This is a genomic window from Prescottella equi, assembly GCF_020171745.1.
GTDB lineage: Bacteria > Actinomycetota > Actinomycetes > Mycobacteriales > Mycobacteriaceae > Prescottella > Prescottella equi_A.
Genome location: NZ_JAIVAH010000011.1, coordinates 57,672 through 115,342, shown reverse-complemented (window position 1 = coordinate 115,342; position 57,671 = coordinate 57,672). Strand labels below are relative to the sequence as shown.

The window sequence follows — 57,671 nt, the reverse complement described above, 5'->3', positions numbered from 1 at the left end:
CCGTGTCGGTGCCGGATTGAGTTTGCCGAGCCGAGAGGTGATGCGCGGCAGGTACTCTCCCAACAGCTTGATCCGGGACCCGGGGGTGCCGAACTCGTAGCCGTAGGCGTCGTAGTCCTTCTCGAACCAGCCCGCGCCGATGCCGAGGATCAACCGGCCGCCGCTGATGTGGTCGACGGTGCGGGCCATGTCGGCCAGCAGGTCCGGGTTGCGGTACCCGGCGCAGCTCACCAGCGCGCCGATCTCGACGCGCTCGGTCTGTTCGGCCCACGCCCCGAGCATGGTCCAGCACTCGAAGTGTGCGCCCTCCTGATCGCCGTACAGGGGATAGAAGTGGTCCCAGTTGAAGACGACGTCGGCGCCGGCCTCCTCGGCACGCAGCACGGCGTCACGGATCATGCCGTAGTCGGGTGCGTGCTGGGGTTGCAACTGGATGCCGATACGCACGGGGCGGGTCATGGAAACTCCTTCGCGGCGGGACTGCATCTCACGTTATCCCCGTGATCGGTCCGCCGCACGACGTTGCGGGCGCACACTGAACACATGCGGATCACGCAGCGTCCGAGCCCGCCGACCGGCGTCAAGCGCTGGTTCCTCCGCATGCCCGTCACGCTGTACCGCTGGCATCTCGGCGGTCTGCTCGGGCACCGGTTCCTGCTCCTCGAACACGTCGGGCGCCGCAGCGGCAAGACCCGTCAGGTGGTGCTCGAGGTCGTCGACCACGACGACACCTCCGACGGCTGGGTCGTCGCGGCCGGGTACGGGACGACGTCGGACTGGTACCGGAACCTGACGGCGCATCCCCGCGCCCGGGTGCAGGTGGGCCGCCGCAGATCCGAGGTCGACGCCGACTTCCTGGGCACCGAGGAGGGCGGCGACCTCATGGCGCACTACGGCAGCATGCACCCGAGGGTCGGCGTCCGACTCTGCAAGAGCATGGGCTTCGACGTCGACGGCAGCCCGGACGACTTCCGCGAGGCGGGCCGTCACATCCACTTCGTGCGGTTGCGACCCGTGCGCGGTTGATGGATCGGGGCACTTCGGACGCCTATGCTGTGGCCCGCACACCCGTGCACCCTGACTCGGATCGTCCGGCACGTTCCTGCCGGTGAAGGGATCGTTTCACCATGGCTTCGGTGACTTTCGACAAGACCACGTGCCTGTTCCCGGGCGCGACGACCCCTGCGGTCGACAAGCTGGACCTGCACATCGAGGACGGCGAGTTCCTCGTGCTCGTCGGCCCGTCGGGCTGCGGCAAATCCACGTCGCTGCGCATGCTCGCGGGCCTCGAGGAGGTGTACGACGGCCGCATCCTCATCGGCGACCGCGACGTCACCGCGCAGGAGCCCAAGGAGCGCGACATCGCGATGGTGTTCCAGAACTACGCGCTGTACCCGCACATGTCGGTCGCGGAGAACATGGGCTTCGCGCTCAAGCTCGCGAAGACGCCGAAGGACGAGATCAAGCGCCGTGTGCTGGAGGCGGCCAAGATGCTCGACCTCGAGCCGTACCTCGACCGCAAGCCCAAGGCCCTCTCCGGTGGCCAGCGGCAGCGCGTCGCGATGGGCCGGGCGATCGTCCGCAGCCCGCAGGTGTTCCTCATGGACGAGCCGCTGTCGAACCTCGACGCGAAGCTGCGCGTGCAGACCCGCACCCAGATCGCGCAGCTGCAGCGCCGGCTCGGCACCACCACCGTCTACGTCACGCACGATCAGGTGGAGGCCATGACGATGGGCGACCGGGTCGCGGTGCTCAAGGACGGCGTCCTGCAGCAGTGCGCGCCGCCGCGCGAGCTGTACGCCCGCCCGGTCAACCAGTTCGTCGCCGGCTTCATGGGCTCTCCGTCGATGAACATGCTGACGCTGCCCGTCACCGACGGCGGTATCGCCCTCGGCGACGCGGTGATTCCGGTTTCCCGTGAAACCATCGCCGAGATTCCGGAGGGCCAGGTGGTGCTCGGCATCCGCCCCGAGCACCTCGAGCCGTCGCCCGGCACGACCGGTATCTCGCTGGACGTCGACGTCGTCGAGGAACTGGGATCCGACGCCTATGTGTACGGACGGACCGGTGTCGGCGGGGCCGGCGAGCACCAGATGGTCGCGCGAACCGACTGGCGCAACCCTCCGCGGCGGGGAGAACGGGTGAACCTGCACGTCGACCCGTCCGAGGTGCACCTGTTCTCGGTGACCGACGGCCGTCGTCTCGGGTAACCCTGACCGATCCAGTCGGAGGGGAATGACCGAAATTTGCCTCGTTCCGTGCCAAAGTAAGCGGCGACATATGCCTCGGCACGGGTGGTGCGCACCATTACGGTGCAGCCGGACGGTGTCGGAGACGTCTATCGGAAAGGTGGACCATGCGTTCTTTCAACACGCGCTCGCGGGTTGCGATTGCGGCCTCGGCGGTCGCGATGCTGGCACTCGCCGGTTGCTCGAGCGACGACGGTGGCAGCGCCAGCGCTGACGACGCCGTCAAGCAGAACCTCGACGGCCGCGGTGCGATCTCGTTCGCGATGGGTAAGAACGACACCGACAAGCTGCAGCCGGTGATCGAGAAGTGGAACGCGGCCCACCCGGACGAGCAGGTCTCCCTCAAGGAGCTGCCGGGCGAGGCCGACGACCAGCGCAACAAGCTCGAGCAGTCGCTGCAGGCCGGCAACGCCGACTACGACGTGATGGCTCTCGACGTCGTGTGGACCGCAGGCTTCGCCGCGAACGGCTGGCTGCAGCCGCTCGAGGGTGGTCTCGCGATCGACACCGCGCCGCTGCTGCCCGCGACCGTCGAGTCCGCGACCTACCGCGGCACGCTGTACGCGGCCCCGCAGAACACCAATGCGCAGCTGCTGTACTACCGCACCGACCTGACGCCGACGGCTCCCGCGGACTGGAAGGCGCTCACCGACAGCTGCCAGATCGCCAAGGACAAGGGCGTCCAGGACTGCATGGTCACGCAGCTCAAGCAGTACGAGGGCCTGACCGCCAACACCACGCAGTTCATCAACTCGTGGGGCGGCTCGGTCGTCGGCGCCGACGGCAGCACCCCCGAGGTCACGTCGCCGGAGTCCAAGGCCGGCATGCAGGCCATGGTCGACGCCTACCAGGCCGGCCAGATCGCGAAGCGCTCCACCGGTTTCACCGAGGAGGAGACCAACCTCGCGTTCGTCGGTGGCGAGTCGATGTACGCCTACAACTGGCCGTACATGTGGGACAACGCCGAGAAGGACGGCTCGAAGGTGAAGGGCAACGTCGCCGTCGCCCCGATCGTCGGACCCAACGGCGCCGGCGCGTCCACCGTCGGTGGCTACAACAACGGCATCAACGTGTTCTCGAAGAACAAGGCGACCGCGCGTGACTTCATCGCGTTCGTCCAGAACGACGAGAACCAGATGTCGTTCGCGGATGCCGCGTTCCCGCCGGTCCTGAAGTCGGTCTACGACGACGCGGCCCTGCAGGCGAAGTACCCGTACCTGCCGGCGCTGAAGGCGGCCCTCGAGTCGGCCAAGCCGCGTCCGGTCACGCCGTACTACACCGCGATCTCGAAGGCCATCCAGGACAACGCGAGCGCGGCCCTCAACGGCAAGGTGACGGTCGACCAGGCGGCGACCGACATGGCCTCGGCGATCAACAACGCGGCCAAGTAGTCACCGCAAGACACGAGAGATCAGGTAACGCACGATGGCTGACTCTGCTGAGCTGAGGCGAGCAGACGAGGCCCGCGCCGTGGTCGGGGTCGACGATCCCGACCACGGCGGTCGCGCTTCCGGGCCCGGGCCCGGGACGGCGCGCACGGGTCACGATGACGAACCGGCGCCGGTCGCTGCGCGCAAGAAGCGCGACTTCCGGCCCATCTGGCTGATCGCCCCCACGATGGTGATCCTGGCCGTCGTCATCGTCTACCCGGTGTTGCGCGCCGTCTACCTGTCGTTCCAGGCGAACAAGGGCATCGACCCCGACACCGGCCGCTTCACCGAGGGTGGGTTCGCCGGCTTCAAGCACTACCTGCAGTGGCTCGTGCAGGACTGCGGTGGCGGCGCGGGAACCTGCCCGCCCGGCACCCTCGCGCACGACTTCTGGTCCGCTGCGGGCGTCACGATCTTCTTCGCCGTCGTCACGGTCACGATCGAGGTGCTCCTCGGTCTGTGGATGGCGACGGTCATGGGTAAGACCTTCTGGGGTCGGTCCCTCCTCCGCGCGAGCGTGCTGATTCCGTGGGCCATCCCGACGGCGGTCACCGCGAAGCTGTGGTTCTTCATCTTCGCCGAGAACGGCATCGCCAACAAGCTGCTCGGCACCTCGATCGCGTGGACCACCGACCCGTGGGCGTCGCGGTTCGCGGTCATCATCGCGGACGTGTGGAAGACGACGCCGTTCATGGCGCTGCTCATCCTCGCGGGCCTGCAGATGATTCCGCAGGACGTCTACGAGGCCGCCAAGGTCGACGGCGCCAGCGCGTGGCAGCGGTTCACCAGGATCACGTTGCCGCTGGTCAAGCCCGCCCTCATGGTTGCGGTACTTTTCCGCACCCTCGACGTCCTGCGCATGTACGACCTGCCCGCGATCCTGTCCGGCACGTCCGGCGCGACGCCCAACACGACGCTGTCGATCCTGGTGATGGCCGACATCCGGCAGGGCAATTTCCAGAGCGCGTCGGCGCTGTCGACATTGATCTTCCTGCTGATCTTCGCGGTCGCGTTCGTGATGGTGAAGTTCCTCGGCGCCAACGCCGTGCGCACCCAGGACGAGCAGCGGAAGGGAGCTGATCGCTGATGGGCCGCCACAGCAAGCCCGACGAACTCGACGACCACGCGGTGACGCCCACGTCGTCGGTGCCGACGGCCGTCGCCGAACGCGTCGCTCCCCCGTCGGAACCGGAAGCCGTCGCCAAGCCACGTCGGCGCACCGACCGCGGCAAGATGGCCCGCACCTACCTCGGTGTCGCGATCATCCTGATCTGGGGTCTGGCGCCGTTCTACTGGATGGTCGTCACCGCGTTCCGGCAGGTCGATCACACCTTCGACACCACGCCGTGGCCCACGTACGTCACGCTCGACAACTTCCGCGCCGCGCTGTCGACCGACAAGGGCAACGACTTCCTCGGCGCCATCGTCAACAGCCTGATCATCGGTGTGGTGACGACGGCCGTCGGCCTGCTGCTCGGTGTGTTCGCGTCGTACGCGCTCGCCCGGATCGAGTTCCGCGGCAAGTACATCGTCACCGGCATCATCCTGGGCGCGTCGATGTTCCCGACCGTTGCGCTCATGACGCCGCTGTTCCAGTTGTTCGGCGACTTCGGCTGGATCGGCCAGTACCAGGCGCTGATCATCCCGAACATCTCGTTCGTGCTGCCGTTGACGATCTACACGCTGACGTCGTTCCTGTCGGATCTGCCGTGGGAACTCGAGGAGGCCGCCCGGATCGACGGCGCCACCCGGTTCCAGGCGTTCCGGCTGGTGATCCTGCCGCTGGCCGCGCCCGCGCTGTTCACCACCGCGATCCTCGCGTTCATCGCGACGTGGAACGAGTTCATGCTCGCGAGCCTGCTGTCGACGGAGAAGACCGAACCGGTCACGGTCGCGATCGCCCGCTTCGCCGGCGCCAACTCGTGGGAGCAGCCGTACGCGGCGATCATGGCGGCCGGCACGATCGTGACGATCCCGCTGGTGATCATGGTGCTGGTGTTCCAGCGTCGCATCGTCTCGGGCCTCACCGCGGGCGGCGTGAAGAGCTGACATGCCCTCCGGTAGGCCGCCGCGGGGCCGTCAGCCCCTCGAGATGCTGATCGGCATACTCGGGTTCTTCACGTTCATGGCGTTCCTCGCCGCCGTCGTCCCGATCGTGCGCGGCGAGCCGTCGGCGACGGCGTCCCTGGTGCTGCTGGCCTGCGTCGCGGCGCTCGGCGGCGTGATCGTTCTGCACCGCCGCACCTGACGCCCCACCACCGTCACCACCACCCCTCCTCCCCCGCGTTTTGCGCACTTATCGCGCGTTCCGAGGCCGATTCCTCGCGATAAGTGCGCAAAACGCGGGTCCGACCACCTAGAAGCCCGGCCCGATCTCGAGGCTTCCGACGACGGTGCCGTCGGCGGCGTAACCGGTGAGAACCGGGCGGGGGCTTCCGGGCGTCGACGGCAGCGGGTACCAGCCGAAGAAGCTGCCGTCCGCGAGGACCATGGGCAGCACCTGCCCGGTGCTGAGACGAATGTCGGCCCGCACCGCCTGACCTGCCGCCGCGTCGAAGGTCACGGCATTCGGCAGAATCTCACCGCCGCCGGCTCCGAACTCGACAGGGAAATAGCCGGCGCCGTCGCCCAGATCGCCGAAACCTTCGGGTCCCCGCCTGCAGCGGCTACCCAGGTCGGTGAACTCCGACGGTCCGGGCTGCGCGGCGCTCTCGGGGCTCTCGAACACCGAGGCCAGGCACCGCTGGTCGCCGGTACCCCGTGCCACGAGGACGCTGAAAACGGTGCCGTCCGGTCCGGGGAGGGAGCCGATCCGCTGGGCGGCGGCCGGGTCGGCCGACGCCCAGCCCGGTGCCGGATCGTCCCGCCAGTGTGCGAAGTGGTCGGCGAACGTCTGCGGCGTCAGTCCGGTGGCGGTGCACGCTGCCACTCCCCCCGCGGCGACCAACGCCGCGACAGCGACGACGGTGGTCGTCCGCCGGGAACGGGCCCGGGGAGCCGTCGGCTCGACGTCTGTCGCCATGATGCGTGCGCATGCCGCCGCCCGCAGATCCTCCGACCACAGCGCGTCATGGTCGGGCCGCATGGCTTCGAGCGTCTTCAGCAGGTCCTTCGTCATCGGAGACTCCTCGGCTCGGGGACGGCCCGCAGCGGGACCGGGGCGACGGATTCGGTGGGCGTCGAGGTGCGCAGTCGGCGTCGGGCACGGAACAGGCGAACGTGCATGGCCGCCGCGGAACACCCCAGGACCTCCGCGGCTTCGGCGGCGCTCAGCCCGTCCCACGCGGTGAGCAGTAGCGACTCGCGTTCCGTCTCGGTGAGGGCCGCCAGCGCCGCGAGCACCTCGGCTCGATCGGTCACCGCGACGTCGGCTGCCGGCGACACCTCGGAAAGCTGTTCGATGCGCGCGATCTTCTCGGTCAACGCATCGCGGCGCCGATCGGTGCGGCGGTGGTTCGACACGGTGTTGCGCGCGACCACCAGCAGCCACGGCAGTGCCTGGTCGGGCATTTCTGCCAGCCGTCGCCACGCCACGAGGAACGTCTCCGCCACCACCTCCTGCGCGGTGTGATGATCCACGTGTCGGCAGGCGTACGCGAACACCCGCCCCGCGTATTCGTCCCACAGCTCGGTGAACCGTGCGCCGTCCCCCGATGCCGGCAGGCCCGGCTGTTCCTCTCCCATACGAAGAAGTGTCCGGCCAGTCGGTATTCCTTACACCCGAGCAGGGAGGGGCGGGGAGCAGGGGCCGGCGTCGGGTATGCCGGTTCCGTCCTCGCACCTCGCCCAATCACATGCTCTCGTGACCTCGAGGTGCGACGATCGGGGGACGACCGGATCCGACCCGACCCCGGTTGGGGGCGCGGCCGGATCGCCGATTTCGGACCGGAAGTAGTGCGCGTGAGTTCCACGAGCAGCCCGACACCCGAGAAACCCGAGCGGCAGCGTGCGCCGCGATCCCGCCGCAGGACGGTGCTGCGCATCGTCGCCGCCGTCGTGATCGTCCCGCTGGTCCTGCTCGGCGTCGCCTATGTGCTGGCGGACGTGCCGAGCCCGTCGGAGATGCGTCCGGCGCAGGTGGCGACGATCCTCGCCTCCGACGGCACCAGCGTCGTCGCGAAGGTGGTGCCGCCGGAGGGCAACCGGACGGAGGTACCGCTCGAGGCGGTGCCCGGATCCGTCCGCAACGCCGTCCTCTCGGCGGAGGACCGCGACTTCTACTCCAATCCCGGGTACTCGATCTCGGGCTTTCTGCGGGCCGGCCGGGACAACCTGCTGGGCCGGGAGAGCGCGGGCGGTGGCTCCACGATCACGCAGCAGTACGTCAAGAACGCGCTGGTCGGCACCGATCGCAACGTGGTCCGCAAGACGCGCGAGTTGGTGGTGTCGGCGAAGATGGCCCGGCAGTGGTCCAAGGACGAGATCCTCGGCGCCTACCTCAACACCATCTACTTCGGACGCAACGCGTACGGGATCGCGCAGGGCTCGCGCGCGTTCTTCGACAAACCGGTCGAGGAGCTGACGCTCGCCGAGGGCGCCGTGCTGGCGTCGGTGATCCAGAGCCCGTCGCTGCTCGATCCGGCGACCAACCTCGACGGGCTGCGGGCGCGCTGGAACTACGTGCTCGACGGCATGGTCGAGATGGGTGTCCTCGCCGCCACCGAACGGGCGGCCACCGAGTTCCCGGAGGTGCTGCCGGTCGCTCCTCCGGACGCCGACGACGTCGCCCCCGGGCCGGAGGGTCTGATCCGGACGCGGGTGGCCGCGGAGCTCGAGGCGGCGGGCATCAGCGAGCAGGACCTGAACACCGGCGGCCTGCAGATCACCACGACGATCGACGCGAAGGCCCAGCAGGCGGCCGTCGACGCCGTCGACCGCACCCTGAACAAGCAGCCGGACCAGTTGCGGGCGTCGGTGGTGTCGATCGACCCGCGGTCGGGGGCGATCCGCGCGTACTACGGCGGCGCGGACGGCACCGGGTACGACTTCGCGGAGGCGCCGTTGCAGACCGGGTCGTCGTTCAAGGTGTTCGCGGCCATCGCGGCGCTGCAGGACAAGATCCCGCTCAGTGCGCAGTACAGCAGTGCCCCGCTCACGGTCGGGGACCTCACCATCAAGAACGTCGAGGGTGAGACGTGCGGAACGTGCAGCCTCGCCGAGGCCCTCAAACGTTCGCTCAACACCAGTTACTACCGGCTGACGATGTCGATGGAGGACGGCGCGCAGAAGATCGCCGACGCCGCCCACCAGGCCGGCATCCCGAAGCAGATCCCGGGCCTCGACCACGAGACGCTGACCCAGGCCGGCGGTCCGCCCGAGACCGGAATCGTGCTGGGGCAGTATCAGACCCGGCCCATCGACATGGCGTCGGCGTACGCGACGCTCGCGGCGTCGGGCAAGTTCCACGAGCCGTTCCTCGTGCAGAAGGTGGTCGACGGCGACGGGCGGGTGCTGCTGGACCGGGAGCCGAACGACGGTGAGCAGCGGCTGGATCCGGCGATCGCGGACACGGTCACGCAGGCGATGGTGCCGATCGCCGGGTACTCGCGCAATCACGGTCTCGCCGGTGGGCGGGTGTCGGCCGCCAAGACCGGAACCACCCAGTTGGGCGACACCGGCGAGAACAAGGACGCGTGGATGGTCGGCTTCACGCCGTCGCTGTCCACCGCGGTGTGGGTGGGGACCGCGGACGGGAAGGCCATCGAAACCAGTTGGGGTGGTGCGGTCTACGGCGCCGGACTGCCGTCGGACATCTGGAAGGAGACGATGGACGGGGCGCTGAACGGTACGTCCAACGAGCAGTTCCAGAACGCGCAGCCCGCCCCGCAGTCCGGCGGCCAGCAGAGTCGGGCGCCCGCCGCGACCGGGGGATCGACCACCACCGAGCAGCAGTACTCGGAGTCGGCGCCGACCCGGCAGCGATCGGTACAGACGCAGCAACAGGAGGCGCCCGCGTGGACGCCTCCTGTGCAGACCTATCCGCAGGCCCCGGTGCAACAGGCGCCGGTCCCGCAGCAGCAGAGTGCACCGCAGCAGCAGTGGAATGCGCCTGCGCCCCAGCAACAGCAGCAGGCGCCTGCTCCAGTGCCGCAGGCGCCTGCTCCCGTTCCCCCACCCCCGGCGCCGGCCCCCGCACCGGCACCGGGGATTCAGATCCTCCCGGGGGTCACGATCCCCCTACCGGGCTGAATTCCACTCGACACGTAGTCGATCGGTGATCGTCAGCCGGCGGCGACGAGTTCGTCGCCGTCCGTAGTCCGGCCCGTCGCCGAGGCCGGAACCTCGATCTGGGCGATGTTGCGCGGCAGCAGGAATGCGACCACGGCGCCGACGAGGGCGAAGACCGCGCCGATCCAGAAGGCCACCTGGAAACCGGCGTTGTCGTAGAAGACGGCGCCCTGCAGCGTCGCCTGGATCTCCGGCGGGAACTGGACGATGTGCGAGTTGTTCATCACCGCGAACGCGACGACGGGGAGCACGGCCGGGAAGATCGACTGCGAGACGCCCACCATGGAGGCGGAGCTGGCCTGCAGCTGCGGCGGCACGGCCTCGATCAGCAGGTTCGGGATCGAGGCGTAGCCCATGCCCATGCCGAAACCGAAGATCGCGCAGATGATCATGACGATGCTCTTGGTGTCGTGGGTCTGTGCGATCAGGGCGAACGCGACGGCGTTGAGGAGCAGGCCGGTCACCAGCAGCGGCCGCGGACGCATGTTGCGTCCCACCAGCGTGCCGACGAGCAGACCACCGAGGACCACGGCGCCGCCGATCGGCACCTGGTACAGCGCGAAGCCCTCCGCGTCGACGCCGAAGCCGTAGCCCAGGCCGAACAGGGCCGGGGTCATGACCATCATCGGCAGCAGGATGGTGAACAGGCCCGAGGACCCGTAGACCACACCGGCGCTGATCGTGGTGAGCAGGACGGGGCGCTTGCCGAGCACGTCGAGGTCGATGAGCGGTTCCGCGATCATCCGCGCGGACACCACCCAGCCGATCAGCAGCACGATGCCGCCGAGGAGGAAGGCGAGGGTGCCGCCGTCCGTCCAGCCCCACGAGGGGCCGAAGCTGACCGCGATGAGGATGCCCGCGATGCCACCGCCGAGCAGGATCGCGCCGACGAGGTCGATCCGCGAACGCAGTCGCACGTTGGACTCGGGCGTCGTGAGCTGGATCAGCCCGCCGAGCACGACGAGGCAGATCACGAAGAACCAGAAGATGGCGCGGAAGCCGTAGTCGTCGAGCAGCCAACCGGTGAGGAAGGGCGCGGCGATCGCGATCAGGCCCATGCCGCTGGTGGCGATGCTGACGGCGAGTGCAACGGTCTTCTTGGGGAACACGTCCCGGATCAGCGAGTAGCTGAGGAACAGGGTCGGCACCATCAGACCGGCCAGGCAGCGGCCGGCGATCATCATCGCGTACGACGTCGCGATGGCCGAGAGGAACGAGCCGACGAGCGAGATTCCGACGCAGGCCAGCAGCATCTTGCGCTTGCCGTACATGTCGGCGAGCTTGCCGATGAGCGGCGCGGCCATGGCGCCGACCAGCAGGAAGGCTGTGAGCAGCCACGCACCCTGGGTGGTCTGGTAGTGCATGGAGATCGCCGGCAGGGCCGTCGAGATCATCATGTAGCTGACGGCGAGAAGCTCGAGCAGAAGCACGATCGACAGCAGCGAGAGGACGAGGCGGAGGCTCCAGCCCTCCTCGTGGGTCCGACCCGACGGGTCGGTGGGCGACGGCGCGGGGCCGCCGGTCGGGGTGGTGACCATCCGTGGAATCCTTTCAGACACCAATAAGCAACGGGACCAAAAGGTTTCGGTCCCTGTGAGGTTTCCGGAGACGGCGGGTGCGCAGTTTCCCGCCGTTGGCACCTTCGGTCGGCCGACGGCGCTCTCACATCACACTGATCGGAAAAGCGTGATGCCAGTCACATGCCCGTTCAGTGGGACACTTGTGGCCGGGATCGGAGAGTTGCCCTACTCGGCGAATTCGGTTTGTTTCCAGTGCTATTGAGCGCCTGAGTGCCACAAGTGGTCGGGCTTGGGCGATTTGTCGAGATTGCTGAACGAGTGGAAAACGTCAAACGCTCGACACCGAAACCGGTGTCGAGCGTTTGAATGGTGACTGGCGGGTCCGTCAGGGACGGAGTCTGCGCACCGCCCACATCGAGGGAATGATCAACAGTGCTGACAAGGCCAGCGCCAGGGCGGACTCGATCAGCTGGAACCGTCGGAAGAGGCTGTCGGGGTGATAGCGCGTCTCGTAGTGGTCCAACCCCTGGGCGCGCTGGCACGTAATGAGCTCGCGGTCCTGAGTGGCGATCATCGTTGCCTCGCGCGCCTCGTACTCGGTCGCCGTCTCGTTCGGGCGCTGGTCCCAGTCGAAATCCTGACCAGTTCGGCCGCACTTCGAATAGTCGAAGTCGACGTTCCGTCCGTTTGGATCGACGTAGCCGGACCGGAGGATCCAACCGCCGCCGTCTCCGGTCCAGTAGAAGGGCGGACGGCCCGGATCGTCGAGACCCCGTTGATCGACGGCGGGCGTCGCGTAGTGGGGTCGCGCCCCGACCTGGAACCCGACCATCAGTGCCGATACCGCGACTAGCGCGACCGCCATTGCGCCCAAAGTGTTGCGCAGCAGGAGCGCGGCCAGAGCGCCGACGACCAGGGCGAGAAACGCGTAGGCGCCGAGTGTGAGAGTGGACGACTGGAAGAGGGGGAACGTGAGTCGCGAGTATCCACTCCAGGTCACGCGCGAGATGTAGGCGTAGTTGGCGGTGATCCCGGATGCTCGGGTCCATTCGAGTACGGCGCCGAGCATCGCGGTTGCCATCGTGATCGGAACGAACACAACCAGGACCCGCGTCCAGTACCACCGCGCGCGGCTGACCGACTGGGAGAGACCGAGCACGTGGGTTCCACGTTCGATGTCCCGCGAGAACACCGTGACGCCGACCAGCAGGCCCAGCACGACGGGCAGCACCGCGGCGGCGAGGGTGATCGCGGTCAGTCCGCCCGCGGCCCACATGTCGGCGGTGCTACCGGTCACCGGTCCGAGGGCGGACTCGGGTGGTTCTGTCGATTCGCTGCTGGCGGCGATCCAACGGCAGATCGCCGCGACGCCCGCGAGCGCCAGGATCGCCCCGACCGCGGCGAGGATCGTCGTCCGGAACTGCCGCCAGGTAACCCAGATCATGCTGCCTCTTCGTCGGTCGTGGTCAGGTAGGCCAGGACGATGTCGTCGAGGTTCGGTGGCTCGGTGCGCCAGCCGTCGGCGGCGTCGGGCCGCGGGCCGCGGACCAGGTGGGTGCGCTGGTGCGACTCGACGATCGAGCCGGTGCCGACGACGCTGCGCGGGTCGCCGGAGCCGCGGAGCAGGTAATGCTCGTCGAGCAGGTCGTCGAGCGCGCCCGACAGTCGGACGCGTCCGGCGCCGAGGATGATCAGCTGGTCGGCGATCTCCGCGACCTCGGACAGCACGTGCGACGACAGCACGATCGTGGTCCCTCGCTCGGCGGCGTCCTCCATCAGCGTGCGTACGACGGAGCGCCGCGCGACCGGGTCGAGTTCCGCGAGCGGCTCGTCGAGTAGGAGGACCTCGGGTCGCCGGCCGAGCGCCACCGCGAGGGCGACGCGGGTGCGATGGCCCGGGGACAGTGTCTTCACCCGCGCGGACAGCGGGATCTGCGCCTCGGCCACCAGGCGGGCGGCGTAGTCGCCGTCCCATGTCGTGTTGGTCTTCTCGCCGAACAGCAGGATGTCGGCGACGGAGAACCCGCGGTACAGCGGCTTGTGCTGCGCGACGTACGCGAGCCCCGGGCAGATCCCCCGACGGTCGGGCCGGCGTCCGAGGACGGTCACCTCGCCGGAGTCGGCCTCGAGCAGCCCGACCGCGAGGGACATCAACGTCGACTTGCCGGCGCCGTTGGCCCCGACGAGCGCGGTGATGCTGCCCCGCTCGACGTCGAACGAACAACCGTTCAGCGCCTCGGTACGGCGGAACCGCTTGTGCACGTTCCGCATCGTCAGCGCTGCGGTGGTCGCGTCGCTCATCTCTACTCCCTCGCCTCTCCGCCGAATTCGTTGTCCAGTGCCGCCGCCACGAGCGCCTCGAGATCGGACCGGTCCAGGCCGGCCGCAGCCCCCTGCCGCGCCCAGTCCGCGAGCGTGGCCTGCAGGGCGTCCCGTTCGGCCATGCCCGGCTTGGCCAGCGACTGGGTGACGAACGTCCCCAGTCCCGGCCGCGCCTCCACCAGCCCCTCGTTCTCGAGTTCCCGGTACGCCTTGAGCACCGTGTTCGGGTTGACGGTCACGGCCCCGACCACCTCCTTGGCCGTGGGCAGCTGGTCGCCGGTCTGCAGGTCGCCGAGGCGCAATGCCTGCTTGACCTGGAGGACCAGCTGCACGTAGGCGGGGATCCCGGAGCGACGGTTGATGTGGAACTCGACCATCGAATCTCCATTTCACTACAACATTAGTGAAATAGAGGTTGCACGGACGGGCGAGCGCTGTCAACCTGTTGAGGACGTCCGGGGAGGCATCGGGGCACTGCGGGGTGGTCTTTGCGTGTCGCAGCAAATGCGGCTCGAAGCCGCTGAGCAGTGCGAAAATTCGTGAGCAGTGCACTGATTGAGACGGAAGTTCGATTGTGAATTCAACCAATACCGGTGGTGCCGGTGGGCGGCATACGGCCGACCCGGCGCCCAAGGCGCGGAGTCGTAAACCCAGACGGAAGGGCCGCCGGATCGCGCTCTATGTGAGCCTGGTCGTCGTCCTGCTGCTGATCGCCACGCCGCTGGTGGCCTTCGGAGTCGCCTACAAGAACGCCGACGTGCCGCGGCCCAGCGACATGGTCACCAACCAGGTCTCGACGATCCTCGCATCCGACGGCACCACCGAGATCGCCCGCGTGGTGCCGCCCGAGGGCAACCGCACCGAGGTCACGATCGACCAGATCCCCGGGCACGTGCGCAACGCCGTGCTGTCGGCCGAGGACCGCGACTTCTACTCCAACCCCGGTTTCTCGGTGTCCGGTTTTGCGCGTGCTGCGCGCGACAACGTGCTCGGCCGCGACAGCGCCGGCGGCGGGTCGACCATCACCCAGCAGTACGTCAAGAACACGCTGGTGGGTTCCGAGCGGTCGGTGACGCGCAAGATGAAGGAACTCGTCATCTCGTCGAAGATGGCGCGCGAATGGTCCAAGGACGAGATCCTCGCCGCCTACCTCAACACCATCTACTTCGGCCGCGGCGCGTACGGCATCTCGGCCGCCGCCACCGCGTACTTCGGCAAGCCCCTCGCCGACCTCACGGTCGCCGAGGGTGCGGTGCTCGCCGCGGTGATCCAGAGCCCGTCGAGCCTCGACCCCACGACCAATCCGGAAGCGCTGCAGGCGCGCTGGAACTACGTGCTCGACGGCATGGTGACGATGTCCGCGCTGGCGTCGACCGAGCGGCAGTCGATGACGTTCCCGAACGCGCTGCCCACTGCACCCAACGCCGACGCGGGCGCCGCACCCGGCCCGGAAGGGCTGATCCGCGCACAGGTCCTGCGTGAGCTCGCCGAATCCGGCATCAGTGAACAGGATCTCGACACCGAGGGCCTGCAGATCACCACGACGATCGACCCCAAGGCGCAGCAGGCGGCACTCGAGGGCGTGGCCGACACGTTCGAGGGCGAGCCCGAGAACCTGCGCACCGCGGTCGTCTCGATCGACCCGAAGTCGGGTGCGGTGCGGGCCTACTACGGCGGCGACGACGGCAAGGGCTTCGACTTCGCGCAGGCCGCGCTGCAGACCGGATCGTCGTTCAAGGTGTTCGGCCTGGTTGCCGCACTGCAGCAGGATATTCCGCTGTCGCAGACGTTCGACAGCTCCGCGCTGTCGGTCTACGGCGTGACGATCAACAACGTCGAGGGCGAGTCGTGCGGCAAGTGCACCATCGCCGAGGCGCTCAAGCGGTCGCTCAACACCAGCTTCTACCGGCTGACGCTGGCGATGGACGACGGCGCGCAGAAGATCGCCGACGCGGCCCATCAGGCGGGCATCCCGGAGACCGTCCCCGGCTGGCAGTACCCCACTCTCACCCAGGAGGGCGGATCGCCGGAGAACGGAATCGTGCTGGGGCAGTATCTGACCCGGCCGATCGACATGGCGTCGGCCTACGCGACGCTGGCGGCGTCGGGCATGTACCACAAGCCCTACTTCGTGCAGAAGGTCGTGACCGCCGACGGTGACGTGCTGCTGGACCGGCCCGCATCCGAGGGCGAGCGCAGGTTGGACGCGGCCGTGGCCGACAACGTCTCGCAGGCGATGCTGCCGATCGCGGCGTACTCGCGCAGCCACGGGCTGGCCGGTGGGCGCCCGTCGGCGTCGAAGACCGGCACCGCACAGCTCGGGGACACCGGGAAGAACAAGGACGCGTGGATGGTGGGCTACACGCCGCAGCTGTCCACCGCGGTGTGGGTCGGTACGGCCGACGCCAAGGCGATCGAGAACAGCTGGGGCGGTCTGGTGTACGGCTCCGGGCTGCCGTCGGACATCTGGAAGAAGACGATGGACGGCGCGCTCGAGGACGCCCCGGTGGAGAAGTTCCCGTGGCCCGCTCCGATCGGTGGCCAGGCCGGCGTTCCGGCCTACACCGGTGTCGGGTCGGGGTCCGGGTCCGGAACGACCAGTTCGTCGGGTGCTCCCGCGCCGGCCGCACCGCCCGCGGCCCCCGCACCCCAGCTGCCGCCCCCGCCGGCGCCGCGCGTCATCGAGATCCTTCCGGGCGTCAAAATCACGTTGCCGGGGTAGTCGGGGCACGCGTCACATTCTGTGGGTGTATTGCCCCGGAGCGGATCGGGCCTGAGGGATATTGGAGCGCGTGAGTGATCGCGACAAGCCCCGCAGACCGTCCCGGATCCGCCTCGGTGCCACGCTCGCCTGCGCTGCCGCGGTGACGACGCTCGTGACCGCCGCTCCCCCGGCCCTGGCCGAGGTGGCGTCCGCCCCGGCGTCGTGCGTGCCGTTCGGTACGGCTCAGCTCCCGCCGGGGGTGCCGTCCACGGGCGCGCGGGACGGACTCGCGACGCTGCCCGAGGCGATCGGCGTCGCCGCGCCCCGGTCGGTCGAGCTGCGCACACCGACGACGCAGTTCAACCGCTTCTGGGACTTCGCGCTCGTCGACGGCGCCCTGCTCACCCGCCCGCGGGTGGCCGGCGGCGAGAACGTCGAGCCGTGGCGGTACGCGCCGCTGCCGGAGTGCCTGCGAAACCGACTGGTGGGGATCTCCGTCGACGACGACGAACTGGTCGCGGTGGACGGCGACGGGTGGATCTACACGCTCGACAACGTGACGCACTCGCCGCTGCTGTGGAACTGGACGTCGGCGTTCGGGGCACCGCTGTGGACCGGGTCGGGGCAGCGCCTGGCCGGCCGGGATCCGGGCACGTGGGCGCTCAGTGTGTCGTCGCCGTGGGACAACCAGACCTACACCGACGCCGCGGGCCGGATCCACTACGTCGGGCTCGGGAAGATGACGATGGTGCCGTCGTTGACCGGTGACGGCAGCCGCATCACGTACGCCGACCCGTGGCTGCCGAACGACCAGAGTTACGAGATCGGTGGCCCGCTGGGCGGCCGGTTCCGGTCGGTCGCGTTGTCGTCCGCAGGGTCGACGACCTTCGTGACGAACGAGTTCGGCGACATGTACACCCGCAACTTCGACTTCGACGCGGGCGGCTCGGATTCGGTCTTCTTCCGCTACAGCTGGGACGACCAGACCGGCAAGCCCACCGCGCCGAACATGTTCGCGGAGTTGCTGGACCGCGACACCGCCGCGATCCAGTTGCCCGCGCAGGACTGGGTGCGCCAGCCCAAGATTCCGGGCGAGATCACGTCGGCGATCAGTGTGCACTCGACCGGCGTCGGCCCGGGCGCCCGGGAACTGCGGGTCGCCGGTCGCAGCGGCGGTGCAACGGGCTTCTGGCACAAGGACCTCGGCGCCGACGCCTGGCAGTTCACCGCGACCGGCGCCGACCTGCCCGGTGCACCGCTGGTGAATTCGCCGCACGACCGGTCGTCGGAGACCCTGGCGCCGCCCGCGCCGTGGAACCTGTCGGCATCGTTGCCGGCGCGGGACACGCTCGTCGACGGGCAGTTCCTGCTCGACGTCGGCCTGCCGTACACGCTGGTCGATCCGCGCCTGCTCGACCAGGCGGGGCTGCACGCCGGGCCGTCCGGGTACCGGCTGTCGGTCGAGCGATTCGACCCCGTCGCCACGACACGTGGTGCGACCGTCACCGCACCCGACGGCACCGCGATCCCGGTGCTCGTGCACACCGCCGACGGCCTGCGCTTCGGCCCGCGGGGCGCCGGGCTGGATTCGCAGCCGCGGCATCTCGTCGGGGCGATCGAGATCCCGCAGGCGGCGTTCGACGCGCGCGGCGCCGATCCGGCGCTCGACGCCTTCGTCCGGGACTGGATGCGCGGCGAGCGGATCGCGCCGATCACGTTGAGCGCCACCGACACCGATCTGGTGGTGCGCTGAGCTAGCCTCCGCCCGCGTTCACGGGGAGCAGTGGCGCATCGAGCTGCGACAGCATCAGCGCCATCGTCCCGGCTTCCTGACTCTGCTCGGTGACCATCTCGCGGGCGGTCTGGCGGACCGGGCCGTCGGGCAGTCGCTGCTCGGCGGCCTGAGCCATCGTCACGCCACCGATGTGGTGGCGCTGCATCAGCTGCAGGAAGAGGACAGCGGCGTCGCGTCCGCGCGCAGCGGCCAGGGCGTCGAGCTCGGCGCGGGTGGCCATGCCGGGCATCGGATCCCGCGTTTCGGCACCCGACGTCTCATGGTGTCCGTGTCCGAAGGCGGCGCGCGGCCCCTGCATCCACGCCATCGGCTCCGGATTGGTGGGTGTCACACCCGACAGGCGCAGCCAGCCGAGCATCGTGCCCAGCTCGGCGTTCTGGCCGTCCCGGATCTGCTGGGCCAGTCGGTTCACCACCGGATCGGTGCCGGGATCGAGCTGTTGCGTCATGATCAGTGCCTGCTCGTGGTGGGCCACCATGTCCTGTACGAAGGCGATCTCGGTGGGATCCAGCACCGGTGCCGGCTCCGGATCGTCGGCCACGACGAGGGGCCGCAGCGCCGCACCCAGCACCATCGACAGTAGGACCAACGCGCCCAGCGCGAGCGTCCGGATCCACGCGGGTGACGTGGTCACGAGCCGACGGTCGAACGCTGATCGGCGGGCGGCGTGTACGTGCCGGGATCCAGGCGCAACGTCATGAATCCGTTGTCGGCGCATGTGACCCACAGTTCGTTGCCACGCCACTCGGGCGGTGAGAAGCACCAGTCGGTGGACAGGTCACCGAACGCGACCATGCCGGTGCGGGGGCTCAATGCCTCCGCGGGGTCGAACACCCCCTGCTGGATGGCCTGCGTGACGGCGCCGGCCTCGAGGATCGGTACGCCGATGATCGAGGCGAGGGCGTGCGGGGAGTTCCACAGTTCGGTGTTCTGCCCCTTTTTCGCGGGCGGGTTGTAGTACGCGATCTCCCGGACGTCGAACGGGTCCCGGACGTCGAAGACCCTGATACCGGACGAGATCCAGCCGCAGGCGAGCGCCGTCGGGTCGACCGGGCGATCGGCGGCGCAGTAGTGCGAGTCGTAGGCGAACAGCGATCCGCCGGAGGCGGACGCGAGCATGCTGTCCTGGTGCTCCGGCAGGTTCACCTCGAGCTTGATCGAGTTGACGACTCTGGGAGCGGTGTCGTCGGCGACATCGACGACTTTCACTCCGCCGGAACCGGCCTCGTCCACCGTGAACAGGTAGGGACGACCGTCGTAGTTGACGGGAACGCTGTGTTGGGTGGCCCAGCCGTCGGTCCAGTGCAGTTCCGCGACGACCGGCACCTGCGGATTCGGGTCGCGACGCTGGACCGCCGACGCATCGAGGACGGTGATACCGCCGAGGATGTTCGACAGGTACACCCGATTCCCGTCCGGACTCACCCCGATCCCGTGCATCGACAGGCCGGGCAGGCCCTGCCAGACGACTCGGGGGTTCGCCGGATCGGTCAGATCGACCGCGCTGACGATGCCCGGCGCGGTGCCGGACGCCCAGTAGGTGTTGCCGTCCGGGGAGAACCCGCCCTCGTGCGATGTGACGGGCAGCGGCAGACGTAGGTCGCTGCCCGGTCCGGTGTTGAGCAGTCGGGGATGGGCGCAGTCGGAGATGTCGTAGACGGACAGTAACCCGGCGCCGGTGAGCGCAGGTACTCCCATGCCCACCAGCAGTTTTCGCGCAGAGTTGACCTTGAGGCTCTCCCACGTGCCGGCGAGCATCGCGGGCTCGGTGAGGGTCGCGGTCAGGACCGGGTTCGTCGGGTCGGAGACGTCGAGCACCTGGACGCCCTGCGCCGGGCCGAGCAGGTTGCCGGGGAAGAAACTGCCCACGTACGCGCAGTGGGCGTAGCTCGTCGAGGTGATGCCGCCACCCCGCCCGGCGTATCCACCGAGGCGCTCGATGTTGCAGCGGTAGCCGGCAGTGCTGCGGCCGCTGTCCCGATCGGCGGCCGGAACATCGCCCTGTAGGCCAGTTTCCGGAGTGGATCCAGGTCCGCAGGCCGCCCGTGCGACCGCGGTGTCGGCGATGTCGTGGGTGGACCGGGCAGCCGTCGGGGCAGCATTCGTCGGCCCCTGCGCGCCGACGACTTGGGACGGCAGGAGGACGACGGCCGCCGTGACCACGAGCGCACCACGCCATCGTCGAGCGGTCGACAGTCCCAGCATGTCCGCCTCCAGCCGCCGTCACCCGGACCGCGCCGTCCGGTGCCGTACTCCAGTGTGCGTGAATCCGATCCACCGCGAGGTGAATCGGGCGACAATCGAATGGACGGTGCCCGGTGGCCGGAGGCGGGTGCAGCGAGAACGTCAGCGGGCGGGCTGCAACTCCGGAAGTTGCCACGTGCCGTCGGCCACTGCAGCCCGCGGCCGGTACAGACGGACGAGGAAGTTCCAGCCGTCGGCGGTGGGAATCGCGTTCGGCGTGCCCTCGGGGAACTCACCGAACCGCACCGTGACCGAGCCGTCCTCGTTGGCGATACCGGTGATGTTGTTGACGCTGTAAGCGTTCCGATCGTTCGGCTCGAAGAACCCGGCCGCGTTGTAGACCGAGACGGACCAGAATCCGTCGACCGGGACGTCCTTCAGGGTCAGCTCGTAGTTCCCGGTGGTCGCCTCCGGGGCGACCCCGATGTACGTGGCCTCGGTACTCGGCAGCCCGCCCCATCCCGCGGCGGTACCGATCAGGTGGCGCACCGGGGTGACCTGGTCGGGGTTGCCGAACATCGAGTCGAAGCCGGTCAGCCCGGCCGCCAGCTGCAGCAGGGCGGTGCGCGTGGCGTCGAGGCTCGCGGTGTCGTACTCCGGCGCGACGAACGGCTGGGCGGAACCGGCGCTGATCGAGATGCCGTCCTGCACCGCGGCGGCCGCGTCGAGGTCGGCAGGGTTCGCGGGGTCGGCCAGCGTGCGCACCGCGACGACGACGTCGGGTGATCCGAATTCCTCAGCCGTCAGCTTGTATTCGCCCGCGTCGTGGTAGATGGCGCCGACGAGGTGGTCCCGGTTGACCACCATCGCCGAGACGTACCGGTCCCCGTGCTCGGGCAGGGTCAGCGTCGCACCCTCGGCCAGGTCGACCACCGCGAAGCTGTACAGCGTGTCGCGGTTGAGGCGGATCACGGTCTGACGGTCGATCGCGGCGGGCTCCCGATTGTGCAGCAGCAGGTTGACGCCCCCGGCGTCGCGCTGCAGATCGGCGAACATGCGGTCCGTCTCGGCCCTGACGAAGTTGTCTACGTTGACGCGAATACTCAAGGGATATCTCCTATTCGGTTACGAAACGGACGCTCGGAGCGTCTCACACCAGTGTGGGCGTCACCACCGGAACGGGTTGTGTCACAACGCCCCGATTCCGTTGCCGACCAGCTTGGTGCCGAGGATCAGCAACAGCACCGTCATGATGGCGGCATTGTTGGATGCCAGCCACGTGCGAATCGAATCGAGCAGCGGTGCAGCCCGGTCCGGGACGACCAGGTATCCGATCACCGGCACCGCGATCATGAGGGAGGCGATGGCGACGAAGATTCCGATGCAGATCGCGACCGCGTCGGCGCCGAGGCCGGAGGTGCCGAGCACCGATCCGGCGGCGATCGCGAGGAACAGGTTCTTCGGATTGACGGCGGCGAGGAGCGCCGCCGTTCCCAGCGCGGCGCCCGGGCGCATCGTGTCGATCTTCGTCATCCACGCCGGCAGGCTCTGTTCGTCGCCGGGCTGCGGCCTCGACCGCCACTGGCGCATGGCCATCGCCAGCAACGCGGCGCCGAGGAGCAACTGCAGGATTCCGACCACCGGTCGGCTCCCGGATGCGGACGACTCGGGCAGGGCGCCCGCGAGCAGTGTGAACACGACGACGCTGGTGAGCACGCCGAGCACCCAGCCGGCGAGGAAGCACGGACCGAGGGCGCGGGCCCGCGGACCCATCAGCAGCAGCGTGGTCGCGATGATCGGTACCGGGCTGATCGCGATCGCGACAGCCAGTGGGAGCAGTTCGCCGACAGCAGTGTTCATGCGAGATCGGGCGTTCAGCAGCCGAGGGAGGAGCCGAGCGCGTTCTGCGCCAACACGATCGCCGCGACGTTCCCACGCAACTGCTGGGCGGCGGCCGGGACGGTCAGGCTCGGGTCCAGCTTGATCCGAGACATGGGGAACTCCTGTTTCGACGACGGGATTCGAGCGCACGGGACTGGCGGCAAGGCTCGCACACCGTACGTTTCGATCGGTAGCGATCGGATCGAGAATCATCCGCAATTGATTAGGCGCCGTGCGTCGATCACTGGCGGAGCTGAACGGCTTGCCGCCGGCTGGTGACCCCGAGTTTGCGGTAGATGGAACGTTGGTGCGTGCGAACGGTATTGACGGAGACGAATAGTTCGGCGGCGATTTCGGCAGCGGTCATGTGGGTGCCGAGGAACCGAAGGATTTCGCGTTCGCGCCGGGTGAGAGGGACGCCGGACGGCTCGCGATCCGCGGATGGTGCGGCACGGGCGAGGAGCGACGCCAGAAGCTGTTCGTGTCGAGTACCCCTGCCGGCGTGTTCGGTGAGGAGCGCACGGAAGTGGGCGTCCACCCGTCCGAACGGCTGGGTGATCCGTTGCGGTTCCGCGATGTCGAGGGCGCGCGCGAGCTGTCGGTGCGCGCGCTCCGCAGCCCCCCGGCTCCAGCTGAGCTGGGCGGCGGTGACGAGACCACCGACCTTGACGTACGAGATCGGCAGCTGCTCGATTCGCTTCAGGCACCGTGCGGCGTCATCCACGCGCCCCGCGCGCCGGTACAGCTCGGCCGCGAGGACCGTTGCCATCGGCAGGCTGTGGGAGAAATCCAGGGTGTCGAGCAGCTTGCAGGCTCGTTCGCTGTCGCCACCGGCGGCCGCGAGATTGGCGGCCGCGGCGGTCCGGAACATCTGCCAGGGCACTCCGTGAACCTCGGCGTCGACGACGTCACCCAGGAGATGTGCTGCCTCGTCGATTGCGGTGACGTCGAGGGCTGCTGCCACGGTGAGCGCGTAGAGGATGCGTGCGAGCGCGGTGTAGGCGGTGTCGCCTCCGGGGGCGAGTGACAGTGTGCGGAAGGTGGCCTGCGCGGCGTCGAGCTCGTTCTGCCAGTAATGGATGAAGCCCTGTGTGAAGAGCTCGATTCCGCCGTCGTACGCGAGCCACTCGGTGCCCACGTCGGCGGCAGTCGACATGGCCAGATCGAGCGTGTCCTGCGCTCGCACGAGATCCCCACCGAACGCGAGTGCGAATGCCAGGTTGGAGGCGGCCCGGTGGGCGAGGACGTGGTGGCCGGCCAGCTCGGCTTCGTCCCTCGCGGAGGTGAGGAGTTGTGCAGCCGCCCGGGGGTCGCGGCGTAGCCGCAGTTCTGTCCAGCCGACCAGGAACACCGCGTGAGCGTGACTGTGGTGCGCGGCATCTCCGGTACCGAGCGCCGCCCGCGCCCGGTCGGCCGCCGCCTCCAGGTCCGCAGCCCGGTGCACGAGGAACAGGTCGGTGAAGGCTCGGTTCGATTCGAAGTGAGCAACGGCAGCGGGGTGGCTCGGTGCCGCCGCATCGGCGCGGGCGAGGAGGAGCGCCGAACCGGCGGTATCGCCGAGGACATCGACGCAGCACGCGCGGATCAGCAGCATCTCCGGGGTGTCCGCGAATTCTGGGGGCAGGGCCACGCACCGTGCGTTCAGGGCGGCAGCGTGCGCCTCGATCACCAGGCGCAACCAGTGTTCGCGGATGATCTCGACGGCGCGACCCGGCACACCTGCGCGCATCGCGTGAACCGTCGCGTCGATCGGGAATCTCGGGGCCAGCCAGTCGGCGGCCGCGAGATCGAGTTGCGCCGCGCGTGCGGCGTCCCGCCGCTGCAACGCCACCCGGCAGTGCTGAGCGAACACGTCGTGCCAGCGGTACGCGGTGCAGCCGTCCGCGCCGACGTACCGGTCGAGGAACAGCCCGCGACGGACGCACTCCTCGAGCAGCGCCGCCGCGCTGTGGGGGTGGCCGCTCAGCACGGCGGCGAGGTCGGTGTCGATCCGGTCGCACGTCGTGGCGGCGAGGACGAACTCGGCCAACTCCGTTGGCAGGTGGCTCAATACGGTGTCGGAGATGTAGTCGGTGAGCAAGTCGCGAGAGCTCTCTGCGAGAAGGGCTGCGTCGTTCGGTGCCCGCTCGTCGAGGTTCAGCAGTGCCAGCCGGACGGCGACCGGCCAGCCACCCGTCCGACGATGCACCGTTGCGGGCTGAGAGACCCCGGCACCGGATTCGCCGATCGCCTCGGCGATCTCCTCGATCGTCAACGCGAGATCGCGCGAGCCCATCAGGGTCGCCGTCCCGTCGATCAGCTGTCGGTTGAACCGGGTGTCGAGCCCCCCGGTGCCCACGAGCACGAACCGAATACTGCCGGAGTCGAATTCGGTGATCGTGCCGACGACGTCGACGATGTCCTCGGCGTCGGCCAGATGGGCGTCGTCGACGATCACCACGACGGGCCCGGGCAGACTCCTCGCGACCTGCCCGAGATGCGTGATCACGGACTGCAGGTCGCCCTGCACCGCGGACCCGCCGCTCACCGGGACGCCGCAGCGCTCGGCCGTCCGGTGCAGCGCGGTGACCAGCCCCACCGCGAAGTGTTCGGGCCCACGGTCGTGCCGGGTGATCGACAGCCAGGCAATCGGTCGGGTGGTGGTCCGGGCCCACGCTGCGAGCGCGGTGGTCTTACCGAAGCCCGGAGGTGCCACCACCAGGGTGAGCGGCGACCGCGTCACCGCGGTGTCGAACAGTGCCTGCATTCGCGGTCGGGGGCGGGTTCCTGGAACCGGCTCCGGCGGCTCGACCAAAAACCATGGCACATAACCCCAGTGCCGCCCCAGACCACCTACCATTCGGTGGAGTCTAGTCACCGCCTCGATGCGGGGCGATTCAGCGGAACGGGCAGGGCGGCCAACGCGTGGTCGACGACGTCGTCGACGCTGAAGACCGGGTCGGCGGTGCGGTCGATCGCGAGGCTCTCGACCATCGACCACCACGCGCGCAGCAGCATTCGCATGGCCGGCGACGGTTCGGTGCCGGTGGCCGCGAGGGTGCGCTCGACCATGGTGTTCTTCATGTTCTCGCGGATCTCTCGGATCTGCGGGTCGGCGCCGAAGCCGCCGTGGAAGAACGACTGGTAGTTGTCGCCGTGCCGGTCGATGAACGAGACGAAGGCGAGCACGACGGCCCGCAGCTGATCGGCCGTCGGGTCGGTCGCGTCCGGCACCGCGGCGCGCAGCAGGCGTCGGGCCGCCGCGCCGACGACCGCGACGTAGTAGTCCTGCTTGGTGGGGAAGTACCGGAACAGCAGGCCGCGGGAGATCCCGGCCTTCTCGGCCACCTGGTCGATCGACAGTGCGTGGATGGGACGCGTGGACAGTTCCTGCAGGCCGATCGCGACGAGCTGACGCTTGCGCTCCTCGGGCGGGAGCCGCCGCCGGGGAGCTGCAGTTTCGATCGACACGAGATGACACCGTCCAGGTTCTTGATTGCGGGGCAAGTCTACGTTTAGGTTAACTGAGCAATGCTCAGTTAGTCGACGTGACGGAGGCCGGCATGGATTTCGCCCCGAGCGCGCGGTCGCAGGAGTACCTGGACCGACTGCGTGAGTTCATCGCGACCGAGGTCGCGCCCGTCGAGGCGCGGCTGCGGGCCGAGCGAGTCGCTCCGTTCGCGCAGCGCGCCGACGTCTCCGGCGCCGCGATGTGGCAGGTCTCCGACGAGTTCCGCGCGCTGCAGGCGAAGGCGCGGGCGCAGGGACTGTGGAACCTCTTCCTGCCCGACGCCGAACTCGGCGCCGGCCTGAGCAACGTCGAGTACGCGCCGCTCGCCGAGGAGATGGGCCGCTCCCCCTTCGTCTCCGCGGTCTTCAACTGCGACGCCCCGGACACCGGGAACATGGAGGTGCTCTACCACTACGGCAGCACCGCGCAGAAGGAGCGCTGGCTGAAGCCGTTGCTGGACGGCGAGATCCGGTCCGCGTTCTGTATGACCGAGCCCGACGTCGCGTCGTCCGACGCCACCAACATGGCGGCGACCGCCGTCGTCGAGGGCGACGAGGTGGTCCTGAACGGCCGCAAGTGGTGGAGCACCGGCATCGGCAGCCCGGACTGCAAGGTGCTGATCTTCATGGGCCTCACCGACCCGGAAGCACACAGGTATCAACGGCATTCGATGGTGCTGGTCCCGATCGACACGCCCGGAGTGAAGGTCGAGCGGATGCTCTCGACGATGGGCTTCTACGACGAGCCGGGCGGCCACGGCGAGGTGTCGTTCACGAAGGTCCGGTTGCCGCTGGACGCGATCGTCGCCGGCCCCGGACGTGGATTCGAGATCGCGCAGGGCCGGCTCGGTCCGGGCCGGGTGCACCACTGCATGCGCCTGGTCGGCCTCGCGGAGGCGGCGCTCGAGCTGGCGATCCGCCGCGGCACCGAGCGCGTCGCGTTCGGTAAGCCGCTGATCAACCTGGGCGGCAACCGCGAACGCGTCGCCGACGCGCGCATCGCGATCAACCAGTTGCGGCTCCTCGTGCTCCACACCGCGTGGCTGCTCGACACCCAGGGCATCGCGGGTGCCCGGTCCGCGGTGTCGGAGATCAAGGTCGCGGCCCCGCGGGTGGCGCAGCAGGTGATCGACTTCGCGATCCAGATCCACGGCGGCGGTGGACTGTCCGACGACTTCCCGCTCGCCGGCGCCTGGACGGCGGCCCGTGCCCTGCGGCTGGCCGACGGCCCCGACGAGGTGCACCAGGGCCTGGTGGCCCGCTTCGAGTTGGGTAGGTACCAGTGACGGCGCAGATGCCCGACAACGCCCGCACCGTCCGCGACGAGGACGCCTTCGACGTCGATGCCGTCGCGCAGTGGCTCCGCGCAAACGGTCTGCACGAGAACGGCATTCCCGACGTCCGCCAGTTCGCGGGCGGTGCGTCCAACCTGACGTATCTGCTGCGCTACCCGGACCGCGACCTGGTGCTGCGCCGTCCGCCGGCCGGCGCGAAGCCGTCGTCCGGACACGACATGGTCCGCGAGTACCGCATCCAGTCGCTGCTCGCGCCGGTGTACCCGCACGTGCCGGCCATGGTGGGGCTGTGCACCGATCCGTCTGTGCTGGGCAGCGACTTCTACGTCATGGAACGCGTCGAGGGCACCATCCTGCGGTCCGCTCCCCCGGCCGAACTCGGGCTCACCCCGGAGAACACCCGCGAGCTCTGCCTGCGGGTGATCGACCTGCTGATCGAACTGCACGGGGTGGACCCGGCGAGCTCGGGTCTCGACGAATTCGGCCGCGGCACAGGCTACGTCGCCCGCCAGGTCGCGGGATGGACCAAGCGGTACGCGGCCGCCCGCACCGACAACGTTCCCGACTTCGCGCGGGTGACACGGTGGCTCGCGGACCACCAGCCCGAGGACGTCGCATCGGCGGTGATCCACGGCGACTTCCGGCTCGACAACGTCGTGCTCGGCGACGACCTGCGGCCGCGGGCCGTGCTCGACTGGGAACTCGCGACCGTCGGTGACCCGCTGATGGATCTGGGATCGAGCCTGGCCTACTGGGTGCAGGCCGACGACCACCCGATGATGCTGGCCACCAAGCGTCAGCCGTCGGACCTGCCGGGCATGCTCACCCGCCGCGAGATCGTCGAATACTACGGCGAGCGAACGGGTCTGCCGATCGACAACTGGCGCTTCTACGAGGTGTTCGGGTTGTTCCGGCTCGCGGTGATCGCGCAGCAGATCTACTACCGCTTCCACCACGGGCAGACCACCAACCCGGCGTTCGAGCACTTCTGGATCGCCGTGGGATACCTCGACACCCGCTGCAACGAACTGATCGACACGGAGGGCAAGCAGTGAGCAGCCGCGCAACTCGAAAGAACATCCTCATCACCGGCGCCAGCTCGGGCCTCGGCCGCGGCATGGCCCGCGAATTCGCCGCGCGCGGGCGGAATCTCGCGCTCGCGGCCCGCCGCACCGACCGGCTCGAGGAACTGCGCGGCGAACTGCTCGCCGCGCATCCGAACATCACCGTTGCGATCCGCAAGCTCGACGTGGACGTCGCCGACCAGGTGTTCGACGTGTTCCGCGACTTCGACGAGGAGCTCGGCGGCCTGGACCGGGTGATCGTCAACGCCGGCCTCGGCAAGGGACAGCCGTTGGGCACCGGCTATTTTCATGCCAACGCGGCGACGGCCCGGACCAACTTCCTCGGCGCGCTCGCGCAGAGCGAGGCGGCGCTCGAGCTTTTCCGGCCGCGCAACGCCGGCCACGTGGTGCTGATCTCGTCGGTGAGCGCGATGCGGGGCATGCCGCGCAACCTCACCACCTACGCCGCGTCGAAGGCGGCGGTCGCGGCGCTCGGTGAGGGCATGCGCGCGGATCTCGCGAAGACCGGCATCGACGTCAGCACCATCTTCCCCGGCTTCATCCGCTCGGAGATCAACGAGAAGGTGAAGAAGGTGCCGTTCATCGTGGACACCGAGACCGGTTGTCGAGCGCTGGCCGCCGCGATCGAGAAGGAACCGAACAAGGCGTACGTCCCGGCGTGGCCGTGGCTGCCGGTGTCGATGGCGATGAAGGTGCTGCCGCTCTCGGTGGTGTCCAGGATGGCGTAGTCGTCGCACCAGATCGGTCCTGACCAGCGGGTTTCGCGGAACCGGTTGGTTTGTGGGGCATCGAGATAAATATTCGATAACGCTCGACGAATCGATACAGAGTCGTTACCCTTTTGTGACGGGCCCCGTAGGAGCGCACTCCTCGGGCCGCTCAGCAGCACAAATGAGGTAACACCGTGGCCCAGAACCACACGTCATCGCACCCCTCCCATCACAACCCCGGCCGCCGTCGCCGACTGAAGACGGCGGCACTAGTCGCCCTCACCGGATCCCTGCTCGTCGGTGGTGCGCAGGTCGGCGTGGCTACCGCGTCCGCCGCGCCGCAGTTCGCACAGGCCGCCGGATCCGTCCTCCGACTCGGTTCGAGTTCCTCTGTGGTGCAGCCTGTTTCAGGCGTACTGACATCGAGCTACGGGCCCCGTGGAAACAGCCACCACAACGGCATCGACATCGGTGCGAGCATCGGCACGCCGATCTACTCGGCGGCAGCCGGCAAGGTGATCTCGGCCGGCCCGGCCTCCGGCTTCGGGCAGTGGGTGCGCGTCCAGCACGACGACGGCACCATCACCGTGTACGGCCACGTCGACACCTACGTCGTGAGCGTGGGCCAGCGCGTCGCGGCCGGTCAGCAGATCGCGACGGTCGGCAACCGCGGTCAGTCCACCGGACCGCACCTGCACTTCGAGGTCTGGAATCCCAGCGGCCGGCAGGTCGACCCGCAGGCCTGGCTGCGGAAGAACGGCGTCGCCCCCACCTGGTGACGGCGTACCCCGTTACAGGCCGAGGACGTCCCCGCGGAACCGGCGTCGCATCCGCCGATCGTGGGTCACCAGGACGACGGTGCCGGTGAACGCTTGCAGCGCCTCCTCGAGTTCCTCGACCAGCGCCGGTGCCAGGTGATTGGTGGGCTCGTCCAGTAGCAGTAGGTCGGCGCCCGACGTGGCCATCAGCGCCACGTCGAGGCGTCGGCGCTGGCCGAAGGACAGTTCCCCGATCCGGCGGTCCAGGTCCTCGGGGCAAAACAGCCCCAACGAGAGCAGTTCTGCCGCCGCGGCGTCCGGCTCGGTGCGGCACTCGGCCGCATACGCCCGCCGCAGCGTCGTCTCCGGTGGCCGACGGGGCGGTGTCTGCGTGAGATATCCGATCCGTCCGGGCGCGCGTACCGAACCGGTGTCGGGAACGATCACGCCCGCAATCACATTCAGCAGGGTCGTCTTCCCGGAACCGTTCGGTCCCGTCACCAGTAGTCGGCCACCGTGCCGCACCTCCAGTCGGGGGATGGTCAGCCGAGTGTCGACGCGGACGTCGTCCAGGCGCACCGCCGGACCGTCGGGTGACGGGTCGGAGGCGGCCAGTGCCGGCGTGAACCGCAGGGGTTCCGGCGGTGGCGAAACGGTATTCGTCGTCAGGCGGTCGATCCTCTCCTTCGCGTTGCGGATCCGGCCCATCGCACCGTGGTCGCGGCTTCGGGCCCGGAAAGCGCCGTGGCCGAACCCCGCCTTCTCCTGTCTGCGGGGGATCGCCGCGAGCCGATATGCATTGGCCTCGACGAGGCGGGCGCTGCGGTCGAGTTCGAGTCTCCACTCCTCGTACTCGCGAAGTCGCCGCCGACGCTCGGTCGCCTTCGCTGCGAGATATCCGTCGTAGCCGTCGCCGTAGCGGCGCACACGGCGTTCGTCGACCTCGAGGATCACCGACGTCAACCGGTCGAGGAACACCCGATCGTGGGTCACCGCCGCCACCGTGCCGCGGTGGTCGATCAGGCGTGCTCGAGCCAGGCGACGGCATCGTCGTCGAGATCGTTCGTCGGCTCGTCCAGCAGCAGGAGTTCGGCGTTCGATGCCAGGGCGGCGGCCAGCGCGAGTCTGGCCTGCTGTCCACCCGACAGCGTGCCGACCCGTCGGGATCGGTCGAGATGCGGCAGACCGAGGGCGTGCAGGGCGGCATCGACCCGTTCGTCGGCGGTATAGCCGTCCAGGCTTTCGAAGATCGCCGTGGCGTCCGTGTACCCCGACAGAAGTCCCTCGACGTCGTCGGCGGACGCATCGGTCAAGCGCCGCTCGAGGTGGCGGATCCGGGCCTCGAGGGCGCGGAGGTCGCGGAGAACGTGGTCGATCGCGGCCTGGACCGTCGCGTCGGCCGGAAGATCCAGGGACTGTGCGGCATACGCGATGCCGCCCGGAGCGACGACTCGCACCTCGCCGTTTTCGGTGGGTGTGTGGCCGGCGAGCAGGGCGAGCAGCGTCGACTTGCCGGACCCGTTGTCACCGACGACGCCGACCTTCGTCCCGGGCGGGATGGCGAGATCGACGGCGTCGAGGACGACAAGGTCGCCGTACCGCTTCGAGACGGAAAACAGGGAGAACTGGGAGACGGGCATGGGCGTGCTCCTTGAACCCGGAACGAATCCGGGGAGATCGGGGAAAGGTGCCCTCGCGCAATCGACCCGGTCGAACCGGGCGGAAATGTCTGCGCGCTCAGGACCCACCGCGGAGCGAGCTCGACGCGGCGTCCCGATCTACTGATTCAGAGTGCCCACGAAAATTACCGTAGCACCGGAGGATTCACTCGACCACCGATTATCCGGGGAGCTTCCTCGAATACACCTGTGGCGGTGGTCGAATGAATCGACCACCGCCACAGGAGGTTTTACGCGGAGACTCAGGCCTCGATGATGAAGGCCTCGAGCTCGGCGCGAGCCTTGTCGTCGGCCATCTGGACCGGCGGGGACTTCATCAGGTACGCCGACGCCGGCAGGATCGGGCCACCGAGGCCGCGGTCCTTGGCGATCTTCGCGGCGCGGATGGCGTCGATGATGATGCCGGCCGAGTTCGGGGAGTCCCAGACCTCGAGCTTGTACTCCAGGTTCAGCGGGGCGTCACCGAACGCGCGACCCTCGAGGCGGACGTACGCCCACTTGCGGTCGTCGAGCCACTCGACGTAGTCCGAGGGACCGATGTGGACGTTGCGGTCGTGGACCTTGCCGGACAGCGGTCCGTTGAGGTTCGAGGTCACGGCCTGCGTCTTCGAGACCTTCTTGGACTCCAGGCGCTCACGCTCGAGCATGTTCTTGAAGTCCATGTTGCCGCCGACGTTGAGCTGGTAGGTGCGGTCCAGCACCACGCCGCGGTCCTCGAACAGCTTCGCCATCACGCGGTGGGTGATGGTGGCGCCGACCTGGCTCTTGATGTCGTCGCCGACGATCGGGACACCGGCCGCGCGGAACTTCTCGGCCCACTCCGGGTCGGAGGCGATGAAGACGGGCAGCGCGTTGACGAACGCGACGCCGGCGTCGATGCAGCACTGCGCATAGAACTTGTCGGCCTCTTCCGAGCCCACCGGCAGGTAGGACACGAGGACGTCGACCTTGGCGTCCTTGAGGGCCTGGACGACGTCGACGGGCTCGGCGTCGGAGACCTCGATGGTCTGCGCGTAGTACTTGCCGATGCCGTCGAGCGTCGGGCCACGCTGGACCGGGACGTCCAGCGGCGGGACGTCGGCGATCTTGATGGTGTTGTTCTCGCTGGCGTTGATGGCCTCGGAGAGGTCGAACCCGACCTTCTTGGCGTCGACGTCGAACGCGGCGACGAACTGGACGTCGCGCACGTGGTACTGGCCGAAGGTGACGTGCATCAGGCCGGGGACCGTCGAGTTCTCGTCGGCGTCCTTGTAGTACTGCACGCCCTGGACCAGGGACGAGGCACAGTTACCCACGCCCACAATGGCTACACGCACCGCGGTGCTGTTCTCACCCATGGTCGGGTTCTCCTTCTTTCTTCTGGAGTGCTGCTGCTGTTGATGATTGTTCGGCGGCGATCAGCTCGTTGAGCCACCGCACTTCGCGCTCGCTCGATTCGAGACCGAGCTGGTGGAGCTGGCGGGTGTATCGGTCGAGTGATCCGGTGGCCCGCCCGACGGCGTCGCGGAGGCCTTCTCGACGCTCCTCGACCTGACGTCGCCTGCCTTCGAGGATCCGCATCCGCGCCTCGGCGGGGGTGCGGCTGAAGAAGGCGAGGTGCACGCCGAACCCGTCGTCGGTGTAGTTCTGGGGCCCCGTGTCCGCCACCAGCTCGGAGAAACGCTTCCGACCAGCGGGGGTGAGCTCGTACACGCGGCGTGCCCGACGCTTCACGGTGCCTTCCTCGCCCGAGTCCTCGGCGATCAACCCGTCTGCCTGCATGCGGCGCAGGGTCGGGTAGAGCGAGCCGTAGGAGAAGGCGCGGAACGCACCGAGCAGGCCGGTGAGCCGCTTACGTAGCTCGTAGCCGTGCATGGGTGACTCGAGGAGCAGCCCGAGAATCGCGAGCTCGAGCAAGACCACACCCCCTGAGTGTCCCGAACATAACCGATAGATGCGATTGCCAACTATATCGCACCGATATATACGAACACACAGTTGTACGAAAATGGCTGGTAGGAGGCCTAGCGGTCGGCTCGATAGACCTCGCGGACGGCCCCGTCGAAGCCGACCGTCATGAAGCCCTGCGCGCCCGTCCTGTCGTTCGACAGATAGATGCCCACCACCGGCCCGTTGTTTTCGTCGCGATCCGCGATCAGATAGCTCGTGGTGGGTGCGTCGACGCCGATCGTGCGATCGGCGCCGTAGAACAGCCCGATCAGCTGGGGAACGTTCGGCCGCAGGTCAGCCAGGTCGACGGGCACGCCGGCGGTGCGACCCGGCGACCTTCCCTCGTCGGTGAGCTTCCCGTCCTCGTACCGATACGACTGCTCGCTGCCGGGGGCACCGGGCACTGGACGGGAGATCGACGCGTAGTCGGGATGGATAGTCAGGGTGTCGACCTCCGAATCGCCCAGTTGCCGGGCGATGTCGTCGAGCATCCGTCCTAGTCCCGCTGCGGTGATCAAGTCGGTGCCCGCCCTGGGCGATGCGGTTTCGTAGTGGTCGCGGGTCGAGGTGGCCACGACGACGAATCCGCACGCCGCGACGACCACCGTCGACAGCGCGACGACCCAGCGAGTACTCGGCGTCGATGGCACGGTCACCGTCCTCCGACCGGGAAGACGTCGACGATCGAGCCGTCGAGCCTCGTGTCCACGGATCCGGTTCCTCGGACGGAATCCTCGAACTGGATGCTGACCAGGCCCCCGCCCGACGAGTCCGCGCGCACGAAGATGTGGCCCAATTCGGCTGACAGGAGCCCGATCAGCCGCGGCCCGGCCGCGATCGTCTCGGTGAGTCGGTCGACGTCGAGGTATGCCAGGTCGACCGTGACCTTGTCCGACGCGCGGTTGTCGGGTTCCCGAGACGTCGAGAAGCCGCCGCGGAAGCTCCAATCCTGCACGCGACCCGGCAGGTCCGGCAGCACCCGTCCGAAGAACACGTAGGTGGAGTAGAAGGTGACCTGGTCGACCTGCAGGTCACCGAACTTCTGCTTGTACGCAGTCAGGAACTGCCGGATCCCCTCGGGTGAACGCGGGTCGTGTGACTCGACCACGATCGGCTGAGGTTCAGCCGCGGGGAGCGGTGCCGGCGCCGGTTCGGCTGCGACGGCCACCTCCTGGGCCGCGTCTACTCGAGACACGTAGACGACGGTCCCGCAGACCGCGACGATCGCGATCGCGATTGCGACCGCCGCGACGGCGCGTCCCGGAATCTGCCGGCGCGGCGCCGACTGCGGTGCCGCCACCGCTTCGAGGAGATGCTCGGGAATTTGCAGGTCCGTGACGAGCGAGCCGAGTTCCCCCAGTGTCTTGGCCTTCATGGCCCGTGCGGTTCGGGCCCGGTACTCGGTCGGGTCGAGCTGCCCGTCGCCGTAGCCGGCATCGAGTAGTGCGCAGGTCTGCGCGCGATCGATGTCGCGCGCGCGCTTTCTGGCGGGGGCTCGCTCTGGCACGCGGTGATCATAGGGAACCGGTCGGAATGTTGCGTGGCCGCGCCCGCGGATCCGGCTGCGGGGTCTACTGGTCGGCGCTGCGAACTCTGCGGACCTCACCGTCGAAACCCACGGTCAGAAACCCGCTCGTAGCCTGCTCGTCGTTGCGCAGGTAGATCCCGGCAGTCGGTCCGTGCTCGTCCTGTTCGATCGAGATGTGCGTGGACGTCGGATCGGCGACGGCGAGCGTGCGGTCGGCGCCGTAGAGCAGGCCGATCACGGTGGATACGTTCGGGCGCAGGGGCGCCAGATCGATCGACAGTCCGTTGCCGCTGCGCGGCGAAGGGGTGCCGGCTTCCGTGAAAAGTGCCTCGCCGTCGTCGACCTCGTACCGGTACGAGATCGACATCCCGGGCTTTCCGGGAACGGGACGGTTGATCGATGCGTACTCGGGATACACGTTGAGGGTGTCGACCGAGGAATCGCCGAACTCCCGCTGGATCTCGTCCAGCAGCCGGCCGAGCCCGGCGGCGGTGGTCAGGCGCGCGGAGTTCGGGGAGTTCGCCGCGCCGTCGGTGCCCGTCGAGCCGCCCCACGGGCCGGTCGTGACGACGATTCCCCCGGCCACGGCGACTGCCGCTGCGGCGAATGCGGCTATCCGGCGCACGTTCCGCCCCTGCGGCGGCGGGACCGAGTCCTCGCGTTCGCGCGGAATCCTGCGCTCAGGGCTTGCCACGGTCAGCCGTCCGCACGTGACGGGGCGGAGGTGCTGGTGACAACCCCGTCGAACGTCGCGTAGAGATGTTCGGAGAACAGTCCGGGGTCCTCGACGTAGATCAGGATCTCGGGTTCGTCGGTGATCGGGTCGGGGCGGACGATGATGTAGTCGATCCGGCCGCCCGGCAGTCCCACCACGGACGGAGCGTCCCGGATCAGGTTCCGGAGCCCGTCGAGCCGGATCGTGGCGAGGTCGACCGTCGCGTCGGTGGTACGAGACCATGGTGACCCGCTCGGGTTGAAACCACGGTAGTACTCCCAACGCTGGACGCGATGCGACTGCTCGGGAAGCATCCGACTGAAGCGGGCGTAACGCTGCTTCAGGTACAGCTCGTCGACGATCTGATCCCCGAACTTGTTCTGGAACTGCTGGAGGAATACCTCGATCCCGTCGGCGGTCGTCGTGTCGACCGGGTCGACCACGATCGCGTCGGGCTCGCCCGGAATCGGTGCCGGTGCCGGTTGTTCGGCGGCGGCGACCTCTTGAACGGAGTCCGTCTGCGGGATTCCGTCGTCGCTACGTGTGACGACGGCCACGAGACCGATCACGACGGCTACTCCCACGACGGCCGCGGCGATCGCCGGGCCACGGCGGTTCCGTGGGGACACCGTGGCCTCCCGGATCGCCATCTCGGCAAGGTGCGCCGGAATCTGCAGATCGGACACCAACGCATCGAGTTCGCCGAGTGTCTTCGCCTTCATCGCGGCGGCGGTGCGGGCGTCGTACTCTCCGGCGTCGAGCTGGCCCTCGCTGTATCCGGCGTCGAGCAATCCGCAGGTCTGCACGCGATCGATATCGCGCGCGCGTGTATTCGAGGAAGCCTGCGCAGCCATGGTCGTGAGTCTAAGTAACGGTCCGACTCGGGCCAGCGGCGCCGCCCGACTCCCAGCGGCCGGGCCATGTCAAGACCTTGTGTTCGTCCCCACGTGCGGTCACTCCCGCCCCACCCCGCTGACGGTGGACGCACGTACTCTGGTCTCCGTGCGGATACAGCGGCAGGTCGTGGACTACGCGCTGCAGCGCCGGTCCCTGCTGTCCGAGGTCTACTCGGGGCGGACCGGCGTCAGCGCGGTCTGTGATGCGAGCCCGTACCTGCTGCGTGCGGCCAAGTTCCACGGCCGGCGCAGCGAGGTGATGTGCCCGATCTGTCGTAAAGAAGAGTTGACCCTCGTATCTTGGGTGTTCGGCGACAAGCTGGGTCCGGTGTCGGGCTCGGCACGGACACCCGAGGAACTGGTTCGTCTGGCCGCGACCGAGGAGGAGTTCTCGGTTCACGTCGTCGAGGTGTGCCGCACATGCAGCTGGAACCACTTGGTCCAGTCCTACGTTCTCGGTGCGGTGCCTGCACCGAAGCGGCCGCGGAGGTCTTCGTCCCCGCGTCGCCGCACCGCGAGCGAGTAGGGACCCGACAGCTGTGCCCACCGACCGACGCAACCGAGGACTGCCCACAGTCACCCGATTACTGGAGATTCGTACGTGAGTTCCCCCAACAACCCTCAGGGTCGAGCCAACGGACCTAAACGTCCCAACGGCCCGCAGCAGAGTGGACGACCGGCCGGGCAGCAGCCCGGCCGACCTGTGGGTGGCCCCGCGCCGCGCCGCAACCCCGGCCCGCCGCCGGGTGGTCGTCCCGCAGCACCGCGGCAGCCGCAGGGCGGACGCCCCCCGCAGGGTGGTCGTCCTCCGCAGGGCGGTCCGCGTCCGGCCCAGGGCGGTGGTGGTGGCCGCGGACCCGGCGGACGCCCGCCGGCCGGCCCGCCGCCGACCGCCCGCAAGTCGGGTGGGGGTTCCGGCGGTCAGCCGCCGAAGGGGCCGAAGAAGACCAAGTCGAGCAAGTGGAAGATCGCCCGCCGCGTCACCGCCGCGGTGGTGGCCGTCGGCCTGATCGTGCCGATCCTCGGCTTCATGGTCGCGTACATCTTCGCGGACGTCCCGCGTCCCGGTGACATGAAGACCAACCAGGTCGCGACGATTCTCGCGTCGGACGGCACCACCGAGATCACCCGTGTCGTGCCGCCCGAGGGCAACCGCACCGAGGTCACGATCGACCAGATCCCGGTGCATGTGCGCAACGCCGTGCTCGCGGCCGAGGACCGTGACTTCTACTCGAACCCGGGCTTCTCGGTGACGGGCTTCGCGCGCGCCGCCCGTGACAACGTGCTCGGCCGCGACAGCGCCGGCGGCGGATCCACGATCACGCAGCAGTACGTCAAGAACGCACTGGTCGGTTCGGAGCGTTCGCTCACCCGCAAGATGAAGGAATTGGTCATCTCCTCGAAGATGGCCAAGCAGTGGTCCAAGGACGAGATCCTGGCCGCCTACCTGAACACCATCTACTTCGGTCGCGGCGCGTACGGCATCGCAGCCGCCTCGCAGGCGTACTTCGGCAAGCCGGTCGAGGAACTGACCGTCTCCGAGGGCGCCGTGCTGGCAGCAGTGATCCAGCAGCCGTCGGGTCTCGATCCGGAGTTCAACCCGACCGGCGCGCAGACGCGCTGGAACTACGTCCTCGACGGCATGGTCGGCAGCGGCACGCTCAACTCGGCCGATCGCGCGGCGGCGCAGTTCCCGCAGGTCATTCCGTCCGCCGAGGTCGACAACGGCGCCGGCGGCGGCGGCCCCGAGGGCCTCATCAAGCAGCAGGTGCTGCAGGAGTTGTCGGCGTCGGGGATCAGCGAGCAGGACCTCAACACCGAGGGTCTGCAGATCACCACGACGATCGATCCGCAGGCGCAGCAGGCGGCGCTGGACGCCGTCGAGACCTACATGGACGGTGAGCCGTCCGAGCTGCGGACCGCCGTCGTGTCGGTCGATCCGCGCAGCGGCGCGGTCCGCGCCTACTACGGCGGCCAGGACGGCACCGGCTACGACTTCGCGCAGGCCGGTCTCCAGACCGGTTCGTCGTTCAAGGTGTTCGGCCTCGCGGCCGCACTCGACCAGGGTGTCCCGCTCTCGCAGATGTACGACAGCGGCCCGCTCACGATCAACGGCATCTCGATCGGCAACGTCGAGGGCGAGTCCTGCGGCACGTGCACCATCGCCGAGGCGCTCAAGCGGTCGCTCAACACGAGCTTCTACCGCCAGATGCTGTCTATCGACGACGGCCCGCAGTCCATCGCCGACATGGCCCACAAGGCCGGCATCCCCGAGGACATCCCGGGTGTGGGCCCCTCGCTCACCGAGCCGGGCGGTGTCGGGCCCAACAACGGCATCGTGCTGGGCCAGTACCAGTCGCGGCCGCTCGACATGGCGTCCGCGTACGCCACGCTGGCCGCATCGGGCACGTACCACCAGCCGTACTTCGTGCAGAAGGTCGTCACCGCCGACGGCACCGTCCTGCTCGACCGTGGCACCCCGGTCGGTGAGGACCGCATCGACGAGGCCGTCGCCGACAACACCACCGCCGCGATGACGCCGATCGCCGCGTACTCGCGCGGCCACGGCCTCGCGGGTGGACGCCCGTCGGCGTCGAAGACCGGCACCGCGCAGCTCGGCGACACCGGCTCCAACAAGGACGCCTGGATGGTCGGCTACACCCCGTCGCTGTCGACTGCGGTGTGGGTCGGTACCGAGCAGGGTCTGCCGCTCGAGAACAGCTACGGCGGCATGATCTACGGCTCGGGTCTGCCGTCGGACATCTGGAAGGCCACGATGGACGGCGCGCTCAAGGGCACCGACGTCGAGAAGTTCCCGACGCCGAAGCCGATCGCCGGTGTCGCGGGTGTGCCCGCGTACTCGGCCCCGGCAGCGCCGAAGACGACCACCGAGGCCCCGTCGAGCACGTCGGAGACCACGACGACGCGCCCGCCGCTCGAGATCACCACGAGCAACGTGGAGATCCTGCCCGGTGTGACGATCCCGATCCCGGGCATCAAGCCGGGACAGTCCACCGAATCGTCGCCGACGCAGTCCCCGGACGCGCCGTCGTCGGAGGAGGAGCAGCCGCCGGCCGCCGGTGGAAACGCTCCGCAGGGGCAGCAGCGGCCCGCGCCGCAGCCGGTACCCGCCGGATAGCGGATTCCCGGTAGCCTCGCGGAGTGGCCGACATTACCGCGGGCAGCACCGAGGACAGGATCGGCGGCGAGTTGGTGTCTCCGGCACCACTCGCCGCCGATCGTCGTTCCGCCGACTGGCGGGACGTTCCCGGTCATACGGATCCGCTGACGTCGAAGTTGGCGGCGACGATCGGCGGGCCGGTGGGCCGGCACGCGCTGATCGGACGGACCCGCTTCTTCACCCCGATGCGGGTGATCCTGTTGCTGGCCGTCGTCTTCCTCAGCCTCGGCTGGTTCACCAAGGCGGGTTGCATCCAGCAGGCCCCCGTGGGCGAGAACGGCGTCCTCGGCCTGGACTGGAGCGGCAACCGTCAGTACGTCGCGATGTGTTACTCCGACACCGTCCCGCTGTACGGCGCCGAGCACCTCGACGAGGGCGCCTTCCCCTACAAGAAGTGGTGGGAGGAGCCGAGATCCGACGGCTCGATCCAGCAGCGGTACATGGAGTACCCGGTGCTGTCGGGGCTGTACCAGTACGGCTCGATGGTGGTCGCGAAGGCGTGGGACGCGACGCCCTGGCTGCCCGGCGGCCTGCAGGTCGCGATCTACTTCAACGTCGTCGCGTTCGGTCTGGCGATGGCATGGCTGGTGACGGTGTGGGCGAGTGCCCTGCTGGCCGGCAGACGGGTGTGGGACGCCGCCCTCGTCGCGTGTTCACCGCTGGTGATCGTGCACGCGTTCACCAACTTCGACCCGCTCGCGACGGCGTTCGCGATGGGTGGCCTGCTGGCGTGGGCGCGCAAACGCCCGGTGCTCGCGGGCATCCTGCTCGGCTTGGGCGGCGCCGCCAAGCTGTTCCCGCTGATGCTGCTCGGTCCGCTGCTGGTGCTGTGCCTGCGGTCCGGGCAGATCCGCGACTGGACGCGGGCGACGCTCGCGGCCGCGGCGGCCTGGCTGGTGGTGAATCTGCCGATCGCGCTGCTGTTCCCACGCGGGTGGGCCGAATTCTTCCGGCTCAACTCCGAACGCGGCGCGGACCCCGACTCGATCTACAACGTCATCGCCTCGTTCACCGGATGGACCGGATTCGACGGCCCGCTCGCGCCGGGTGAATCACCGTCCGTGCTGAACGCCGTGACGCTGCTGCTGTTCGTCGCGGTCTGTGTCGGCATCGGGTACGTCGCGCTCACCGCGCCGCGTCGGCCGCGCGTGGCGCAACTGTGCTTCCTGCTCGTCGCCGGATTCCTGCTCACCAACAAGGTATGGAGCCCGCAGTACTCGCTGTGGCTGGTGCCGCTCGCCGTGCTCGCCCTGCCGCACCGCCGGATCCTGCTGGCCTGGATGACGATCGACGCGCTCGTGTGGGTGCCGCGGATGATGTACTACCTCGGCGTCTCCAACAAGGGACTGCCCGAGGAGTGGTTCACCGGCGCCGTCGTCGTGCGCGACCTGGCCGTCGTCGCCCTGTGCGTGCTGGTCCTACGACAGATCTACCGGCCGACCGAGGACCTCGTGCGGTTCGGGTTCATCGACGACCCCGCGGGAGGCGTCCTCGACCAGGCCGAGGACGCGCCCCCGCGGTGGCTGCCGGCGTGGCTGCGGCCGAAGGTGCCGCCGGTGCGGGCCGACGAAGAACCGGCCTACTTGCGATAGCGCGTGCTCCCGTCCACCCCGTGGGTGGTGCTCACCAGCTTCGCGAAGCAGTGCTCGGTCGCGAACCCCTTCGAGTCGCACCACGCGTTGGCGCCCTCCGGCGTCGGGAACGTGACACCGGCTGCGGTCACCCACCAGTCCCGCTCGGTGAAGGTGCTCCAGTCGCCGCTCCACATCAGTCGCACCTCCGGGTAGCGCAGGCGCAGGTCCAGATGCTCACGCAGGATCTCCGCGTTGTTCCACGTGAGACCGTCGGCCACCAGGCCCGGCTGCTTCGAACTGAGCAGCGGCACCCAGCGGTCCGCGAGATCCGACCGCACGAAGGGGGCGTCGGCATCGGCCTGCTCCCGCAGCGCGTCCCGGCTCGCCCGTTCCGCATCGACCCCGACGGCCGCGGTCGTGGACGCCTCGAAGGTGAGCGGCGACGACGTGCCGGACGGGGCCGACGCGGTGGTGGGACCGGACGACGTGCCCTCGTCTTCGCAGTCCACGAGGATGTCCCCGCCGCCGCTGCCGCTCACACCTCCCCTGCCGTCACCGAGCGTGCCCGGCAGTCGCCAGAACGAGCCCAGCGGGTAGCGGAGTCGCGCGGTCGCGTAGTCGGTGCCGCCCCCATTCGTCGGCGGCAACGTCAGCGGCGTTGCCGAGAAGTCGAATGTCGACGACGCCACGGGACTTCCGTTGTCCCGAACCGTCACCCGCATCGCGTCGGTGGACAGGATGTCCCCGCCCGGACACGTGGCCCGGACGCGCATCTCCACGATCAGGCCGCCGGCATCTGTCCGGAACGAGACCGGCTCCAGTTCCGGCCTGCTGCCGCACTTGGTGACCAGGTCGCCGGAGCCGCCGGAAGTGGAATCGGCGACCGTCCCGATCGCGCCCGGCACCGTCGCGGGGCCTCCGGTGGGAGCGTAGGCGGTGAGTGAATCACCGGTCGCAGCAACGAGATTGTTGCCGCCGGCTCCGATGAGGTCGACGTCGCCAGGCAGTGTCCAAGCGAGGCTGCCGTCGCGGAGGTCGTACGCGTCCAGGCTTCCCTCGCTCCGTGTCACCACGACCCTGCCGTCGGTGGTCTCGAAGCTGCGGCCGCTCGATGGCGTCGTGGTGATGCTCCATAGTTCTTCACCGTCGTCCAAGGCGAGCGCTGTTACCGTCGTGCCCTTCAAGGCGAGCACCCGATCGCCGACGATCGACGCCGTATCCAAGTCACGGCGCGCGGTCCACAGTCTGCTGCCGTCGCCGGGCATGTAGACGGAATCGTCAATGAACACAGGCACGTTCGCCAGAGTGGTGAACGTCTGATGCGGACCCCGGAGCCGACCGGACTGTTCGAAGACGACGGACCCGGCGCTGTCCAGGGCAGCGACGACTGCTTCGTCGGGGGTCGAGTTGCAGACGGATCCGGCGAATCGATCAGCGCCGAGTCCGGTGAAATCCCAGAACGATCCGGCACCGAGGAGCGTTCCGGTGGCCGCGTCGAAGGCGTAGGCGTTCTGTGACGCCTTGTAGAACAGCCGTCCCTGTCGGAACTCGAACGAGTGTCGGTCGCCGCCGCCCCAGGTACACGACTCCGGCAGCGTTGGCCAGGCCTGCCAGGCACTCGACGGATCGGTCGCCGATCCGCTGGTCAGCACGAATCCGCCGCCGCTCGAGCGGCGAGCCGCGTCGTATCCGGCTACGAACACGGTAGACCCGTCGGACGTCGTGTCGATGACGGAGAAGTCGGGCGCGAAGACGTTGCGGGTGGCGCCGGAACGGAGATCGACGAATTCGACACGCGCATTCTCCCCCGGTTCGCCGCGAATCACACACGGTAGTACGCCGTCGACAGGAGCATCGTCGCAACTCGATTGTGCCGACATCGGTCGGGTCCAGCGGACTGCACCCGACTCGGAGTCGAGGCCGATCATCGCGGTATCCCCGCCGGACGACATCCCCGACCTCGCCCGGACCGGTCCGCGCATGGTGACGAGCGTGTCCCCGACGTCGACGAACCCAGCGCCGTAGTACTGGACCGATCCCGACACCGGTGTGAAGAACGCGTCTCCGGGAACACCCCCGACGTCGGTCGGTGAGATGCTCCAGGAACGCGTCGGCTGTGTCGGGAAGGTATAGCGCAGCATGCCTTTCGCGACCGGCTCGGGGGTATCGCCGTCCCTCGTGAGGACCCAGTACGTTCCACCGGCGACGAGGGCGACGACGAGGGCGGCCGCGGCCACGGCGACCAGGATCGGACCGCGTCGCCGACGTGGTGGTGGCACCGCGAACTGTGGGGGCGGCAGGTAGTTCGGGGGCGGGGGTGGTGACTGCGGGTACGGAGGCGGATAACTTCCGGCACGAGGCGGGTACACGGGCGCGCCGGGAGGCACGCCCGGAGCCGCAGGTCCGAACGGCATCCCCGACGAGGGCGGCGCAGGCGACGTGTCGTTTCGCGGATCGTCACGGGTCATGGACTGCCTCCGTCGGGTCGGTCGTGCGGGTGCGGGTCACTTGCTCCAGAACGCGAGCATCGGCTCGTCTGCCAGGACGCCGGTGCCCTCGGTGATGACGAGGGAGTTCGGGTCGATCGTGTAGCGGACCTTGCCGTTGAGCGCGACGAAGCCGGCGCCGGTCGGCGTCGGGTCGTCGATTTCGATCGTGGATCCGTCGCTGGTGCGCAGTCCCTTGTAGTAGTAGCGGCCGGCGCCCGTCTGGCACACGACGACCTGCGACTTCGCCGTCCGACCTATCGCGACAGCGGGATTGGTCGAATTGCATCGCGGACCGGTGCCCGGAAGGAATCCCTGCCCGTCGGCACCCGACACGGTGGACGCGGAAAGCGTCGACGTGCGGGGCGCGGTGGTCGGGACGGATCGTGTTGTCGGAGTTGCGGATGCGTAGGTTCGGGTTGTCGGCGCCGAGTAGTTGTAGTCGGCGTACTGGCGGGGAAGGTCGTCCGTGGCGGTGCTGATCCACGAGACGAACAGCCCGAAGACGGCCACCGCGAGGAGCCACGCGACGAGCCAGATGTAGCCGAGGATGAGTCCGGCCAGCGCGAGCCCGCTGCCCTCTTCGCCGGTCTTCCGGATCTGACTGCGAGCGATGTGGCCGAACGGAATCGCGAGAATTCCGCCGAGTATTCCGAACACGAGGGCGAGGACCGCGAGCGTGTTGGTCGGCCGGGGCGGGCCATACGGCGCCCGCTGTGCCGGATACGTCCCGTCGTACGGATACGGCGGGGGCGGGGAGTGCGGATCGGTCACCGAGTGGCCCTTCGTGGCGAATGGGAGTGCGAGCGGGAACGAATCAGACTACTCGCCCCGTTTGCCGGTCGGGAGCCGTTCGGGGTCGTCCGAACGGACGACACCACCGATGTCGAGGAATTCAAACTCGCAGGGATGTGAAGGGCGCGAACGGAATGTTACGGATGCCGAACCACACGAGCGTGACCGCGAGTGCGACTGCCGGTGCCCATCGGCGCTGGTGCCACTCCGGAATGCGGCGTCCTCGCAGTCGTCCCCACGTCCACGTGAGGTAAGACGCGACGACGAGCACGAGTGCCACGACACCGACGGCGTTGTAGCGCAGCGCTCCCGGAACGTCGAGGTGCAGCAGCGAGTACAGCATCCGCGAACCGCCGCAGAGTGGACAGTCGATCCCCAGGAGCGCCTTGGTCGGGCAGACCGGGACGAGTCCGCCGGGTGTGGTGGGATCGGCCCACACCACGACCCCGCAGACCGTGACCGCGGCCGCCGCGACGGCCGCGGGCGAGGCGAGGCGACGAAGCGCCGTCGGTGCCGGTGTGCGGTGCACGTGGTCCAGTGCACCACACGGCCCGCGCCGAGATCACCAGTCGTCGAGGTTCACCAGGCCGTCCTGGAGGGCGCGTGCGAGCAGCGCCATCTTCGTCCGCGCCGGCCGGTCCACCGAGGCGTACTTGTTGCGGATCCTGATGATGTGCGTGTTGACGGTGGCCTCCGTGACGTAGAGGCAGCGGGCGGCGTCCGCCTTTGAATCGTGCTGCAGCCACACCCGAAGGACCTCGGTTTCCCGCTTCGACAGCAGCGGCCGGCGAACCAGTACCCCGTCCCATTCCCCACCCCGGTCCGACGCCGTTGCGTGCATCCCTGCGACTCCCCTCGCGCGCTGCACCCCGACGTGCCGTTCGACACTGCTGGATGATCTTGTTCACGCGGGTGGGCAAATCGGCCGCGAAAAAAGGTTCCGATACGAAGTCCGTACGGCCACGCGGCGCTGACCAGGCGATCTATAGTCGCCGCTCATGACGACGATTGATGACGATACGTCGCCGACAGGGGTGGATCCGGGGGCGATCGGTTCGCGCGAGGAGCTCGCTGCAGCGTTGACGGCCCTGCGGGCGTCGGCCGGACTGTCGGTGCGGGACGTCGTGGACCGTTCCGGCGGGATCCACGGCACCATCACCGGTTGGTTCGCCGGCCAGCACCTCCCGACGTCCGCCCGGACGGGGATGTTCATCGCGGTGCTGGACGCCTGCGGGGTGACGGGCGAGTCCGCCCAGGCGCCGTGGCTCGATGCGGTGCGCCGGGTCCGGAGCCTCCACGCCCGGCGCGGCATCGCCGCCCGCCCGCCGTACCGCGGTCTCGAGGCGTTCCGGGAGGACGACGCGGAATGGTTCTTCGGGCGCGAGGACCTGACGGCCACCCTGGTGGCCCGGGTCGAGCGGGCGGCGGGCGCCGACGACCGGATCCTGATGGTCTTCGGTCCGTCGGGGTCGGGGAAGTCGTCGCTGTTGCGGGCGGGGCTCGCGTCGTCGATCGGCCGGGCCGGCTCGGCGACGGTGTCGTGGCGCGTCCGGGTGTTCACCCCGGGCATCGATCCGCTCGGGTGCCTGGCGGAGATCCCGCCACCGGGGGCGCCGACGCTGGTGATCGTCGACCAGTTCGAGGAACTGTGGACGCAGGTGTCCGAGCCGATCCGCGAGGAATTCCTCGATTCGCTCGCGGCCCGGGTCGCCGCGGATCCGGATCTCGTCGTGGTGCTCGGGATGCGCGCGGACTTCTACGGGTCGGCCGCCCGGGAGGCGGTGCTGCTGCCGGCCCTCGACGCGGGACCGGTGGTGGTCGGTCCGCTCACCGACGACCAGTTGCGCCGGGTGATCGTCGAGCCGGCGGGCAAGGCGAAACTGGCCGTGTCCGACGAGTTGGTGCAGGTGCTGCTCGGCGATCTGGCGCCGCGGGCGTCCCGCCGGCCACACGACACCGGTTCGCTGCCGCTGCTCTCGCACGCCCTCCTCGGAACCTGGCAGCGCGCCGAGCGCAAGACCCTCACTGTCGCCGACTACTACGCGACCGGCGGCATCGGCGGCGCGGTGCAGCAGAGTGCGGAGGAGGTCTTCGCCGGTCTCACCGCGGACCAGCAGCGGCTCGCCCGGCGCATCTTCCTGCGGCTGGTCAACGTCGACGACGACACCCAGACGCGGCGCCGCACGCCCCGCGCCGAACTCTTCCACGGCGACGACGTCGCCGACGTGAACACCGTGATCGACGCGTTCGCGATGCGCCGTCTCCTCACCGTCGACGAGGAGACGGTCGAGGTGTCGCACGAGGCGCTCCTGTCGGCGTGGCAGCGACTGCGGGACTGGATCGACCGGGATCGCGCCGGCCTCATCGTGCACCGCCGCCTCACGCAGGCGTCGCAGGTGTGGGAGGAGAGCGGACGCGACCGCAGCGACCTACTCGGCGAGGGGCGGCTCGCGCTGGTCGAGGACTGGCTCGGCTCGGACGGCCGCGAACCCGACCTCAACGAGGTGGAGCGGGACTTCCTGTCCACCAGCGTCGCTCGCCGTGACGAGGAGCAGCGGGCGTCACGGCGGCGTGGTCGCGTGGTGCGCCGGTTCGTCGCGGCGCTCGTCGTGGTGTCGATCCTCGCGGTGGTGATGGCGGTGTCCGCGCTCGTCGAACGGTCCGCCGCCGAGCGGCAACGCGACGAGGCGATGTCACGGCAGGTGGCGACCGAGGCCGTGCAGCTGCGGGACGAGGATCCGGCGTTGGCGGCGCGGCTGGCGCTCGTGTCGTACCGGATCTCCCCGACGCTGCAGGCCCGTTCCGCGCTGCTGGATTCGACGGCGGTGCACACACCCACCCGGCTGGTCGGGGCCAACGGCGGCACGAAGTCACGGATCGACGCCACGGGGCGTCTGCTCGGTGTGGCGGGTGCGGACGGTGTCGTGCGCCTGCACCTCGTGTCCGACGGGGTCCCCGAGTCCGCGCCGGTCGCCGAGCTGCCGGTCGGCACGACCCAACCGCTGTACGCGCTGGCATTCAGTCCGGACGGGACACTGCTCGCCGCTGGTGGCGGTGACGGGGCGTCGCTGTGGGACATCTCGCAACCCGCTGCCCCGCAACGTGTCTCCACCCTTTCCGACGGTTCCGACGTCGTGCAGGACCTGATGTTCTCGGCGGACGGCCGACGCCTGGTGGCCGGCACCTCGGCGTCGGGGGTGTTGCGGTGGGACGTCGACGATTCGGCACGTCCCGTCGCGCGGCCGGCTCTGGAACAGCCCGGCGACTCCGTGACCTTCGCTGCGATCTCGCCGGACGGTCGCTGGCTGGCCACCGGAGGCGGACAGTCGGCGCTGCGGGTGTGGGATCTCGCCGCGTGGGACACGATGCCCGCGAGAGTATTCGAGATCGTTCCCGACGGAACGACGGACCGCATCCTCGATCTGGACTGGTCGCCAGACGGCACGACGCTCGCTGCGGGCACCTCCGGGCGCGTCGTCAAGCGCTGGGACTTCACGAATCCTTCTGCGCCGGTGGCGAAACCGGCACTGGACGGGTTCACGAGCTACGTCAACGACGTCGCCTTCAGCCGCGACGGCACGCGCCTGGGGGCGGGGAGTTCGGACAACTCGATCCGGTTGTGGGACACAACGTCCGACCGGCTGCTCGAGACGCTCCCGAGTGCCAGTCCGGTGACCTCGCTCCAGTTCGGTGCGGACGATCGCGTTCTGGTGTCGGCGGCGGCGTCGGGTATCACGCACGTGTGGCCGCTACCCGGTTCGGCGCTGCCGGGCGCCACTTCCACCGTGTTCGTCAACCAGTTCGGCGGTGACGGGGCGATCCTGATGGCGGGGGTCGGCAGCAAGGGGTCGGCTCATCGGCTGTGGGACACTCGGGACATCGATCATGTTGTGCCGCTTCCGGATCTGCGGCCCGAGCCGGGTGACGTGTTCACCGGAGCCATCGCGCTGAGCCGATCCGGGCGGCTGGCGGCGGCCGGAACCGGCGCCGGTGGCGCCTACCTGTGGGATCTGACCGAACCGGCCGCACCGCGGCGGGTGAGCGCACCCACCGGCGTCGTCGCCGGACTCGCCGCGACGGTCACGTTCGATCCCGCCGAGTCCCGGCTCGCGGTCGCCGCGCAGGACGCACCGCTGGTGAAACTGCTCGACGTCACCGACCCGTCGGCGCCGCGTGAGGTCGCGGCGATCGACGCCCGCAACTATCCGCTCGCGCTGGCGTTCAGTCCGGACGGCACCCGTATCGGGATCGCGACAGCCGACAACGTCGTACACCTGTGGGACGTGTCGGGTGCGGAGCCGAAGCCGCTGGTGACCGTCGACGGCTTCGAGAACTATGCGCAGGCACTGGCTTTCAGCCCGGACGGGCGCACCCTCGCAGCGGGCAGCGCAGACGGGACGGTGCGTCTGTGGGATGTCTCGGACGCCGCCGCGCCGCGGGAACTCGCCCGGCTCGCGGACGCCGCGGACGCTGTCTACTCGGTGAGCTTCAGCCCGTCCGGGGACCGGTTGGCGGCCGGTGTGGGCGGCGGTGTGCTGTTGGTGTGGGACACCTCCGACCCCGCCGATCCGACGCGGTTCGCGGTGCTCACCGCGTCCGGTGCGCGCGTGAACGACGCGGCCTTCGGGCGCGACGGTGCGGTCATCGCCGGTTCCGGCCCCGACAAGGTGGTGCGGTTGTGGGGAACCGACCCGGACGCCGTCGCGGAGCGTCTGTGCCGCACCGCGGGAACGGCGATCACCGAGGACGAGTGGCGGCGGCACCTACCGGGTGTCCGCTACGAGGCGCCGTGCGGCTGACGGTGACCGCCGTGGCCGGTGCGCGGGTACCGCCCGCGTACCGGCGCAGCGGTGCCCGCGTGAACAGGACGAAGAACACCACCAGCAGCGCGGCCTGACTCCATACCCCGAGTTCGACGAGGAACTTCGCGGCCTCGCCGTCGGAGTCGGTGGCGAGGGCGTCGAACCAGCGGAACACCGCGATCCCGAGCACGGCGTCGGCGACCAGGTACGTGCCGACCAGTGACCACGGGATGCGGAGCAGCACCAGGAACGGCAGCAGCCACAGCGTGTACTGCGGGGAGTGCACCTTGTGCAGCAGGACGAAGGCGCACAGCATCGACGCGCTCACGCCGATCCACGGATAGACGCCCTCGCGTGCGTACCGCCGCCACCCCAGCCACAACGCGAGCGCCAGCGCGGCGGCGAGCAGCAGTGGCGACAGTGTGCCCACCAGTGCGTGGTACGACGCGCTCCCCCGGTCGCCGGCGCCCATGAGCGGGCGCAGTCCCCAGTACCAGATGCTGTTGCTGGTGAGGTCGGCCTCGCGCAGTTGCTGGAACGTGAACGACGCCCGCCAGCCGGCGTAGTCGTGCACCGCGAACGGCAGGTTGATCGCGACCACGGTCGCCGCGGCGGCACCGAGGACCGCGGCGGCGCCACGGACGTCGAGAGCGTGGCGCGGCCGTCCCCGGGTGAGGACGTACAGCGCGAGCGGCAACACGAACAGGCCCGGATAGAGCTTGAGGCAGAAGCCGACGCCGAGCAGTACCGCGGCCAGCACCCCGCGGGTGCGGATCGGCCACCGGTCCGTCGCCATCACCGCGATCGCCCCGACCGACGTCGCGACGACGGGCAGCTCCCAGTTGTGGAACGCGTACAGCAGCAGCGGCGGGGTGGCCGCCCACAGCAGCGCGGAGCGGCCGGTGAGCCGGCTCAGCATCCACGCCGTCGCCAGCCCGAACGGCGCCAGCAGCAGCACCGAGTGCTGTAGGAACTCGGCGTCGGTGTGGGCGCCGATCGCCCCGAGCCACATCAGCAGGCCGCTGAGCACCGGGTATTCGACGGTGCCGCCGGTGAGCAGGCCGTCCGGCGTGATGCCGCCGGTGTAGGGGAACAGGTGCTGGTCGATGCCGCGGCCGAGCCACAGGAGCTGGATGTCGGAGTAGCAGACGTCGCGGTCCTTGATTCGGTCGAAGATCAGGCTGCGGCCGTCGGCGCCGAACGGCGGGCCGATGCAGCGCGCCTTGTCCAGGTAGCCGAGCATCAGGGTGAGCAGGCAGGCGGTGAGGACGGTGACCGTTGTTGCTCCGGCCCGGATGTTCCCCGTCGCCCGCATGGAATCCAGCGTAGGGCGATCTCGTGGACCCGTGGGATCGGCGAGACCCGGCCGGATCCGACTGCGGGGTCAATTTCGCAGGTCAGACGGCACTCGTGTACCCTGCAAAGGTTGCTGACGCAACGACCCTCCTGCCACGGACAGTCCGTGGCCGTTTCACAGTCCATAGGAGGTGATGAGGTCTTATGCGTCATTACGAATTGATGGTCATCCTCGACCCCAGCCTGGACGAGCGCACTGTCGCTCCGTCGCTGGATACGTTCCTCAATGTTGTCCGTAAGGACGGCGGCAATGTCGACAAGGTCGATGTCTGGGGCAAGCGTCGTCTCGCGTTCGAGATCGCCAAGAACGCCGAAGGCATCTACGCGGTCGTCGATATCACCGCCGAGCCGGCCACCGTCAAGGAGCTCGACCGTCAGCTGGGTCTGAACGAGTCGGTGCTTCGTACGAAGGTCCTGCGCCACGGCAAGTGATTCCCGTCGGATCCGGCACGGATGCTGGTAGTCAGTACCAGCACCTAGGCTCCGGACCAACAGGAACGCCACATACAGCAGGAGGAACCACATGGCAGGCGACACCGTAATCACCGTCATCGGAAACCTGACGGCTGATCCCGAGCTTCGTTTCACCCCCGCGGGTGCCGCGGTCGCGAACTTCACCGTCGCGTCCACGCCCCGCACCTTCGATCGTCAGTCCAACGAGTGGAAGGACGGCGAAGCGCTGTTCTTGCGCTGCAACATCTGGCGTGAGGCTGCGGAGAACGTTGCGGAGAGCTTGACCCGAGGCTCGCGAGTGATCGTGAGCGGACGGCTCAAGCAGCGCTCGTACGAGACCCGTGAGGGCGAGAAGCGCACGGTCGTGGAGCTCGAGGTCGACGAGATCGGCCCCTCGCTCAAGTACGCCACTGCCAAGGTCAACAAGGCCAACCGCGGAGGCGGTGGCGGTGGTGGCTTCGGTGGTTCTTCCGGCGGATCCGGCGGCGGACGTCCGGCGTCCAACTACAACAGCAGCCCGGGCGGAGAAGATCCGTGGGGCAGCGCGCCGCAGGCGGGCTCCTTCGGGGGCTCCCGTGGCTCGGACGACGAACCGCCGTTCTGATCCGTACCCGATCGGAACATCCAGAAAACGGAGATAGACATGCCGAAGCCGCCGCTGCGCGACAAGGTTATGAAGAAGAAGGTCTGCACGTTCTGCAAGGAAAAGAACACGCAGATCGACTACAAGGACACGGCTCTGCTGCGTAAGTACGTCAGCGACCGCGGCAAGATCCGCGCCCGCCGCGTCACCGGCAACTGCGTCCAGCACCAGCGGGACATCGCGGTTGCCGTGAAGAACTCGCGTGAGGTCGCCCTGCTGCCTTACGTCTCGACGGCTCGCTGAGGAAAGGGAGGGACGACATGAAGCTGATTCTCACCGCTGACGTGGACAACCTCGGTGCGCCTGGCGACACCGTCGAGGTCAAGGACGGCTACGGCCGTAACTACCTGCTCCCCCGCGGCCTGGCCATCGTTGCCACCCGTGGCGCCGAGAAGCAGGTCGAGGGCATCCGTCGTGCGCAGGAAGCGCGCGCGGTTCGTGGCCTCGACCACGCCAAGGAGCTCAAGGCTGCCATCGAGGGCCTCGAGGCTGTGTCGCTGTCGGTGAAGACCGCCGGTGACTCGGGCAAGCTGTTCGGTTCCGTCACCGCGGCCGACGTTGCAGGCGCCATCAAGGCTGCCGGCGGCCCGGTCGTCGACAAGCGCAGCCTGGAGCTGCCGAAGGCCCACATCAAGGCCACCGGCAAGCACCAGATCGTGGTCAACCTGCACCCCGAGGTTGCTGCCAAGTTCCACCTGAACGTCGTCGCCGCCTAGTCGACACGTTCGGTCGAAGGGCCCCGCGGACTTCCGGTCCGCGGGGCCCTTCGCGTTGCTGGGGACGGCTTGTGGATAGATTCGCCACCCGGTGCCACTTTTATGATCTGGGTCATACTTCCGTTGGACGTTTGTTTACCCAACACGCCCGGCTTGTCAACTCGGCCGACACGCCGTGGGAATTTCAATCCACAGGGGTGTGAAAACAAAAAGGGCTGTCTACCTGCGGATTGTTGAGTGTGATGTTCGTCGATCCACAGGTTGTCCCCAGTTTTCCCCAGCCGGTTAACACTCGAGAGTCCCGCGTCCCCAATTCATCCACAGCTGTGTACACAGGCCGGCTTGGTGTGGGCTCCTCGAGGGCCCTAACGTCGCTGCGAGCGTGTCTCTCGAGGCGCCCGCGGGGCGGCCGAGATTTGTCGGGGGACGCGAGTACAAAGAGAGTGCAGGACGCCGCCCGGACATCGGTTCGAGTGGCGTCGCAGGCTCGTCGTGGGGAAGGACGGTCGCGTTGGCGGTTGTAGATGATCGAGGGCATTCCGAGTACCCGGGACCCCCCGACGAACCCAGCGAGGAGTTCGGTCGCCAGCCTCCGCAAGACATGGTCGCCGAGCAGTCGGTGCTCGGCGGCATGCTGCTGAGCAAGGATGCGATCGCCGATGTCCTCGAGGTGCTGCGGCCCGGCGACTTCTACCGTCCCGCGCATCAGTCCGTGTACGACGCGATCCTCGACCTCTACAGCCGCGGTGAGCCCGCCGACCCGGTGACGGTGTCCGCGGAACTCGACCGTCGTGGCGAACTGCGCCGTATCGGCGGCGCCCCCTACCTGGTCACCCTCACCCAGACGGTGCCGACTGCGGCCAACGCCGCGTTCTACGCGGAGATCGTCGCGGAGAAGTCGATCCTGCGCCGCCTCGTCGACGCCGGCACCCGCATCGTCCAGTACGGCTACTCCGGTAGCGACGGCCAGGATGTCGCCGAGGTGGTCGACCGCGCGCAGGCCGAGATCTTCGAGGTCACCGAGCGCCGCACCACCGAGGACTTCATGCCGCTCGAGGAGCTGCTGCAGCCCACGATGGACGAGATCGACTCCATCGCCAGCCGCGGCGGCATCTCCCTCGGCGTGCCCACCGGATTCAGTGAACTCGACGAGATCACCAACGGCCTTCATGCAGGTCAGATGATCATCGTGGCGGCTCGTCCGGGCGTCGGCAAGGCCCTTGCCCTCGACACCCCGCTGGCGACGCCGACCGGATGGACCACGATGGGCGAGGTCGCCGTCGGCGATCAGCTGATCGACGCGCACGGCAAGCCCACCACGGTCGTCGCGGCCACCGAGGTCATGACCGATCGCCCCTGCTACGAGGTGGAGTTCTCGGACGGCACCGTCATCGTCGCCGACGAGCAGCACCAGTGGCTGACGGAGACGCGGGCGTCGCGGCGCTCTGCCCAGCAGGCGGCCACCGGCTACAACCGGTACAAGACCCAGCGCACCTTCGCGGAGGTGCGGACGACGGGCGAGATCGCCACGACGCTGCGGTGCGAGACGGCGGACCGTCGGATCAATCACTCGGTGACGAACACCGAGCCGCTGCAGTTGCCCGCACAGGATCTGCTCATGCCGCCGTACACGCTCGGCGCGTGGCTGGGTGATGGCACCTCCGACAACTCGCAGTTCACGACCGCGGATCCCGAGATCATCATGTTGATCGAGGCCGAGGGATTCGTCGTGGTGCCGTCGGAGACTGCTCGGTTGCGCTACAGCCTCAAGCTTGCGCCCGAGGACCCGATCGAGGCGCGGGCCTGCGTCGTGTGTGGAAAGAGCTTCGTACCGTTCACCAGCGAGGTGCGGACGTGTGGTCAATCCTGCGGCGGTAAGGCCCGTTTCGTGTCCGCTCCGGTTCCGGCGCCGACGTGCCCGATCTGCGGCGGCAAGTCGATCGGGCTTCGGATGTGCCAGGCGTGCCGGAACACCGTCGGAAGTGTTCGTTCTCGTCTGCGCACCCTCGGCGTGCTGGGCGACAAGCACATTCCGACGCAGTACCTGCGCGCGTCCGAATCGCAGCGCCGTGCGCTGTTGGCCGGATTGCTCGACACGGACGGCACGGTCACGAACGGTGGCTCGGTGCAGTTCACCGGGACCAATGAGCGCCTCGTCCGGGACGTCGCGGAACTTGTGGTCAGCCTCGGGTACCGCGTGCAGACGAGCACCAAGGCTGTACGTGGGCGGACGGAGGCGTCGTCGACGGCGTTTACGCTGACTTTCGGCGCCGACGATGAGGTCTTCGGGCTGTCGCGGAAGGCGCTGTTGCACAAGGAGCGTCGCGCTGCCAGCGGGACCGCGCGCATCGGGTCCCGGTACATCGTGGATGTCCGCAAGATCGACAGCGTGCCGGTGCGGTGCGTCGAGGTCGATAACGCCGACCACCTGTATCTCGCAGGACGGTCGATGGTGCCGACGCACAACTCCACCATCGGCATGGATTTCATGCGGTCGTGCTCCATCAAGCACGGCATGGCCAGCGTCATCTTCTCGCTGGAAATGAGCAAGACCGAGATCGTGATGCGTCTGCTGTCGGCGGAGGCGAAGATCAAGCTCTCGGACATGCGCTCGGGCAAGATGACCGACGACGACTGGACGCGTCTGGCGCGGCGGATGAGTGAGATCAGCGAGGCCCCGCTGTTCATTGACGACTCCCCCAACCTGACGATGATGGAGATCCGCGCGAAGGCCCGCCGGCTCAAGCAGAAGCACAACATCCGGCTGATCGTGATCGACTACCTGCAGCTGATGTCATCCGGCAAGAAGGTCGAGTCCCGTCAGCAGGAAGTCTCGGAGTTCTCCCGAAGCCTCAAGCTGCTGGCGAAGGAACTCGAGGTTCCGGTGATCGCGATCTGTCAGCTCAACCGTGGTCCCGAACAGCGAACGGACAAGCGCCCCCAGGTGTCCGACCTCCGCGAGTCCGGCTCGCTCGAGCAGGACGCCGACATGGTCATGCTGCTGCACCGCCCCGACGCTTTCGAGCGGGACGACCCGCGCGGCGGCGAGGCCGACATCATCCTCGGCAAGCACCGTGGCGGTCCGACGGCCACCATCACCGTCGCCCACCAGCTGCACTACTCGCGGTTCGTGGACATGGCGCGGGGGTAGTCGCTGCTGCTGTCGAGATGCGGCGAAGATTGACGGAACGCGGCGCCAATTCGACTGCGACTGGGTGGCCGGTGTCGGGTTTCCGCTGGATGCAGTCTCTTTCAGGACGAATGCCCGTTATGTTCTTTGGTGGTGCCCGCACCTGCGGGCTGCTGCGCGCCCCGGGAGTGCGGACTGCACCGGGAAGGGCGCGCTTCTCATGACTGTTGTTGATCGTTCACATCCGCCGCCGTGGCGGGCTCGACTGTCTGCCGGTGTCGGCGCGGCCGCGTTGACGGTCGCCGCACTGGTGGCCGGGGTGAGCCCGGCATCGGCGGACACCGTGACCACGACCATCCCGGTCGGCACGCAGCCGTTCGGGGTGGCCATCACCCCGGACGGGACCCGCGCCTACATCACCAACGCGGCCGGCAACACGGTGTCGGTGATCGACACCGCCACGACCACCGTCATCGGTGACCCCATCCCGGTCGGCACGGAGCCGTCCAGGGTGGCGATCACCCCGGACGGGTCCCGCGCCTACGTCACCAACCAGAGCAGCAACACGGTGTCGGTGATCGACACTGCCACGGGCACCGTCGTCGGTGATCCCATCCGGGTCGGCGCGTACCCGGTCGGGGTGGCGATCACACCGGACGGATCCCGCGCCTACGTCACCAACCAGGTCAGCAACATGGTGTCGGTGATCGCAATCGAGCAGGCGCCGACCCTCGCCGGCGCCCCAGCCGCCGGGACGGTGGGCCAGCCCTACGACTACGCATTCACCGTCACCGGGCAGCCGGCTCCGACTGTGACCGCCGCCTCCGGCGACCTGCCCGACGGCCTCTCCCTGTCGGCGGAGGGAGTGATCTCCGGAATCCCCACCGCCGCCGGACGGTTCGAGTTCACCCTCACCGCCACCAACGGCATCGGTGACGATGCGGTCCTGCCGGTGGTCCTCGAGATCACCGACACCACTTCGACCCCGGCCGGCTCCCTCGGCACGTTCGGCTCCTTCGACCCGGCGGCCTGGACCTCCTGACCCCAGCGCCACACATGCCCGGTGGCCGCCCACCCCCTCGACGGGGATGGGCGGCCACCTTCTTTCACTCCGACAGCACAACAAGAACGGGACGCTGCCCGGCACCACACCACACCGGGAGGCCGCTCGACCGGCCAAGTGCTTGCTTGTGAGCGACTGGCGCCCGGCCGACGTCTGAAATGCGTTGTGTAGCTGATTGGTTCGACGACTTGGTGCTCGAGGAGTAGTCGTTGGGCTAAATCCTCGACGGCACAGCCGAGAGTCTCGTCACAGTGCGAACGGCGCGTCTCTCGGGTCCTCCCGTATCTCCCCGGCAGTAGCAGCCGTTGTGTTGCCTGGTGCCTGTCGTCCCGATAGGGCGGTTACATATGCTTGGTGGTGCACACGCCGTTCTCCGCAACACCGGTGTACGACGTGTGTTCCATCCTGTCCGGCGTCGACCACGAGCACGCCAGTTAGCCAGAAAGCCAGAGGAACGTAGTGAGCGCACCGGAACTGACACAGTGGAACTCCGAGGAAGCGCTCGCCGAAGCGATGATCCCGATTATCGGCGGCCTGCACCGCACGCATTCGGTGACCATTCTGCTGCACAGCCGCTCGCTGGTGAACAAGTCGGTCATCAAGATCCTGCGGACCCATCGCTTCGCCCGACAGATCCGCGGCGACGAACTCTCCGTCGAGGAGACGTTCCCATTCCTCGAGGCGCTGACCGACCTCGATCTGCGGCCGTCGAAGATCGACCTCGGCCTGCTGGTCACCGCGTACCGCACCCAGGGTGGCGATGCGTCGATCCCGGAGTTCGTCGCGAAGAGCCTCGCCGACCTGGTCGGTGGTGCCCAGACGAGCCCCGCGCAGCCCCAGGACGTCGTCCTCTACGGATTCGGGCGTATCGGTCGACTCGTGACGCGACTCCTCATCGAGAAGGCCGGTTCGGGCAACGGCCTGAACCTGCGTGCCGTGGTCGTCCGGAAGGGTAGCGAGGACGACCTGGTCAAGCGTGCGTCACTGCTGCGGCGCGACTCCGTCCACGGTCAGTTCAACGGCACGATCAAGGTCGACGAGGAGAACGACACCCTCATCGCCAACGGCAACGTCA

Annotated in this window: 48 protein-coding genes and 1 pseudogene (2 of these 49 cut by a window edge); 24 read left to right on the top strand and 25 right to left on the bottom strand. The window is 68.6% G+C overall.

The features are described from left to right. A protein-coding gene (locus LCL87_RS08295; protein ID WP_225018547.1) for an LLM class F420-dependent oxidoreductase crosses the window boundary here: on the bottom strand, positions 1–459 show its 5' portion. 336 nt of this gene lie to the left of the window's left edge; only the first 459 of its 795 coding nucleotides appear in the window; its start codon is at positions 457–459; the stop codon falls past the left edge of the window. Between the two features lie 84 nt (positions 460–543). Here LCL87_RS08295 and LCL87_RS08290 point away from each other — a divergent pair, with 84 nt between their 5' ends. The 6 genes from LCL87_RS08290 (at position 544) to LCL87_RS08265 (ending at position 5,927) form a co-directional block, all read left to right on the top strand. Then, on the top strand, positions 544–1,026 hold the full coding sequence (locus LCL87_RS08290; protein ID WP_225018545.1) for a nitroreductase family deazaflavin-dependent oxidoreductase: 483 nt from the start codon (positions 544–546) through the stop codon (positions 1,024–1,026). Between the two features lie 101 nt (positions 1,027–1,127). After that, a complete protein-coding gene (locus LCL87_RS08285; RefSeq protein ID WP_225018543.1) occupies positions 1,128–2,210 on the top strand; it encodes a sn-glycerol-3-phosphate ABC transporter ATP-binding protein UgpC in 1,083 nt (360 codons plus the stop codon). Between the two features lie 146 nt (positions 2,211–2,356). Then, positions 2,357–3,640, top strand: coding sequence for an ABC transporter substrate-binding protein (locus LCL87_RS08280; protein ID WP_225018541.1), 1,284 nt, complete (start codon positions 2,357–2,359; stop codon positions 3,638–3,640). Positions 3,641–3,674: 34 nt separating this feature from the next. Beyond that, entirely contained in the window at positions 3,675–4,766 is a 1,092-nt protein-coding gene (locus LCL87_RS08275) for a carbohydrate ABC transporter permease (RefSeq protein ID WP_225018539.1), read from the top strand. 146 nt (positions 4,767–4,912) lie between these two features. Continuing rightward, positions 4,913–5,728 (top strand): carbohydrate ABC transporter permease, encoded by an 816-nt coding sequence (locus LCL87_RS08270; RefSeq protein WP_225018700.1) that lies wholly within the window; start codon positions 4,913–4,915, stop codon positions 5,726–5,728. 1 nt (position 5,729) lies between these two features. Further along, positions 5,730–5,927 carry a hypothetical protein gene (locus LCL87_RS08265; RefSeq protein ID WP_225018537.1) on the top strand — a complete coding sequence of 66 codons (198 nt, stop codon included), beginning with the start codon at positions 5,730–5,732 and terminating at the stop codon, positions 5,925–5,927. Between the two features lie 108 nt (positions 5,928–6,035). On the opposite strand, the gene LCL87_RS08260 is transcribed toward LCL87_RS08265, so the two are convergent. After that, complete coding sequence (locus LCL87_RS08260) at positions 6,036–6,797, bottom strand: hypothetical protein (protein ID WP_225018536.1); 762 nt, start codon at positions 6,795–6,797, stop codon at positions 6,036–6,038. Beyond that, a complete protein-coding gene (locus LCL87_RS08255; protein WP_225018535.1) occupies positions 6,794–7,363 on the bottom strand; it encodes an RNA polymerase sigma factor in 570 nt (189 codons plus the stop codon). Before LCL87_RS08255 ends, LCL87_RS08260 begins: the two co-directional genes overlap by 4 nt. A gap of 216 nt (positions 7,364–7,579) precedes the next feature. Between LCL87_RS08255 and LCL87_RS08250 the strand changes: the two genes are divergently transcribed. Next, complete coding sequence (locus tag LCL87_RS08250) at positions 7,580–9,868, top strand: transglycosylase domain-containing protein (protein WP_225018533.1); 2,289 nt, start codon at positions 7,580–7,582, stop codon at positions 9,866–9,868. A gap of 32 nt (positions 9,869–9,900) precedes the next feature. Here LCL87_RS08250 and LCL87_RS08245 read toward each other — a convergent pair whose 3' ends face one another. From LCL87_RS08245 to LCL87_RS08230, 4 genes are all read right to left on the bottom strand, one after another. Beyond that, complete coding sequence (locus LCL87_RS08245) at positions 9,901–11,445, bottom strand: MFS transporter (RefSeq protein WP_225018531.1); 1,545 nt, start codon at positions 11,443–11,445, stop codon at positions 9,901–9,903. A 367-nt stretch (positions 11,446–11,812) separates the two neighbouring features. Next, positions 11,813–12,871, bottom strand: coding sequence for an ABC-2 membrane transporter-related protein (locus tag LCL87_RS08240; protein ID WP_225018529.1), 1,059 nt, complete (start codon positions 12,869–12,871; stop codon positions 11,813–11,815). Continuing rightward, positions 12,868–13,728, bottom strand: a complete 861-nt coding sequence (locus tag LCL87_RS08235) for an ABC transporter ATP-binding protein (RefSeq protein WP_225018527.1) — start codon at positions 13,726–13,728, stop codon at positions 12,868–12,870. Before LCL87_RS08235 ends, LCL87_RS08240 begins: the two co-directional genes overlap by 4 nt. Before the next feature lie 2 nt (positions 13,729–13,730). Next, positions 13,731–14,126 (bottom strand): GntR family transcriptional regulator, encoded by a 396-nt coding sequence (locus LCL87_RS08230; protein WP_225018525.1) that lies wholly within the window; start codon positions 14,124–14,126, stop codon positions 13,731–13,733. Positions 14,127–14,323: 197 nt separating this feature from the next. On the opposite strand from LCL87_RS08230, the gene LCL87_RS08225 reads away from it, so the two are divergent. Further along, the gene (locus LCL87_RS08225; protein ID WP_225018523.1) at positions 14,324–16,471 is read left to right on the top strand and encodes a transglycosylase domain-containing protein; all 2,148 of its coding nucleotides are present in this window, start codon (positions 14,324–14,326) and stop codon (positions 16,469–16,471) included. Between the two features lie 142 nt (positions 16,472–16,613). Further along, complete coding sequence (locus LCL87_RS08220) at positions 16,614–18,206, top strand: hypothetical protein (RefSeq protein WP_225018698.1); 1,593 nt, start codon at positions 16,614–16,616, stop codon at positions 18,204–18,206. A 1-nt stretch (position 18,207) separates the two neighbouring features. Here LCL87_RS08220 and LCL87_RS08215 read toward each other — a convergent pair whose 3' ends face one another. The 6 genes from LCL87_RS08215 to LCL87_RS08185 form a co-directional block, all read right to left on the bottom strand. After that, positions 18,208–18,882, bottom strand: coding sequence for a DUF305 domain-containing protein (locus tag LCL87_RS08215; protein WP_510850718.1), 675 nt, complete (start codon positions 18,880–18,882; stop codon positions 18,208–18,210). Next, a complete protein-coding gene (locus tag LCL87_RS08210) occupies positions 18,879–20,453 on the bottom strand; it encodes an LVIVD repeat-containing protein (RefSeq protein ID WP_225018521.1) in 1,575 nt (524 codons plus the stop codon). The genes LCL87_RS08215 and LCL87_RS08210 overlap by 4 nt, the downstream gene beginning before the upstream one ends. Before the next feature lie 141 nt (positions 20,454–20,594). Continuing rightward, entirely contained in the window at positions 20,595–21,539 is a 945-nt protein-coding gene (locus tag LCL87_RS08205) for a DUF1214 domain-containing protein (protein WP_225018520.1), read from the bottom strand. Positions 21,540–21,620: 81 nt separating this feature from the next. Beyond that, a complete protein-coding gene (locus LCL87_RS08200; RefSeq protein WP_225018519.1) occupies positions 21,621–22,292 on the bottom strand; it encodes a GAP family protein in 672 nt (223 codons plus the stop codon). A gap of 262 nt (positions 22,293–22,554) precedes the next feature. Next, positions 22,555–25,059 carry a LuxR C-terminal-related transcriptional regulator gene (locus LCL87_RS25830; RefSeq protein ID WP_510850717.1) on the bottom strand — a complete coding sequence of 835 codons (2,505 nt, stop codon included), beginning with the start codon at positions 25,057–25,059 and terminating at the stop codon, positions 22,555–22,557. Positions 25,060–25,166: 107 nt separating this feature from the next. Next, entirely contained in the window at positions 25,167–25,763 is a 597-nt protein-coding gene (locus LCL87_RS08185; protein WP_225018518.1) for a TetR/AcrR family transcriptional regulator, read from the bottom strand. A gap of 92 nt (positions 25,764–25,855) precedes the next feature. On the opposite strand from LCL87_RS08185, the gene LCL87_RS08180 reads away from it, so the two are divergent. The 4 genes from LCL87_RS08180 (at position 25,856) to LCL87_RS08165 (ending at position 29,671) form a co-directional block, all read left to right on the top strand. Then, positions 25,856–27,088: an acyl-CoA dehydrogenase family protein gene (locus LCL87_RS08180; RefSeq protein ID WP_225018517.1), complete on the top strand. Its 1,233-nt coding sequence runs from the start codon at positions 25,856–25,858 to the stop codon at positions 27,086–27,088. Positions 27,089–27,096: 8 nt separating this feature from the next. Next, positions 27,097–28,152 (top strand): phosphotransferase family protein, encoded by a 1,056-nt coding sequence (locus LCL87_RS08175; RefSeq protein WP_225018692.1) that lies wholly within the window; start codon positions 27,097–27,099, stop codon positions 28,150–28,152. Beyond that, positions 28,149–28,910 (top strand): SDR family oxidoreductase, encoded by a 762-nt coding sequence (locus tag LCL87_RS08170; protein WP_225018516.1) that lies wholly within the window; start codon positions 28,149–28,151, stop codon positions 28,908–28,910. The genes LCL87_RS08175 and LCL87_RS08170 overlap by 4 nt, the downstream gene beginning before the upstream one ends. Before the next feature lie 176 nt (positions 28,911–29,086). Beyond that, positions 29,087–29,671 carry a M23 family metallopeptidase gene (locus LCL87_RS08165; protein WP_510850716.1) on the top strand — a complete coding sequence of 195 codons (585 nt, stop codon included), beginning with the start codon at positions 29,087–29,089 and terminating at the stop codon, positions 29,669–29,671. A 12-nt stretch (positions 29,672–29,683) separates the two neighbouring features. Here the strand turns inward: LCL87_RS08165 and abc-f are convergent. From abc-f to LCL87_RS08125, 7 genes and pseudogenes are all read right to left on the bottom strand, one after another. Continuing rightward, positions 29,684–31,290: pseudogene (abc-f, locus tag LCL87_RS25825) on the bottom strand (ribosomal protection-like ABC-F family protein). A gap of 281 nt (positions 31,291–31,571) precedes the next feature. Beyond that, complete coding sequence (locus tag LCL87_RS08150) at positions 31,572–32,666, bottom strand: inositol-3-phosphate synthase (RefSeq protein WP_225018513.1); 1,095 nt, start codon at positions 32,664–32,666, stop codon at positions 31,572–31,574. After that, positions 32,659–33,225, bottom strand: coding sequence for a PadR family transcriptional regulator (locus tag LCL87_RS08145; RefSeq protein ID WP_225018688.1), 567 nt, complete (start codon positions 33,223–33,225; stop codon positions 32,659–32,661). Before LCL87_RS08145 ends, LCL87_RS08150 begins: the two co-directional genes overlap by 8 nt. 107 nt (positions 33,226–33,332) lie before the next feature. Next, on the bottom strand, positions 33,333–33,908 hold the full coding sequence (locus LCL87_RS08140) for a hypothetical protein (RefSeq protein WP_225018511.1): 576 nt from the start codon (positions 33,906–33,908) through the stop codon (positions 33,333–33,335). Between the two features lie 2 nt (positions 33,909–33,910). After that, the gene (locus tag LCL87_RS08135; protein WP_225018509.1) at positions 33,911–34,765 is read right to left on the bottom strand and encodes a DUF1707 SHOCT-like domain-containing protein; all 855 of its coding nucleotides are present in this window, start codon (positions 34,763–34,765) and stop codon (positions 33,911–33,913) included. A gap of 64 nt (positions 34,766–34,829) precedes the next feature. Next, positions 34,830–35,480, bottom strand: coding sequence for a hypothetical protein (locus LCL87_RS08130; RefSeq protein WP_225018507.1), 651 nt, complete (start codon positions 35,478–35,480; stop codon positions 34,830–34,832). Positions 35,481–35,482: 2 nt separating this feature from the next. Then, positions 35,483–36,355, bottom strand: a complete 873-nt coding sequence (locus tag LCL87_RS08125; protein WP_225018505.1) for a DUF1707 SHOCT-like domain-containing protein — start codon at positions 36,353–36,355, stop codon at positions 35,483–35,485. A 148-nt stretch (positions 36,356–36,503) separates the two neighbouring features. On the opposite strand from LCL87_RS08125, the gene LCL87_RS08120 reads away from it, so the two are divergent. From LCL87_RS08120 to LCL87_RS08110, 3 genes are all read left to right on the top strand, one after another. Then, complete coding sequence (locus tag LCL87_RS08120; protein ID WP_005516753.1) at positions 36,504–36,923, top strand: DUF5318 domain-containing protein; 420 nt, start codon at positions 36,504–36,506, stop codon at positions 36,921–36,923. 75 nt (positions 36,924–36,998) lie between these two features. Continuing rightward, positions 36,999–39,536 (top strand): transglycosylase domain-containing protein, encoded by a 2,538-nt coding sequence (locus tag LCL87_RS08115; protein WP_510850715.1) that lies wholly within the window; start codon positions 36,999–37,001, stop codon positions 39,534–39,536. A 23-nt stretch (positions 39,537–39,559) separates the two neighbouring features. Further along, positions 39,560–41,170 (top strand): glycosyltransferase 87 family protein, encoded by a 1,611-nt coding sequence (locus LCL87_RS08110; protein WP_225018503.1) that lies wholly within the window; start codon positions 39,560–39,562, stop codon positions 41,168–41,170. On the opposite strand, the gene LCL87_RS25820 is transcribed toward LCL87_RS08110, so the two are convergent. The 4 genes from LCL87_RS25820 to LCL87_RS08090 all read right to left on the bottom strand — a co-directional run bounded on the left by LCL87_RS25820 (position 41,158) and on the right by LCL87_RS08090 (position 45,274). Continuing rightward, the gene (locus LCL87_RS25820) at positions 41,158–43,431 is read right to left on the bottom strand and encodes an outer membrane protein assembly factor BamB family protein (RefSeq protein WP_225018501.1); all 2,274 of its coding nucleotides are present in this window, start codon (positions 43,429–43,431) and stop codon (positions 41,158–41,160) included. The two genes, LCL87_RS08110 and LCL87_RS25820, sit on opposite strands and share 13 nt — an antisense overlap. A gap of 225 nt (positions 43,432–43,656) precedes the next feature. Then, positions 43,657–44,412 carry a DUF4190 domain-containing protein gene (locus LCL87_RS08100; RefSeq protein ID WP_225018499.1) on the bottom strand — a complete coding sequence of 252 codons (756 nt, stop codon included), beginning with the start codon at positions 44,410–44,412 and terminating at the stop codon, positions 43,657–43,659. Positions 44,413–44,533: 121 nt separating this feature from the next. After that, entirely contained in the window at positions 44,534–44,962 is a 429-nt protein-coding gene (locus LCL87_RS08095) for a DUF2752 domain-containing protein (protein ID WP_225018497.1), read from the bottom strand. Between the two features lie 33 nt (positions 44,963–44,995). Beyond that, positions 44,996–45,274 carry a helix-turn-helix transcriptional regulator gene (locus LCL87_RS08090; RefSeq protein WP_225018496.1) on the bottom strand — a complete coding sequence of 93 codons (279 nt, stop codon included), beginning with the start codon at positions 45,272–45,274 and terminating at the stop codon, positions 44,996–44,998. A 157-nt stretch (positions 45,275–45,431) separates the two neighbouring features. Here LCL87_RS08090 and LCL87_RS08085 point away from each other — a divergent pair, with 157 nt between their 5' ends. After that, entirely contained in the window at positions 45,432–49,232 is a 3,801-nt protein-coding gene (locus LCL87_RS08085) for an nSTAND1 domain-containing NTPase (RefSeq protein WP_225018494.1), read from the top strand. Here the strand turns inward: LCL87_RS08085 and LCL87_RS08080 are convergent. Next, positions 49,171–50,550, bottom strand: coding sequence for a glycosyltransferase 87 family protein (locus tag LCL87_RS08080; RefSeq protein WP_225018492.1), 1,380 nt, complete (start codon positions 50,548–50,550; stop codon positions 49,171–49,173). The two genes, LCL87_RS08085 and LCL87_RS08080, sit on opposite strands and share 62 nt — an antisense overlap. 185 nt (positions 50,551–50,735) lie before the next feature. Between LCL87_RS08080 and rpsF the strand changes: the two genes are divergently transcribed. The 7 genes from rpsF to LCL87_RS08045 all read left to right on the top strand — a co-directional run. After that, positions 50,736–51,023 carry a 30S ribosomal protein S6 gene (rpsF, locus tag LCL87_RS08075; RefSeq protein WP_005516767.1) on the top strand — a complete coding sequence of 96 codons (288 nt, stop codon included), beginning with the start codon at positions 50,736–50,738 and terminating at the stop codon, positions 51,021–51,023. A 91-nt stretch (positions 51,024–51,114) separates the two neighbouring features. Further along, positions 51,115–51,648: a single-stranded DNA-binding protein gene (locus LCL87_RS08070; protein WP_225018489.1), complete on the top strand. Its 534-nt coding sequence runs from the start codon at positions 51,115–51,117 to the stop codon at positions 51,646–51,648. A gap of 39 nt (positions 51,649–51,687) precedes the next feature. Further along, positions 51,688–51,930: a 30S ribosomal protein S18 gene (gene rpsR, locus LCL87_RS08065; RefSeq protein WP_005516769.1), complete on the top strand. Its 243-nt coding sequence runs from the start codon at positions 51,688–51,690 to the stop codon at positions 51,928–51,930. A gap of 17 nt (positions 51,931–51,947) precedes the next feature. Next, positions 51,948–52,403, top strand: a complete 456-nt coding sequence (gene rplI, locus LCL87_RS08060; protein WP_225018487.1) for a 50S ribosomal protein L9 — start codon at positions 51,948–51,950, stop codon at positions 52,401–52,403. A 511-nt stretch (positions 52,404–52,914) separates the two neighbouring features. Further along, positions 52,915–55,554: a replicative DNA helicase gene (dnaB, locus tag LCL87_RS08055; RefSeq protein ID WP_225018485.1), complete on the top strand. Its 2,640-nt coding sequence runs from the start codon at positions 52,915–52,917 to the stop codon at positions 55,552–55,554. Positions 55,555–55,753: 199 nt separating this feature from the next. Next, entirely contained in the window at positions 55,754–56,575 is an 822-nt protein-coding gene (locus LCL87_RS08050; protein ID WP_225018483.1) for a beta-propeller fold lactonase family protein, read from the top strand. Between the two features lie 480 nt (positions 56,576–57,055). Further along, positions 57,056–57,671: the 5' end (the start) of a glyceraldehyde-3-phosphate dehydrogenase gene (locus LCL87_RS08045; RefSeq protein ID WP_225018481.1), read on the top strand. The gene runs 848 nt beyond the window's last position; 616 of the gene's 1,464 nt are visible here — the first part of the coding sequence; its start codon is at positions 57,056–57,058; its stop codon lies off the right edge, out of view.

What these genes read in the sequence shown, in the direction of transcription:
- LCL87_RS08290 (WP_225018545.1), top strand. Translation starts at nt 544, where the DNA reads ATGCGGATCACGCAGCGTCCGAGCCCGCCGACCGGCGTCAAGCGCTGG.
- LCL87_RS08285 (WP_225018543.1), top strand. Translation starts at nt 1,128, where the DNA reads ATGGCTTCGGTGACTTTCGACAAGACCACGTGCCTGTTCCCGGGCGCG.
- LCL87_RS08280 (WP_225018541.1), top strand. Translation starts at nt 2,357, where the DNA reads ATGCGTTCTTTCAACACGCGCTCGCGGGTTGCGATTGCGGCCTCGGCG.
- LCL87_RS08275 (WP_225018539.1), top strand. Translation starts at nt 3,675, where the DNA reads ATGGCTGACTCTGCTGAGCTGAGGCGAGCAGACGAGGCCCGCGCCGTG.
- LCL87_RS08270 (WP_225018700.1), top strand. Translation starts at nt 4,913, where the DNA reads ATGGCCCGCACCTACCTCGGTGTCGCGATCATCCTGATCTGGGGTCTG.
- LCL87_RS08265 (WP_225018537.1), top strand. Translation starts at nt 5,730, where the DNA reads ATGCCCTCCGGTAGGCCGCCGCGGGGCCGTCAGCCCCTCGAGATGCTG.
- LCL87_RS08260 (WP_225018536.1), bottom strand. Translation starts at nt 6,797, where the DNA reads ATGACGAAGGACCTGCTGAAGACGCTCGAAGCCATGCGGCCCGACCAT.
- LCL87_RS08255 (WP_225018535.1), bottom strand. Translation starts at nt 7,363, where the DNA reads ATGGGAGAGGAACAGCCGGGCCTGCCGGCATCGGGGGACGGCGCACGG.
- LCL87_RS08245 (WP_225018531.1), bottom strand. Translation starts at nt 11,445, where the DNA reads ATGGTCACCACCCCGACCGGCGGCCCCGCGCCGTCGCCCACCGACCCG.
- LCL87_RS08240 (WP_225018529.1), bottom strand. Translation starts at nt 12,871, where the DNA reads ATGATCTGGGTTACCTGGCGGCAGTTCCGGACGACGATCCTCGCCGCG.
- LCL87_RS08235 (WP_225018527.1), bottom strand. Translation starts at nt 13,728, where the DNA reads ATGAGCGACGCGACCACCGCAGCGCTGACGATGCGGAACGTGCACAAG.
- LCL87_RS08230 (WP_225018525.1), bottom strand. Translation starts at nt 14,126, where the DNA reads ATGGTCGAGTTCCACATCAACCGTCGCTCCGGGATCCCCGCCTACGTG.
- LCL87_RS08210 (WP_225018521.1), bottom strand. Translation starts at nt 20,453, where the DNA reads ATGCTGGGACTGTCGACCGCTCGACGATGGCGTGGTGCGCTCGTGGTC.
- LCL87_RS08200 (WP_225018519.1), bottom strand. Translation starts at nt 22,292, where the DNA reads ATGAACACTGCTGTCGGCGAACTGCTCCCACTGGCTGTCGCGATCGCG.
- LCL87_RS25830 (WP_510850717.1), bottom strand. Translation starts at nt 25,059, where the DNA reads ATGCAGGCACTGTTCGACACCGCGGTGACGCGGTCGCCGCTCACCCTG.
- LCL87_RS08180 (WP_225018517.1), top strand. Translation starts at nt 25,856, where the DNA reads ATGGATTTCGCCCCGAGCGCGCGGTCGCAGGAGTACCTGGACCGACTG.
- LCL87_RS08175 (WP_225018692.1), top strand. Translation starts at nt 27,097, where the DNA reads ATGCCCGACAACGCCCGCACCGTCCGCGACGAGGACGCCTTCGACGTC.
- LCL87_RS08150 (WP_225018513.1), bottom strand. Translation starts at nt 32,666, where the DNA reads ATGGGTGAGAACAGCACCGCGGTGCGTGTAGCCATTGTGGGCGTGGGT.
- LCL87_RS08125 (WP_225018505.1), bottom strand. Translation starts at nt 36,355, where the DNA reads ATGGCTGCGCAGGCTTCCTCGAATACACGCGCGCGCGATATCGATCGC.
- LCL87_RS08090 (WP_225018496.1), bottom strand. Translation starts at nt 45,274, where the DNA reads ATGCACGCAACGGCGTCGGACCGGGGTGGGGAATGGGACGGGGTACTG.
- LCL87_RS08085 (WP_225018494.1), top strand. Translation starts at nt 45,432, where the DNA reads ATGACGACGATTGATGACGATACGTCGCCGACAGGGGTGGATCCGGGG.
- LCL87_RS08080 (WP_225018492.1), bottom strand. Translation starts at nt 50,550, where the DNA reads ATGCGGGCGACGGGGAACATCCGGGCCGGAGCAACAACGGTCACCGTC.
- rpsF (WP_005516767.1), top strand. Translation starts at nt 50,736, where the DNA reads ATGCGTCATTACGAATTGATGGTCATCCTCGACCCCAGCCTGGACGAG.
- LCL87_RS08070 (WP_225018489.1), top strand. Translation starts at nt 51,115, where the DNA reads ATGGCAGGCGACACCGTAATCACCGTCATCGGAAACCTGACGGCTGAT.
- rpsR (WP_005516769.1), top strand. Translation starts at nt 51,688, where the DNA reads ATGCCGAAGCCGCCGCTGCGCGACAAGGTTATGAAGAAGAAGGTCTGC.
- rplI (WP_225018487.1), top strand. Translation starts at nt 51,948, where the DNA reads ATGAAGCTGATTCTCACCGCTGACGTGGACAACCTCGGTGCGCCTGGC.
- LCL87_RS08050 (WP_225018483.1), top strand. Translation starts at nt 55,754, where the DNA reads ATGACTGTTGTTGATCGTTCACATCCGCCGCCGTGGCGGGCTCGACTG.